Here is a 57389-nt window from a genome sequence, read left to right as displayed (position 1 = left end):
GCGTGATGCTGACGGTGCCGGTGGTAAGAACTGGCTGTTCTTCGGCAACCCGCACTTTACCGAGGATTTCCTGTATCAGGTCGAATGGCAGCGCTATGTGAAGGACGGCCTGCTGACCCGCATCGATCTGGCCTGGTCACGCGACCAGCAACATAAAGTCTACGTGCAAGACAAACTGCGCGAACAGGGCGCGGAAGTGTGGCGTTGGATCCAGGAAGGCGCACACATTTATGTCTGTGGCGATGCAAACCGCATGGCGAAGGACGTGGAAAATACATTACTGGAACTGGTGGCCGAGCACGGTGGTATGGATGCCGAGCTGGCGGATGAATTTTTAAGTGAGCTGCGCCTTGAGCGCCGTTATCAGCGAGATGTTTACTGATGAGTGATAAACACCCGGGGCCTCTGGTGGTTGAAGGCAAATTGGCCGATGCCGAGCGTTTGAAGAAAGAAAGTAACTTCCTGCGCGGCACCATCGCTGAAGATTTGAAGGACGGCCTGACCGGCGGTTTTACCGGTGACAACTTCCTGCTGATCCGTTTTCACGGCATGTACCAGCAGGACGACCGTGATATTCGTGCCGAACGTGCCGAGCAGAAGCTGGAGCCGCGCCACGCGATGATGCTGCGTTGCCGTCTGCCGGGGGGGATTATTTCCCCGCAGCAGTGGCTGGGCATTGATAAGTTTGCGCAGGAAAGCACGCTTTACGGCAGCATTCGTATCACCAACCGTCAGACCTTCCAGTTCCATGGCATTTTGAAGGGCAACGTGAAGCCGGTTCACCAACTGCTGGGCCGATTGGGCCTGGATGCACTGGCTACCGCCAACGACGTCAACCGCAACGTACTTTGTACCTCCAACCCGGTAGAGTCTGAGCTGCATCAGGAAGCCTACGAGTGGGCGAAGAAGATTTCTGAACACCTGCTACCGCGTACCCGCGCTTATGCAGAAGTGTGGCTGGATCAGGAAAAAGTGGCGACCACCGACGAAGAGCCAATCCTCGGTGCTACCTATCTGCCGCGCAAATTTAAAACCACGGTGGTGATCCCGCCGCAGAATGACGTTGATCTGCACGCTAACGACATGAACTTCGTTGCGATCGCCAAAAACGGCAAGCTGGTGGGCTTCAACCTGCTGGTGGGCGGTGGTTTGTCGATTGAACACGGCAACAAGAAAACTTATGCCCGCCAGGCCAGTGAATTCGGCTATATCCCGCTGGAACACACGCTGGCCGTCGCGGAAGCGGTAGTGACCACTCAACGCGACTGGGGTAATCGTACCGATCGCAAGAACGCCAAAACCAAATATACGCTGGAGCGCGTCGGGGTCGACACCTTCCGTGCTGAAGTGGAAAAACGGGCAGGCATCACTTTCGAGCCAATCCGCCCGTACGAATTCACCGGTCGCGGCGATCGCATTGGTTGGGTGAAAGGTATTGATAACCAATGGCACCTGACGCTGTTTATTGAGAACGGTCGGTTATTGGATTACCCGGGGCGTCCGCTGAAAACCGGCGTTGCCGAGATCGCGCGGATCCACAAAGGGGATTTCCGCCTGACCGCCAACCAGAACCTGATCGTCGCCGGCGTGCCGGAAAGCGAGAAGGCGAAGATCGAAGCTCTGGCGCGAGATCATGGTCTGATCGACGATGGGGTCAGCGTACAGCGCCAAAACTCGATGGCTTGCGTATCCTTCCCGACCTGCCCGTTGGCAATGGCGGAGGCCGAGCGTTTCTTGCCGGAGTTCGTCACCAAGGTGGAAGGGATCCTGCATCGGCACGGCGTGGGGGACGAGCACATCGTATTGCGCATCACCGGCTGCCCGAATGGCTGTGGTCGTGCGCTGCTGGCGGAGATTGGCCTGGTGGGTAAAGCGGTTGGCCGTTATAACCTGCATTTGGGCGGTAACCGCGAAGGCACGCGTATACCGCGTATGTACCGAGAAAATATTAACGAAGAAGAAATTCTGCGAGAGATTGACCAACTGGTGGGCCGTTGGGCCACCGAGCGCACGGCAGGCGAAGGCTTTGGTGATTTCACCATCCGCGCCGGTGTGGTCCGGCCGGTGGTTGATCCGGCACAGGATTTCTGGGACTGACGCCATTTGGCCCTGCTGTTACAGGGGGCTGGATCTGCGCGGTATGATTCAAGCATCAGGAGGCAGGCAACATGGCTGAATTCAATCTGGCAGAGCTCAATGCGCTGCCCAAATCTGGGCAGGCGTTGGCACTGGCGGTGGTTAATGGTCAGTTGGAAACCCTTTCTGCCGAGCAACGTGTGGAATGGGCTCTGGAACATCTGCCGGGCGAGTTTGTGCTCTCTTCAAGCTTTGGCATTCAGGCCGCGGTGTGCCTGCATCTGGTAACCCGGATCAAGCCGGATATCCCGGTGATCCTCACCGATACCGGCTATCTGTTCCCGGAAACCTATCAGTTTATCGACCAGTTGGCTGACAAACTGAAGCTGAACCTGCAGGTGTTCCGCGCCGAGCAGTCGCCTGCCTGGCAGGAGGCACGCTATGGCAAACTGTGGGAGCAGGGCGTTGAGGGCATCGAGAAGTACAACCAGCTTAACAAGGTTGAACCGATGAACCGCGCGCTGGAAACTTTGGGCGGACAGACCTGGTTCGCCGGCCTGCGCCGTGAGCAATCTGGCAGTCGCGCTCATTTGCCAGTGTTGGCGGTACAACGCGGGGTGTTCAAGATCCTGCCGATTATCGACTGGGACAACCGCAAAATTTATCAATACCTCACCGAGCACGGCCTGAGTTACCACCCGTTGTGGGAGCAAGGCTATCTGTCGGTAGGGGATACCCATACTACGCAGAAATGGGAACCGGGCATGAGCGAGGAAGAAACCCGCTTCTTCGGTCTGAAGCGTGAGTGTGGCCTGCACGAAGGCTAATATCCTATTAAACCGGCCAGGGGCTCAGCATTTGCTGGGCCCTTGTTATTTCTGTTACGGACTACTTCTTCTTGGGTGTTTTTATCGGGTGTGCCTGTGCCAGCTCTTTGATCAGCGGCAACAGGATCTGCACGCTCTCGCGGCTGCGCTTGTCGATTCGCCCTGGCAGATTACGCTCCAGGTATTGCAGGTTATCGTACTGCGGGCGATGCCAGCTCACGCCCTGTGGGAAATGCGGACTGACGGCGCGTTGTTGATAGCCGTCTTTATCACCCAGTGACCAATTGGTGGCTTCGACGGCCAGTACCGGGATACCGGCTTTATCAAACACTTCCTGATCGGAGCAGCAGCCGGTGCCTTTTGGGTGTGCCTTAGTGCCCGGGTTAGTGGCGGCAGCGATACCGTAGCGATGGGCAATATCCAGCGCGCGATCGCGGCTCTGTTTCGCCAGTTTCGGCGGCGTGTTGAGACCGGAATTGAAGTACAGGCGATCGCCGGTAATCAGGCTATCGAGGTTAATCACCAGCAGCGTATTACGTTTCTCTTCCGGGCTCATGCGTTGCAAATAGTTCTGTGCACCCAGCGAACCGATCTCTTCGGCGCTGGTGGCGACAAAGCGCAGGCCGTAAGTCGTGGGGATATTCTTCAGGCGTTCCGCCAACTCCAACATCACACCAACGCCAGAGGCATTGTCATCGACGCCCTGTAGCGTCAAGCCGCCGAGATTGTTGTCCAGATCGGCATCGCTCTTCGGCGTATAGGTATCAAAATGCGCGACGATCAGGATTTGCTGCGGATTACTGCCATTTTTGGCGGCGATCACCGAGCTGGCGGTGACGTTATTCCAGTTCTTCTTGCCGTCTTTGCTGGTGTAGATATACCGGGTATTGAAACTGCGGATATCGCTCTGATACCCCATCTTGCTGAACTGCTGGTTCAGATAGTCGGCGGTGAGCAATTCGGCTGGGCTGCCTGCCATACGGCCGGGGAAATAGGTGGCAATATGACGAATTTGATCGGCGGCGAATTTGCCCATTGGGGCCTCTTTCGCGGGCTGGGCGGCAGCCGAAACGCTGAAAATACCGCCAAGCACTGCTACCAGCAGGCCGGTCTTCAGGTAAAAGCGGGAAAACATACCGAAAAATCCTTCTTTTTAATGTCGGTAATACCGATTCTTTTTGCGGCTCTCAGTATGAGACTCGGCGGCAGATTAAACAATTTCCTCCGCTCTGAAATTTACGCTGTGCAGGCAAAATTTCGGCGCTGTGCGCAACTATTGATATCGATCCCGGGTTCGTGCAACACATTTTGCGAAATGCTGGGCATATTACGGGAATCGGTATTTAACCATGTAAAATATGTGGTTTATTATTCGGCGATAAGGTTCATACGGATCGAAGGAGAAACCCTGATGTTGGACAAGTGTGATAACAGGTTTTGCCTGATAAAGAAGAAAGCTGAGTATGTGGAACTTACTCTTAATCAGGTCAAAACCGATTTAGCGACGCTGACTATGCGTTCAGTGGAGTTTGTTACCAAAGGCGATTTGCATAAGGAAGTGGGATTGCTGCATCGGGAGATCGGTTTGGTTCATAAAGAGATGACTAATCAAACCAAATGGATGGTTAGCACCATATTGGTTGTAGCCGGACTGTGTATGACTGCCGCGAAGTTTTGGTTTTAACTTCCGCCCCCTGGCGCCTGCCTGGGCTGGTTCATCGCTGTGGCCATACCGGGCGTGAAACCGCCGCAAACCCTGACGCGGCGTGCCTTATTCCATTATTGCACTAGTCATTCCTTTTCGTCATTTCAGAGGCTAAATCTCAGCCCGTATAGTCACAGTATCTTTCTGCATAGATGAAAAGGCTGTTGTGGACTATCTACCTATATTTGCCGACCTAAAACAACGTCCGGTGCTGGTCGTTGGCGGCGGTGAAGTGGCTGCGCGCAAAGTTGATCTTCTCCTGCGCGCCGGGGCTGAAATACGGATAGTTGCGCAGTCACTCTCACCGATACTCGAACAATTACGTCAGCAGGGGCAAGTCCACTGGCTGGGACAAGTTTTTGTCGCTCAGCAACTGGATGATGTTTTCCTGGTGATTGCAGCCACTGATGACAATGCGTTGAACGCCGAGGTGTTTGCCGAAGCGGACAAACGCCGGGTGCTGGCCAATGTGGTGGACGATCAGCCGCGTTGCTCGTTCATCTTCCCGTCGATAATCGACCGTTCACCCCTGGTGGTGGCCGTCTCTTCCAGCGGCCAGGCGCCGGTGTTGGCGCGCATGCTGCGTGAAAAACTCGAAGCCTTGTTGCCCGCCAGCCTGGGGCAGATGGCCGAGGTCGCCGGGCGCTGGCGCGGGCAGGTGAAACAACGGCTGAATGCGATCGGTGAACGCCGGCGCTTTTGGGAAAAAACCTTTGGTGGCCGTTTCGCAACGCTGGTGGCCAATGGCCAAACTGCCGAGGCGGAACGGCAACTGGAGCAGGACTTACAGCAGTTTGTCCAGGGCAGTGAAGGCACTCAGGGAGAAATCTCGCTGGTGGGCGCCGGGCCGGGCGACGTGGGGTTACTGACCCTACGCGGGCTGCAGGTGATGCAGCAGGCCGACGTGGTGCTGTATGACCATCTGGTCAGCGATGAAATCCTTGATTTGGTTCGTCGCGATGCCGAACGCATCTGCGTGGGCAAACGCGCCGGCGCGCATTCGGTGATCCAGGAAGAAACCAACCGCCTGCTGGTGGAACTGGCGCAACAGGGCAAGCGTGTGGTGCGGTTGAAGGGGGGCGATCCCTTTATCTTTGGTCGGGGTGGCGAAGAATTGCAGGTGGCTGCTGCGGCAGGCATTCCGTTCCAGGTGGTGCCGGGTGTGACCGCTGCCGCCGGGGCTACTGCCTATGCAGGTATCCCGCTGACGCACCGCGATCACGCACAAAGTGTCACCTTTATTACCGGTCACTGTCGTCCCGACGGCGATGGGCTGGACTGGGCCGACCTGGCGCGTGCGCGTCAGACTCTGGCTATCTATATGGGCACCATGAAGGCGGCGGATATTAGCCAGCGCCTGATAGCCCACGGCCGCGCGGCCACGACGCCCGTAGCGGTCATCAGCCGCGGCACGCGTGCGGACCAACTGGTGCAAACCGGTACGCTGCAACAACTCGAACAATTGGCTCAACAGGCACCGTTACCGGCGCTGCTGGTGATCGGCGAAGTGGTGGAGTTACATCACCAAATCGCCTGGTTTGGGCATCAACCGCAGACGGAAGGGGTATCACGCCCAGCCGTCGTGAATTTGGCTTAAGGATCTGTTATGGACGAAAAACGACTCACTCATTTGCGGCAATTGGAGGCGGAGAGTATCCATATCATCCGTGAAGTCGCCGCTGAATTCGGCAACCCGGTGATGCTCTATTCCATCGGTAAAGACTCTTCCGTGATGCTGCACCTGGCGCGTAAGGCCTTTTACCCGGGCACGCTGCCGTTCCCTCTGCTGCACGTGGATACCGGCTGGAAATTCAGTGAAATGTACCAATTCCGTGATCGCACCGCGAAGGAATACGGTTTTGAACTGCTGATCCACAAAAACCCGGAAGGCGTGGCGATGGGCATCAACCCGTTCGTTCACGGCAGTGCCAAGCACACTGATATCATGAAAACCGAAGGCCTGAAGCAGGCGCTGAACAAATACGGTTTTGATGCCGCCTTTGGTGGTGCTCGTCGTGACGAAGAGAAGTCACGCGCCAAAGAGCGTATCTATTCTTTCCGCGACCGTTTTCACCGCTGGGATCCGAAGAACCAGCGTCCGGAACTGTGGCACAACTATAACGGCCAGATTAACAAGGGCGAGAGCATTCGTGTGTTCCCGCTGTCGAATTGGACCGAGCTGGATATCTGGCAATATATCTTCCTGGAAAAGATCGACATTATCCCGTTGTACCTGGCGAAACCACGCCCGGTGGTAGAGCGCGACGGCATGCTGCTGATGGTGGACGACGATCGTATTGATCTGCAGCCGGGTGAAGTGATCAGCCAGCGCATGGTGCGTTTCCGCACGCTGGGTTGCTGGCCGCTGACCGGAGCGGTGGAGTCCGAGGCCGAAACGCTGCCGGAAATCATCGAAGAGATGTTGGTGTCCACCACCAGTGAGCGCCAGGGACGGATGATCGACCGCGATCAGTCCGGCTCGATGGAGCTGAAAAAGCGTCAAGGGTATTTCTAAGGAGTCGCCGGATGAATAACGCAATTGCACAACAAATCGCTGAACAGGGTGGGGTCGAGTCTTACCTGCACGCACAGCAACATAAAAGTCTGTTACGGTTCCTGACCTGCGGCAGCGTCGACGACGGTAAAAGCACCCTGATCGGCCGCCTGCTGCACGATACCCGCCAGATCTACGAAGATCAGCTGTCAACGCTGCACAGTGACAGCAAGCGCATCGGCACCCAGGGTGAAAAGCTCGATCTGGCATTGCTGGTCGACGGTCTGCAGGCCGAGCGTGAGCAGGGCATTACCATCGATGTGGCCTATCGTTATTTCTCGACCGAAAAGCGCAAGTTTATTATCGCCGATACGCCGGGGCATGAGCAGTACACCCGTAATATGGCGACCGGTGCCTCTACCTGCGATTTGGCGATCCTGTTGATCGACGCACGCAAAGGGGTGCTGGATCAAACTCGCCGACACAGCTTTATCGCTACGTTGCTGGGGATCCGCCATCTGGTGGTCGCGGTCAATAAAATGGACCTGGTGGATTATCAAGAGTCGGTATTCGAGCAGTTCAAACAGGATTATCTGACCTTCGCCCAGCAGTTGCCAAACGATCTGGACATCAAGTTTGTCCCGCTGTCGGCGCTGGACGGCGATAATGTGGCCAGCGAAAGCACCCAGATGCCTTGGTATAACGGCCCAACGCTGCTGCAGGTGCTGGAAAGTGTGGATGTGATCAGTGAGCGCGAAACGCAGCCGCTGCGCTTCCCGGTGCAATATGTTAACCGTCCGAACCTGGATTTTCGTGGCTATGCCGGGACCCTGTCTGCCGGTGTGGTGCGCGTGGGCCAACGCGTGAAGGTGCTGCCTTCAGGTGTGGAATCTACCGTTGCACGCATTGTTACCTTTGATGGCGATTTGCAGGAAGCGGTGCCGGGTGAGGCGATCACGCTGGTGCTGAAGGATGAAGTGGACATCAGCCGTGGCGATTTGCTGGTCGATGCCGGGGAAACCTTGCAGGCGGCGCAAAGCGCACTGGTCGACGTGGTGTGGATGGCCGAGAAGCCGCTGTTGCCAGGGCAGAGCTATGACATCAAGGTCGCCGGTAAAAAGACCCGAGCACGGGTGGAAGGTATTCGTCACCAGGTAGAAATTAACTCGCTGGCCCAACATCAGACCGACACCTTGCCGCTGAACGGCATTGGTCTGGTGGAGCTGACCTTCGACGAGCCGCTGGTGCTGGACAGCTATCAGCGTAACCATGTTACCGGTGGGCTGATTTTTATCGATCGCCTGAGTAACGTCACGGTCGGTGCCGGATTGATCCGCGAAACCTTACAGGACGCTCCGGTGATGGCAGGGGAGTTCAGCGCGTTCGAGCTGGAACTGAATGCCCTGGTACGCAAACACTTCCCGCATTGGGGCGCGCGTGACCTGATCGGGGGCAAATAACGTGGCCGATGCAGAGCAACGGCCAACCGGGCCGGAGGACGATAACGTGGTCTGGCACCCGCATGCGGTAGCGCGTGCGGATCGTGAAGCCCGTAATGGCCATAAAGGCGTGGTGCTGTGGTTTACCGGGCTGTCCGGCTCGGGTAAATCCACCGTCGCTGGTGCACTGGAGCAGGCGCTGCACGCCCTTGGCGTCAGCACCTATCTGTTGGATGGCGATAACGTGCGCCATGGCCTGTGCCGAGATCTGGGCTTTTCCGATGACGATCGACGCGAGAACATTCGCCGCGTGGGTGAAGTGTCCAAACTGATGGTGGATGCCGGGCTGGTGGTGCTGACCGCGTTTATTTCACCGCACCGCGCAGAACGGCAGATGGTGCGCCAACTGCTTGATGAAGATCGCTTTATCGAGGTGTTTGTCGACACGCCGCTGGCGATTTGTGAGGAGCGCGATCCGAAGGGATTATACAAAAAAGCCCGCGCCGGCGAACTGCGTAATTTCACCGGAATTGACTCGGTTTACGAGGCACCGCAACGGCCGGATATTCACCTTGATGGCCAACAATTGGTAACAAATTTGATTGCGCAATTGTTAGACGTGCTGCGTGGTCGGGCTATTATCAAACCCTGAATTCAGAAAAGCGTGTGGCGTTTTTGCGTCATACGCTTTTTACGCTAAGCCCGCCGAAGAGCGTGCCGAATAACCAGGGATCACTATGCAAAATGTCTCGCCTATCTTGATTGACTCAAACCAGGACAAAGAGGAACCCTCTTATTCTTTCCTGGGCGGCGTCTGTGGCTTTGTTTTCTACTGGCTAGCGTTCGCGGTGCCGTTCGTGGTCTATGGCTCCAACACCCTCTTCTTCCTGCTCTACACCTGGCCGTTCTTCCTGGCCCTGATGCCGGTTTCGGTGCTGATTGGTATTACGCTCAGCATGCTGCTGCGTGGCCGTCTGATCCTGACGCTGCTGCTGACTGGCGCTATCGTGCTGTGTCTGTTCTGGCTGGTATTCAGTTTTCTGACCGGTTGGTGAGAGAGCGGGCGCAGTTGTCTGCGCCCGAAGCATTGCAAAGCCGTGCCGAAGGTTACAAAACTTTGCTTAGAAAAGCCTGAGTTCGCGGGTTGGTTGGCTGGCTGAAAATCTGCTGCGGCGTGCCTTCTTCCTGAATGATCCCTTGATCGATAAACAACACCCGATCGGCCACTTCGCGGGCAAAACCCATCTCGTGGGTGACCACCACCATGGTCATTCCTTCGTGTGCCAACGACTTCATGACCGCCAGCACTTCGCCGACCAACTCGGGATCAAGCGCTGAGGTGGGTTCGTCGAACAGCATGATTTTCGGCTCCATCGCCAATGCCCGGGCAATCGCCACCCGCTGTTGTTGGCCGCCGGACAGGCTGCTGGGATAGGCGTCAATCTTGTCCAACAGACCCACTTTACGTAACAGCGCTTCTGCGCGCAGGATGGCGTCGGCGCGCGACAGCTTTTTCACCCCCATCGGCGCCATAATAATGTTCTCCAGCACCGTCATATGCGGGAACAGGTTAAAGCGCTGGAACACCATCCCTACACTCTCACGCATTTTATTGAGATCGGTTTTTTGGCTGTGTATGGCAAAACCGTTAACCAGGACCTCGCCGCCAGAAAGCGTTTCCAGCGCGTTGATACAACGCAGGAAGGTGCTTTTACCGGAGCCGGACGGGCCGATGACGCAGACCACTTCGTTGGTCGCGATTTCGCAGGAGATGCCACGCAGTACGTGGCTTTCGCCGAATTGTTTTTGCAGATTATGTACGCGAATCACTTTTCCCGAACCTCTTTTCCATGTGTTGCACCATCAGCGAAAGCAGGAAGGTGAGGACCCAATAGACCAGCGAAATGGTCAGGTAGGGCTCCCAATAGGTGGCATAGGCGCCGGAAACCGTCCGGGCGGCATAGGCCAGATCGGCCAGGCCGATGGCGGAGGCCAGTGAGGAATCCTTGACGATGGCAATGGCGTTGTTGCCCAGCGGTGGCAGCATGCGACGGAATGCCTGTGGCAGGATCACCTTGCGCATGGTTTTGCCGTAGCTCATGCCCAGTGAGCGTGAAGCCTCCATCTGGCCGCGATCGATTGACTGAATACCGGCACGGAAAATTTCCGAGACGTAGGCACCGGCGTTGAGCGTAATCGCCACGACGCAGGAGAGAAACGCGCCGTAGTCGGAGCGCAGCGCACGGGCGAAGTCACTGCTCATCAGGCCGTTGGTGACCAGCAGGCCGTCACGTGGGTTGATAAACAACGGCACCAGGGCGAAGTGCACCACCATGATCTGCACAAACAGCGGTGTGCCGCGGAAGGCACTGATATAAATGCGCACCGGCCACTGTACGCCGTAATGCAGTATCGGTTTCCAGATGCCGTGCGGTGCTTGCGCCAGACGGCCCAACCCCAGGATTAGCCCCCAGGTGGTGCCCAATATCACGCAGATAATGGTGCATTTGATGGTCATCCAGGCGCCTTCCATAAACAGCGGGGCGTACTCCTGGATAATCTCCCAACGGAAATTCAATGGGTGTTCCTTCTCGGTGTACTCAAAGAGATTGTTGCTCCGGAGCTCGGGCGAGCTCCGGTAACTTAAGGCTTATTCGGCAGGAAGCGTCGGCACGTTGCTGTCAAACCAGGTCTGGTAAATTTTGGCGTAGGTGCCGTCGGCGATGATTTTCTTCAGGCCGGCGTTGATCTTGCCGCGCAGTTCCTCGTTGCCCTTGGCAACGGCAATGCCGAAATACTGACGCTCGAATTTGGCGTCGGACACCAGCTTGAACTCTTTTTCCGGGTGAGTTTTGATGTAGAACTTGGCCACGCCAACGTCGCCCACGGCGGCGCCGATGCCGTCTTCGTACAGCTCCTGCAGCAGCAGAGGGGTGTTGTCGAAGCGTTTGATGGCGGTGCTGTTTTTACCCAGCACGTCGGATACCACAATGTCGCCGGTGCTGGAGTTCACCACACCGACCTTCAGCGCTTTCAACGCGGCGATAGAATTCACGTTAGAGTCTTTAGGCACCACGATAGTCTGCTCCGCCGGGAAGTAAGGCGCAGAGAAATCAACCATTTGCTTGCGTTTGTCGGTGATGGTGATGCCGGAGATAATGATGTCGCGATCGCCGGAATTCAGCGTGGCGAAGATCCCTTCCCACGGCGTATTCACCAGCTTGACCTGGAAGCCTTCGGCCTTGGCCACGGCCTTGATGATATCAATATCAAAGCCTTCCAGCTGTTTGTTGCTGTTTTCGAATTCGAACGGACGATAGGTGCCGCCGGAGCCGACGACGTAAGTAGGTTCGGCTGCCAGGGCAGAGGCCGACAGGGTGGCGGCCAGGCAGGCACCAATCAGAACTAAGCGTTTTAACATCACTATCCCCGGTAATTAAAAGTTATCCATTGGATTTATTTATGCACTATGAGTGCATAAAAATAATCCTTAATGAATAAAAACACAACTCCTACCTGATGATGTAATTTTCAATGGTGTTAAATATGCACTTTTCGTTCGTGGTCGGCGGAAGCGTTGGCAAAATGACGGGGCAGCCAGTTTTTCTGGCTGCATAACCGATAAAAACTCTGATTGAGGGAGGGCGGTGCTGTCGATCTGTGTCTTATCGGGTGAAAGTGGTTTTTTTTGCCGCTTTCGGCGCGAATTTAGGTTATAAACTCAAGAAATTCTCATCCTACTCTGAATTTGGCGGTGAAATGCCGTTCTCAGTGTGGAGTCCAACGAAAAGTTGTGGGATGATTAGGTGGTTTTTCAGGGGGCGGAGATGGGAAAACTTACGCTGTTATTGCTGGCATTGCTCGGTTGGTTACAGTATTCACTGTGGCTGGGCAAAAATGGTGTTCACGATTACGTGCGGGTCAATGATGACGTTGCAGTCCAACAGGGCAGCAATGCGAAATTGAAAGCGCGTAACGATCAGCTGTTCGCCGAAATCGACGATTTGAACGGCGGTCAGGAAGCGATCGAAGAGCGTGCGCGCAATGAACTGAGTATGATTAAGCCCGGTGAAACTTTCTATCGTCTGGTTCCTGATCAATCCAGACGCAACGCGGCGTCCTCCTCGCAAAATAACCTACAAAAGTAACGCATGAATCACTCCGCAGGAACCGTTCCACCGGTGATTGCCGTCTTGCCCGCTGCCGGTATCGGCAGCCGTATGCAGGCGGATTGCCCGAAGCAGTATTTAACCATCGGCTACCAAACCATTCTCGAACACGCGATCCACGCGCTATTGCGCCATCCGCGTATTCCGCAGGTGATTGTGGCGATCGGCCCCGATGACCAGCAATTCCACCAGTTACCTATTGCCAGGGATCCCCGCGTGCGGGTCACCGTCGGCGGTCAGCAACGCGCCGATTCGGTGATGGCCGGATTGCAACTGGCCGGTGAGGCAAAATGGGTGTTGGTACACGACGCTGCACGGCCCTGTCTGCATGCCGACGACCTGGAACGCCTGTTGGCGATCACCGAACACAGCGAGGTGGGGGGGATTTTAGCCGCACCGGTGCGTGACACCATGAAGCGTGCCGAGTCGGGTCACAGTGCAATCTCCCATACCGTTGAGCGTCAGGACCTGTGGCATGCGTTAACGCCGCAGCTATTCCCGCTGGCCTTGCTTAAACTTTGCCTGCAGCGTGCGTTGGACGATGGCGCGACGGTCACCGATGAGGCCTCTGCGCTGGAGCATTGTGGCTATCATCCGTTGCTGGTCAGTGGACGCTCGGACAATATTAAAGTCACGCGCCCGGAAGATTTGGCGCTGGCGGCCTTCTATTTAACTCAGTTGGACAATTAAGGAGCGCATCATGCGTATCGGTCACGGTTTTGACGTACATAAATTTGGTGGCGAAGGGCCGCTGGTGATCGGTGGTGTTCGTATCCCTTATGAAAAAGGTTTGCTGGCCCACTCCGACGGTGATGTGGCGCTGCACGCGGCGACCGATGCCCTGCTGGGTGCGGCGGCGTTGGGAGATATTGGCAAGCTGTTCCCGGACACAGACCCCGCTTTCAAAGGTGCCGACAGCCGCGAGCTGCTGCGTGAGGCCTGGAAACGTATCCGCGCCAAAGGCTATCGTCTGGGGAATCTGGATATCACCATTATTGCCCAAGCCCCTAAAATGGCGCCGCATATCCCGCAAATGCGCATTTTCCTGGCTGAAGACCTGCAATGCCATATGGATGACGTTAACGTTAAGGCTACCACCACCGAACAGCTCGGATTCACCGGGCGCGGCGAAGGTATTGCCTGCGAAGCGGTTGCCTTGTTGATCAAGGAATAAGCGCATGGATATGACTAACCTGACCTGGCTGCATGGCCAGCCGCAGAGCACCGGCGTGTTGAAAGCCAACCCGGAAGATTTCGTGGTGGTGGAAGACCTGGGTTTTGAGCCGGACGGAGAAGGCGAACATGTGCTGGTGAACATCCGCAAAAATGGCTGCAACACCCAATTTGTCGCCGATTATCTGGCGCGCTTTGCCGGTATTCACGCCCGCTCTGTCAGTTATGCCGGTCTGAAAGATCGTCATGCGGTGACCGAGCAGTGGTTCTGCCTGCATTTGCCGGGTAAGGAAACTCCCGATTTTACTCAGTTCTCACTGGAGGGCTGCGAAGTGCTGGCCAGCGCCCGCCACCTGCGCAAAATGCGTATTGGCACGCTGAAAGGCAATGCCTTCACGCTGGTACTGCGTCATATTTCCGACCGTCAGGATGTCGAACCGCGTCTGCAGGCGATTGCGGCCAGCGGTGTGCCAAACTATTTTGGCAGCCAGCGCTTTGGTCGCGGTGGCAATAATCTGGTGATGGCGCGCCGTTGGGCGAATGATGAGATCCGGGTTAAAGAACGCAGCAAGCGCAGTTTTTATCTTTCTGCCAGCCGTAGTGCGCTGTTTAATCTGATTGCCAGCCGGCGTCTGGCCAATCAGCAGCAATATACCGTGCTGGAAGGAGATGCCTTGCAGCTCAGTGGTCGTGGCAGCTGGTTTGTTGCCAAGCCTGAAGAGCTGGAAGCGCTGCAACAGCGGCTGGATGCCGGCGAACTGATGATTACCGCCCCCTTGCCGGGTGACGGCGAACCCGGCACCGCCGGTGAAGCGTTAAATTTTGAACAGCAGTGTTTGCTGGAGCAACCGGAACTGATGGCGCTTTTAAAGCGTGAACGTGTTGATCCGGCCCGCCGTGCACTGTTGTTACAGCCAAAAAATATGCAGTGGGACTGGTGGGATGATGCCACCGTTGAACTGCGTTTTTGGCTACCGGCCGGCAGTTTCGCCACCAGCGTGGTGCGCGAAATTATGCGGCAGGACAGCAGTGATGCGGATATTAGCGAGTAATAGAAAACCTGCTTAGGCAGGTTTTTTTTCGTCTGGAGCATGACGGCACCATGAAGTGTATTGGCCCTGTCTGCGGTTTTTGGTGTTAAGAAGTGTGCCGAAGCCGGTCGAAAATTCGTCTTTTCCCTTGGTGACTGGACATGCCGGGGGGAGTGAACATAATATCTGCTGGTTAAGCCCCTCCTTTTGGGCGTTCATTCCGAGTAGTTAAATAGCCGGCCCGCTTAAAAAGGGTCAGGTTGAGAGATAAAAAAGAAGACAACCTCTTATGCGGATATTGCTGAGTAATGACGACGGCGTGACCGCCCCAGGCATTCAGGTGCTGGCGGCGGCATTGCGAGAGTTCGCCGAAGTTCAAGTTGTGGCACCGGATCGTAACCGCAGTGGTTCATCCAATGCGCTGACGCTGGAATCCCCATTGCGCACCCTGACGATGCCCAATGGCGATATCGCCGTACAGCAGGGAACGCCGACCGACTGTGTCTACCTGGGCGTGAATACCCTGATGCAGCCTGCGCCGGATATCGTGGTTTCCGGTATCAACGCCGGGCCTAATCTGGGGGATGACGTTATCTATTCCGGCACCGTAGCGGCTGCTATGGAAGGGCGTCATTTGGGGTTACCTGCGCTGGCCGTATCGCTGAACGGCCATCAGCATTATGCGACCGCTGCGGCGATCACCTGTCGGGTGCTGCGTGCGTTACTGCGGGAACCGTTGCGAACCGGTAAAATTCTGAATATTAACGTGCCGGATTTACCGCTGGACCAGATTAAGGGCATTCGTGTGACCCGTTGCGGCAGCCGCCATCCGGCTGACAAGGTGTTCTGCCAACAAGATCCGCGCGGGCAAAATCTCTATTGGATTGGGCCGCCGGGTGATAAGTTTGATGCCGGGCCTGACACGGATTTCGCTGCGGTAGAACAGGGTTATGTGGCCATCACGCCACTGCAGGTGGATTTAACCGCCTATGCGGCTCAGAACGTGGTAAAAACGTGGTTAACCAAAGCAGGGGTCGGCGGGGAATGGTGAACAAGCGTATGCAAACATTGCTGACGCAGCTGCGTCAACAGGGGATCCGGGACGAACGGTTGCTGCAGGCGATCGAAGCAGTACCGCGGGAACGTTTTGTTGATGAAGCACTTGAACACAAGGCCTATGAGAATACCGCGTTACCCATTGGCTCCGGCCAAACGATCTCCCAACCTTATATGGTCGCACGCATGACCGAACTGCTGAACCTGACGCCAACTTCCCGGGTATTGGAGATCGGTACCGGTTCCGGCTATCAAACCGCTATCCTGGCGCATCTGGTGCAGCATGTTTGCTCTGTTGAACGCATCAAAGGGCTGCAATGGCAGGCCAAGCGCCGGTTGAAACAACTCGATCTTCACAATGTTTCCACCCGTCACGGCGATGGCTGGCAGGGCTGGGCATCGCGCGGGCCGTTTGATGCCATCATTGTCACGGCGGCACCACCGGAGATCCCTCCGGCGCTGATGGAGCAGTTGGACGACGGTGGCATTCTGGTGTTACCGGTAGGTGAGCAGGCCCAAACGCTGAAGTACATTCGGCGCCAGGGAAGCGAATTTGTTATCGATACCGTCGAAGCGGTGCGTTTTGTTCCCCTGGTGAAGGGCGAATTGGCCTAGCGATTGTCTGAATTTTCGACAAGAAACGAAATCTGTTGCACTTTCATCACCTCCGGTTAATGTTTTAACGTTTCAATAAAACTAATTTTCAATACAATTGCCTTTCTGCGTAGTTGTCTTATGGTGCAGCGGCGCTAATGTGGTTAGCATTGGCGCGCTGTTTTGAGGCTCCGGCATGAGGATTTCCTGACGTTCAGGGATCGGCCGTGGGCACCTTTCAGGGTAGAAATCGAGAGAATGTTAAAAGCTCAGCTACCATGTAAAGGGTATTTGGATATATCGCTGATATTGCTGTCATGGGGGAAGCATGAGCACGGGAAGCCCAATGATTACATTACGCCGGGTTGCGGTGTGTACGATGGTAAGTTTGTGGTTGGCAGGTTGTTCGAACACTGAGTCGACATCGGCCCCTATTAGTAGTGTGGACGGTGGCGGAGCCGCTGCATCCGGCAATGCTGGATCACAGGCTAATGCTGAAGGGCACATTGTTTACAACCGCAGTTACACTTCGATCCCCAAAGGGAGCTACAGCGGTAATACCTATACGGTTAAGCGCGGAGACACGCTGTTTTACATCGCCTGGATCACCGGAAACGATTACCGTGACCTGGCCCAGCGCAACAATATTCCTGAACCATACAGCCTGAATGTGGGCCAAAGCATTCAGCTTGGTAATGGTTCTGCCAACGGAAACGGCGGCATGCTGGCGGCAACAGACGCAACCAGCGGCGGTGTTCCGAAGCCACCATCGACCTCTCAGATACAAACTGCAACGGTTGATTCTCCATCAACTAACGCGTATTCTGATAATTCGGGTAAACAGAATGTAGGTAAGATGTTACCTGCAGCAGGTGCAGTGGCGGCAACTACCGCAACAGCCCCTGTTACCGCACCGGTAGTTGCTCCACCAGTGAGCAGCACCGTCAGCAACAGCGCCCCAGTAAGTACCTGGAGATGGCCGACTGACGGTAAGATTATTGATAACTTTTCCTCATCAGAAGGTGGGAATAAAGGTGTCGATATCGCCGGGACTCGTGGGCAGCCAATCTTCGCTACCGCCGATGGTCGTGTAGTGTATGCAGGCAACGCTTTACGAGGTTACGGTAATCTAATCATCATCAAACACAATGATGATTACCTGAGCGCCTACGCTCACAACGACACAATGCTGGTCCGGGAACAACAAGAAGTGAAGGCGGGGCAAAAAATAGCCACCATGGGTAGCACCGGAACCAGTTCAGTACGTTTGCATTTTGAAATTCGTTACAAGGGGAAATCCGTAAACCCGCTGCGTTATCTTCCGCAGCGATAGATTGGGCAGAATACGCTGTATTCTGCTCGCGGTATCACGGGTAGGAGCAGCATATGAGCCAAAATACGCTGAAAGTTAACGAGTTACATGACGATGCGGATTTCGACGAGAACGCAACGGAAGCGGAATCATTCGACGAAAAAGCACTGGTTGAAGAAGAGGCCAGTGAGAGTGATTTAGCGGAAGAAGAGTTGTTGTCACAAGGCGTGACCCAACGCGTATTGGATGCGACGCAGCTCTATCTTGGCGAAATCGGTTATTCTCCGCTGCTGACCGCAGAGGAAGAAGTTTATTTTGCGCGGCGTGCACTGCGCGGTGACGTGCCGTCCCGCCGCCGAATGATTGAAAGTAACCTGCGGTTGGTGGTGAAAATCGCCCGCCGTTACAGCAATCGCGGCCTGGCGCTGCTGGATCTGATCGAAGAGGGTAACCTCGGTCTGATCCGTGCGGTGGAAAAGTTTGACCCAGAACGCGGTTTCCGTTTCTCGACTTACGCAACCTGGTGGATCCGGCAGACGATTGAACGGGCGATCATGAACCAAACCCGTACCATCCGCTTGCCTATCCACATTGTTAAAGAACTGAATGTCTATTTGCGCACTGCGCGCGAGCTTTCTCATAAACTGGATCATGAACCGAGCGCTGAAGAGATTGCAGAGCAACTCGACAAGCCGGTCGATGACGTCAGCCGTATGCTGCGTCTGAACGAACGTATCACTTCTGTCGATACGCCGTTGGGCGGGGATTCAGAGAAAGCTTTGCTGGATATTCTGGCAGACGAGAAAGACAACGGACCGGAAGACACCACGCAAGACGATGACATGAAACAGAGCATCGTTAAATGGCTGTTCGAACTGAACGCCAAACAGCGTGAAGTGCTGGCGCGTCGCTTTGGCCTGTTGGGCTACGAAGCGGCAACGCTTGAAGATGTGGGCCGTGAAATTGGCCTGACTCGCGAGCGAGTACGCCAGATCCAGGTTGAAGGTTTACGCCGTTTACGTGAAATTCTGCAAATGCAGGGCCTGAGCATTGAGGCACTGTTCCGCGAGTAACGTCGACAGTTGAATCGCATCAAAATAAAAACGGTGAGCATCATGCTCACCGTTTTTTTATGCCTGCAGTTTGTGCAGGATCAGACCATATTCTTCAGACGGTAAATCCACTCCAGCGCCTGACGTGGCGACAGTGAATCCGGATCCAGCGCCTCGAGTGCTTCAACCGCCGGTGAGGTTTCCTCATTCAGCAGCGTCATCTGGGTGGCATCAACGGTACCGGTAGCGGTATGGCTGGAAATGGCCTCCAGTTCACGCAGCTTCTGGCGCGCGCGCTTGATCACCTCACGCGGTACGCCGGCCAGTGCAGCAACCGCCAGACCATAACTCTTGCTGGCCGCGCCGTCCTGCACGCTGTGCATAAAGGCGATAGTGTCGCCGTGTTCCAGCGCATCCAGATGCACGTTAACCACGCCTTCCATTTTTTCCGGCAGGGTGGTGAGCTCAAAGTAATGGGTGGCGAACAGCGTCATGGCTTTAATGCGGCTGGCCAGGTTCTCGGCGCAGGCCCAGGCCAGGGATAAACCGTCATAAGTTGATGTACCGCGGCCAATTTCATCCATCAGCACCAGGCTGTTTTCGGTGGCGTTATGCAGGATATTGGCGGTTTCGGTCATCTCCACCATAAAGGTAGAACGCCCGGAGGCCAGATCGTCCGCTGCGCCCACGCGGGTAAAGATGCGATCTACCGGACCGATGACCGCCTTGCTCGCCGGCACATAACTGCCGATGTGTGCCATCAGCACGATCAGCGCCGTTTGGCGCATATAGGTACTTTTACCGCCCATATTTGGGCCGGTAATGATCAACATCCGACGCTGAGGTGACAGCGACAGCGGGTTGGAAATAAACGGCTCGCTCAGCACCTGCTCGACGACCGGGTGGCGGCCTTCGGTGATGCGCACGCCGGGTTGCTCGCTCATGGTCGGGCAGGCGTAGTTCAGCGTCTCTGCACGTTCAGACAGGTTGGCCAGCACGTCCAGTTCGGCCAGCGCACCGGCGCTTTGTTGCAATTCACCCAGGTGCGGCAGCAACAGGTCGAACAGCTCTTCGTACAGCCCTTTCTCGATCGCCAGCGCTTTCCCTTTGGAGGTCAGCACCTTGTCTTCATATTCTTTCAGTTCTGGAATGATGTAACGTTCGGCATTTTTCAGCGTCTGGCGGCGCACGTAGTGGATCGGCACCAGATGGCTTTGTCCGCGGCTGACCTGGATGTAATAACCATGCACGCCATTGAAGCCCACCTTCAGCGTATCCAGCCCCAGCTTTTCACGCTCGCGGATCTCAAGACGGTCGAGATAGTCGGTGGCACCATCGGCCAGCGCGCGCCATTCATCCAGTTCGCTGTTGTAGCCGGGAGCGATCACGCCGCCGTCACGTACCAGCACCGGGGGGGCTTCAACCACTGCGCGTTCCAGCAAATCCTGTAGTTCATCAAACTGACCGACCTGTGACAGCAACTGTTGCACATAGGGGGTTTCTACCCCTTTTAGCAACGCATGGATATCCGGCAATTGTTGGAAAGCATGACGCATACGCGCCAGATCGCGTGGGCGGGCACTGCGCAACGCCAAACGGGCCAGAATGCGTTCCAGGTCGCCGACCTGGCGCAGCGAAGGCTGCAAATCGGCATAAAGATCCTGCAGGGAGCCAATTGCCTGCTGGCGGTTATTTAGCACCTTGATGTCGCGGGTGGGCATGTGCAGCCAGCGCTTAAGCATGCGGCTGCCCATCGCCGTCACGCTACAGTCGAGGATCGCCGCCAGAGTATTTTCGCTGCCGCCGGACAGGTTCTGAGTCAGTTCAAGGTTACGCCGCGTGGCGGCATCCATGATAATGCCGTCCTGTTGGCGCTCCATGGTGATCCCGCGGATATGCGGTAATGAGGTACGTTGGGTATCTTTAACGTACTGCAACAGACAACCGGCAGCGCGCAGCGCTTGATGAGCCTGTTCAACGCCGAAACCGGTGAGATCGCGGGTGCCGAACTGCAGATTAAGCTGCTGGCGTGCCGTTTCAGGTTCAAATTCCCACAGTGGACGACGGCGCAGGCCGTGGCGCTGTTCAATTAGCGACATCTGTTCAAAGGTTTCGGGGTACAGCAACTCGGCGGGATTGGTACGCTGCAACTCTGCCGCCATGGTTTCGATATCTGCCGGTTCGGCAACGCGGAAACGACCGGAGCTGATGTCCAGCGTGGCGTAGCCAAAGCCGCGCGCGTCCTGCCAGATGGCCGCCAGCAGGTTATCCTGACGTTCTTGCAACAGCGCTTCGTCGGTGATGGTGCCTGGCGTGACGATACGCACCACTTTGCGCTCCACCGGACCTTTACTGGTGGCGGGATCGCCGATTTGTTCACACAGGGCGACAGATTCACCGAGCTGCACCAGCTTGGCCAGATAGTTCTCTACCGCGTGGTGGGGTACGCCGGCCATTGGGATAGGTTCCCCTGCTGAGGCACCGCGTTTGGTCAGCGAGATATCCAGCAGTTGGGAAGCGCGTTTGGCATCGTCATAGAACAGCTCGTAAAAGTCGCCCATGCGGTAGAACAGCAGGATCTCGGGATGCTGGGCCTTAAGGCGCAGGTACTGCTGCATCATCGGCGTATGTGAATCGAGCTTATCGGTACTATTCATAAGATTACTGTTTCCAATCCATTGAATTTAAAGTTGGTTGTGATGTTGATTGTCGTCACTAAGGTTCACGCCGCGGCACAAAAAAACCACTCGATAGAGCTGTGGTTGACGGCGGTAAGGATCAATAAGCCCTTAATACTGCCGCTATACTAGCCCAGCGGGCAATCGGCTGTCACAGGTAAAAATGGGAAGCTTTACGCAAAGTCGATTTGTAAGGCAGGGGAGAGCGTTGCACAGGTTAATCTTGGGGGATACAGCTCTGCATTGCAGATGTCATTAGTGGGCAATCAAAGTAATGTGTTACTCCAATCAGGCGATCTGTCCCGAAGAGTAACCCAGTCCTTACTGAGCCTGACCTGTCAAAGCCTGGCCCCAAAACTCCTTCCATTTACCACTTCTTTTCCACCCGCAGGATCGTCATATCTTGCTGAAGTGTTCTAATCAAGGGCGAACGATTTTTTGCTCATCTATCGAGCGATGGCTGGACCTGCGCGTCGAATAATCCATAAATACTCTGCATGTTTATAACTTATTGTTTATAATTGTTTTTTAGTTATTATTATCGGATTTATTCAGTAATTTAAAGTTATTTGCGACGTCGATCACACTATTTTTTTATGTGAAATGTGAAGAGGGTCAATCAGACAGGTCAAGCAGAGACGGTTCTCTATGCTGATGGCTTACCGATCCGCTGCAATGCCTCCGTATACTGTCTGCAACCAGGGCAAAGTGACGGAAATTTTCATAAGGAATGTGCGTGAGGCAATGGCTATTGCATCTGGCAAACAAATGACACGGGGCTTTTTTGATTATCTTGAGGGATTGGGTATGGAAAAGAAAAAAATCTATCTGTTTTGTTCTGCCGGTATGTCGACTTCCCTGCTGGTTTCCAAAATGAAAGCGCAAGCCGAGAAGTACGAAGTGCCGGTAATCATTGCCGCTTATCCAGAGGCGTTGGCAGCAGAAAAGGGCGCTGAGGCAGATTTGATCCTGCTGGGACCACAGATTGCTTACACGCTGGCCGAAGTACAGAAGCAGCTGCCCAATAAGCCCGTCGAAGTGATCGACTCCGCTTTATACGGCAAGCTCGATGGCCTTGGGGTATTGAAGGCCGCAGTCGCCACTATAAAAAAAGCTAACCAATAAAGGGGTCTGCCGTGAATACGTTAATTGCCTCGTTGGAAAAGGTCATACTGCCTTTTGCTGTGAAAATTGGTAAACAGCCCCATGTTAATGCCATCAAAAACGGGTTCATTCGATTAATGCCGCTGACGTTGACCGGGGCGATGTTCGTGCTGATCAACAACGTGTTCCTCAGCTTCGGTGAAGGCTCGTTCTTCTTTTCAATGGGGGTGCGACTGGATGCGTCCACCATTGAGACGCTGAATGGCCTGAAGGCCATCGGTGGCAGCGTTTATAACGGCACCCTGGGGATTATGTCCCTGATGACGCCCTTCTTTATCAGCATGGCTTTAGCTGAAGAGCGCAAGGTCGACCCACTGGCCGCGGCTCTGCTGGCGGTTGCCGCCTTTATGACGGTGACCCCGTTCAGCGTCGGTGAGGCCTATGCCGTTGGCGCTAACTGGCTGGGTGGTGCCAACATCATTTCCGGTATGGTGATCGGCCTGGTGGTGGCAGAGATGTTTACCTTTGTGGTGCGCCGCAACTGGGTGATCAGCCTGCCGGACAGCGTACCTTCTTCAGTGTCACGTTCGTTCTCGGCCCTGATCCCCGGCTTTCTTATCCTGTCGATCATGGGCGTACTGGCCTATTGCCTGACGCTGTGGGGAACCAACTTCCACCAGATCATTATGGACAGCATCTCGGCACCGCTGGCGAAAATGGGCAGCGTAGTGGGCTGGGTGTATGTGATGTTCTCCTCACTGCTGTGGTTCTTTGGGGTGCATGGTTCGATGGCACTGGCCGCGCTGGACAGCGGCATCATGACACCATTCGCGCTGGAGAACGTAGAGCTGTACAACAAGTATGGTTCTGTCGAAGCCGCGGTGGCTGCTGGTAAAGAGTTCCACATGTGGGCGAAGCCGTTTGTTGACTCCTACATCTATCTGGGTGGGACGGGGTCGACGCTGGGGCTGATCATTGCCATCTTTATCGCTTCACGCCGCGAAGATTATCGTCAGGTTGCCAAGCTGGCGACGCCATCGGGTATCTTCCAGATCAACGAACCTATTCTTTTCGGTCTGCCGGTGATTATGAACCCGGTGATGTTTATTCCCTTTATCCTGGTTCAGCCGGTGCTGACGATCATCACCACGGTGGCTTATTACACCGGGCTGATCCCGCCAATCACCAACATTGCACCCTGGACCATGCCGGTGGGGCTGGGGGCGTTCTTCAACACTAACGGCAGTATCGTCGCCATGTTGCTGAGCTTCTTCAACCTGGGCGTCGCGACCTTGATTTACCTGCCGTTTGTGATGATCTCCAACAAGGCGCAGAGCCAGATTGATCAGGCAACGGAAAGCGAAGAAGACATCGCCAAAGCGTTGAAATTCTAACTGCAGTCTGGGGCAGCGCTTGCTGCCCCGGTTTTAGGGAGCCTTCGGATGAAATATCAATTTGCTGACGATTTCTGGTGGGGAAGTGCCACCTCTGCGCCGCAGTCGGAAGGGGCAGCAGCCCGGGATGGCAAAAGCCAGAACATCTTCGATTACTGGTATGAGATTGCGCCAGAACGCTTTCATCATCAGGTTGGCCCGTCCGAGACCTCCACCTTTTATGACCATTTCCAGCAAGATGTCCTGCTGTTAAAGACCCTCGGCCATAACAGCTTCAGAACTTCCATCTCCTGGTCGCGGTTGATCCCGCAAGGGGATGGCGAAGTGAACCCGAAAGCGGTCGCTTTCTATAATGCGATGATCGACAGCCTGTTAGCCCAGGGCATCACGCCATTTATCAACCTTTACCATTTCGATATGCCGCTGTGCATGCAGCAACAGGGTGGCTGGGAAAGCCGGACGGTGGTTGAAGCCTACGCCCGCTATGCCAAAACCTGTTTCAGCCTGTTCGGCGACAGAGTCAGCCATTGGTTCACCTTCAATGAGCCGATTGTCCCGGTCGAAGCCGGGTATCTGAATGACCTGCATTATCCTTGTGTGGTTGATTTCAAAAGGGCGATCGCGGTGGCTTACCACAGCGTTTTGGCCCATGCCAAAGCGGTGAACGAATTCAGAGCGCTGGGGGATCAGGGCAGCATAGGGATTATCCTGAACTTGAGCCCGACTTATCCGCGTTCGGACAGCCAGGAAGATCGCATCGCCGCCCACTATGCGGATCTGCTGTTGAATAAAAGCTTCCTCGATCCGGTGACCAAAGGGCGCTATCCGGAAGATCTGGTGAATTTACTGCGGGCCAATGATTTGTTGCCGCAGACAGCGCCGGAAGACGCGCAACTGATTGCCGATGGGGTGGTGGATATTCTGGGCGTCAATTACTATCAACCGCGCAGAGTTAAAGCCAAGTCCGGCTATCAGGCCAGTGACCCGGTGACGATGCCGGACGATTTGTTCAGCTTTTACGAGATGCCGGGCCGCAAGATTAACCCGCACCGCGGCTGGGAAATCTATGAAAAAGGCCTGTATGACATCCTGATGGACCTGAAGGAGAACTACGGCAATATTCCCTGCTATATTTCAGAAAATGGCATGGGTGTAGAGGGTGAAGAGGCCTTTATTGGTGCCAGTGGGCGGGTAGAGGATGATTATCGCATCGACTTCATTCGCGACCACCTGAAATGGCTGCATCAGGCGTTGTCCGAGGGGGCTAACTGTAAAGGCTACCATCTATGGACCTTTATTGACTGCTGGTCCTGGCTTAATGCCTACAAGAATCGCTACGGTTTGGTTCGGCTGGAGCGGGAAAGCCAACGGCGCACGATCAAAAAGAGCGGCTATTGGTTTGCTGAGACGGCCAGACAAAACGGCTTTGACTAATGGGAGCGCGCGCGGTGTCTGAGAACCTGGTTTCGCTGAATGCGAACGACGTTAAGCTGATTCGGGAGCAGGATTTTTTTAACTGCAAAGATTTCCATCTGTTTATCTATAACAAGGTAGAGAGCGCCACCGGGCTGCATCAGCATGACTATTACGAATTCACCATCGTCCTGAGCGGCAAATGCTATCAGGAGATTAACGGCAAGCGGGTGCTGCTGGAGCGGGGGGATTTTGTGTTTATCCCCATTGGTTCGCATCACCAAAGCTTCTATGAGTTCGGCGCCGCGAAAATCTTTAACGTGGCGGTCGGCAAGGTTTTCTTTGAAGAGAACTATTTGCAGCAGTTACCTCGTTGTTTTGTCGCCTCTCAGGCCTATAGCCTGAAGAATGAGTTCCTGGCTTATATCGAGTCGGTGGTCAGTTCACCGCAGTTTCGTGAGGATGATTTTGCCGAGTTTCTGGAAACGCTGACCTTTTATATCATCAGCCGCATTCGTCATTATAAGGAAGAGAGTGGTGAGGGGGATGACATACCTCAGTGGCTGAAGAACACCCTGGCGGGTATGCATGATAAGGCGATGTTTGGTGAAAAGGCATTGCTCAATATGGTTGAGCTGTCGGGGAAAACGCAGGAGTACCTGACCCGGGCAATGCGGCGTTATTACCATAAAACCCCGATGCAGGTGATCAATGAAATCCGCATCAACTTCGCCAAAACCCAGCTTGAGGTCACCAACTATTCGGTCTCGGATATTGCCTTTGACTCGGGCTATGGTGACGTGAGCCTGTTTATTAAAAACTTTAAGAGACTCACTGAAGTGACGCCGGGTAATTACCGAAAAAAGTTCTACGGCCCTATTTAGGGCCGCTCCCGATAAGCATTAACGCCGATATTCCGAATGCCTTTCAGGCCGCCAATAGCCTGATGCGATAAATTTCTTTGCTTAAGCGAAGGGGAATTGCCGTACCTGACGGACGGTATTCCCTTGCCAAAAATTTGTTAAATGGATGCCAAAAATGGACAAGTTACTGATAGTGAATGCCGACGATTTTGGCCTGAGCAAGGGCCAGAACTACGGCGTTATCGAGGCGTTTCACTCTGGAGTTGTTTCTTCGACCACGGCCATGGTCAATAGCGCGGATGCCCACCATGCGGCCAGGCTCAGCCAGCTTTATCCTGGGCTGCAGATTGGCCTGCACTTTGTACTGACCCACGGGCATCCCCTGACCGCCATGCCGTCGCTGGTCAATGAGCGTGGGGAATTGGGCAAGTGGTTATGGGAACGCGCGGAATCTGCGCTGTTAGACCTGGACGAAATCCACGATGAGTTGGTGAGCCAATACGACAAATTTGTGGCCGTGTTTGGTAAAGCACCGACGCATATCGACAGTCACCATCACGTGCACATGCTGCCGCAGATTTTTCCGCTGGTGGAGGCCTTTGCCCAGACCAAATCCATCCCGCTGCGCATCGGCCGCGAAGAAGTCGCACGGCAAGACATTCCACTGCGCTATGGTCGCAGCACCGAGTGGTTTGATGCGGGCTTTTATGGTGAGGAGATATCCGAGGCGCTGTTTTTACAGGTGCTTGAGCGCACCGATCAACGCGGTGCCCAGTCGGTGGAGATGATGTGTCACCCGGCGTTTTTGGATAAGACGATATTGGCGAGCAAGTATTGCTACCCGCGCCTGGCCGAAGTGGATGTTTTGACATCGCCAGGCATTAAAAACATGATTGCGGAGCGCGGCTACCGTCTGGGATCCTTCCTGGATTTGTGAAGACCCCGACGTAGCATCATAAAAATGGCCCGCTTAAAGCATCGAGTGGGCTTTTTTCAGCCCGGTATCCTCATCAGGATCGGCGCCCTGCGGGACCGGTGTCTCTTTGTCTTCTTCCCCCGACGTTTCACTGGTCTGTGGCTCGACCGGATCCGGTGCCGCTTCCGGCGGCGGCATGGTGTCATGGATGATCTGTTCATCGAAGGTTGGGTTCAGCGCCGGAGAAAGCGGGGAACTGGTCAGGCTGTCCGGCAGGGGAATATGCGGTAAGGGCGCATCCTGCACAAACTGCGATTCGTCCTGTTTTACCGTCCGACTGAAGCCTACCAGCAGCAGGCCGCAAAGCGAGAAGAAGGCATACAGAATATTGCCGCCCAGTGGCTCAATCAGCGAGCCGACCGCCAATGGGCCGATACTGGCACCGACGCCGAAGGCCATCAGCAAACAGGCGGCCAGGGATACGCGTCGTTCCGGTTCAATCAAATCGTTCGCCAGGGCGACCACCAGCGGATATAGCGTGAACTGCAGCATGCTGACGATAAAGCCCACCACCAGCAACACCGGAAAATCAATGTGCGGCACCAGCGCCAGCGGCAGGGCGGCGACGATCAATAAAATGGCGTTGATGCGCATCAGTAGTGTGCGGTTGTAGCGGTCTGACAGCCAACTAAGCGGGAACTGCGCTACCAGCCCGGCGAAGATGGCTATCGCCATAAACAAGCCGGTCTGCTGAGTAGTCAGCGATTGCAGGCTCGCGTATACCGGTGCCAGCCCATAGAAAGATCCCACCACCATGCCGATCACCAGCGTGGTGGCCAGCACCTTGGGAATGGCCCCGATAAAATAGCGCAGTTCCATTGGAGCCGGTGACATATGGCGTGCATTGGTGCGGGTGGTGAGGGCGATAGGTACCAGGCAGAGTGCAAAGCACAGGGCGATCACCAGCAGGGTGGTAATGCCGAGATTGCTTTGCAGCATTAACACCACCTGACCCAATGACATACCCAGATAGGTGGCCGCCATATAAAAGCCGAAAACCGTTCCGCGCTGATTGGATTCCGCCTGATCGTTCAGCCAGCTTTCCAGCACCATGAATTGACACATCATGCACATGCCGATAATCAGCCGCAGCACCACCCACACGGGAATATATTCCGTCAGGCCATGCCCCAACACCGCGGCGGTGATAATACCGGCGCAGGAAACGTAGGCGCGGATATGGCCGACGCGGGCAATCAGAAAATGACCGACTTTGCCGCCGATCACCAGACCGATGTAGTTGGCGGCGATAATGGCGCCGATCAGCGCACCGGTCACGTGGATAGAGGTTAAACGCAGGGAGACGTAAGTGGTGAGCAACCCTGAACCCAGCAGCATGAGCAGGGTGGTGGTATACAACGGAAAGAAGACGCCTAACGTTTTTTTCACTCTATCATCCTAATCTTTTATCCTGGTTTGCCCTGGGGCTGACCCTGCCGGTGGCAAAGGCAACCCGGTGAGATCCCTCGTGCAAAACACCGCCCGTTAACCCGGGCATTACATTCGATACTAGCAGTTTGGTTTGCCGCTTAACACCGCCTCGCCTGCGAAGCGCCGCGCATTTCTGTCATCACGCCGTCAGGCAAGCTTGATAAATGCTACTATCGGGCGCATATACCTGATTCGCTAAGGAGAGGTTATGAGTGAAAATCAACTGCGTAAACTCAGCAATGCGGTGGGCGAAAAACTGAAGGCCAACGGCCAGTGGATCACCTGCGCGGAGTCCTGCACTGGCGGCGGCATTGCCAAAGCCATCACCGACATTGCCGGGAGTTCTGCCTATTTCGACCGTGGCTTTGTCACCTACAGCAATACGGCGAAACATGAATTGTTGGGCGTGGCTGAAGCGACCCTGACAGCCCATGGCGCAGTGAGCGAAGAAGTGGTGCGCGAAATGGCTCAGGGGGCGTTACACGCCGCACGGGCCAGCTTGGCGCTGTCGGTGAGCGGCATTGCCGGACCCGACGGCGGGAGTACGGAAAAACCGGTGGGCACCGTTTGGTTTGGCTTTGCCGACCGCTCCGGAAGGGTAGTGACGCACAAGAAGCAATTTAGCGGCGATCGCGATGCAGTGCGGCTTCAGGCGACGATTTTTGCGCTGCAAACCGCGCTTGATGATTTTTTGTAAAATTAGGCTTGATACTGTATGACCATACAGTATAATTAGTGGCATTTCCTGCACAACATACAATCAGTGGCAGTGTGGGGTAACACCGACATTGCGTAACGAAGGAGCAAAAATGGCTATTGATGAGAACAAGCAAAAGGCGCTAGCTGCGGCACTGGGCCAGATTGAGAAACAGTTCGGCAAAGGCTCCATCATGCGTCTGGGTGAAGACCGTTCTATGGACGTAGAAACGATCTCCACCGGCTCACTGTCACTGGATATCGCACTGGGTGCGGGCGGCCTGCCAATGGGTCGTATCGTTGAGATTTATGGCCCGGAGTCTTCAGGTAAAACTACCCTGACGCTGCAGGTTATCGCTTCGGCACAGCGCCAGGGTAAAACCTGTGCGTTCATCGATGCCGAACACGCGCTGGATCCGATTTATGCGAAAAAGCTGGGTGTTGATATCGACAACCTGCTGTGTTCTCAGCCGGACACTGGTGAGCAAGCGCTGGAAATCTGTGATGCCTTAACCCGCTCTGGCGCGGTTGATGTGATCATCGTTGACTCCGTAGCGGCGTTGACGCCAAAAGCGGAAATCGAAGGTGAAATTGGTGACTCACATATGGGCCTGGCGGCACGTATGATGAGCCAGGCGATGCGTAAGCTGGCGGGTAACCTGAAAAACGCCAACACGCTGCTGATCTTCATCAACCAGATCCGTATGAAAATCGGTGTGATGTTCGGTAACCCGGAAACCACCACTGGCGGTAACGCACTGAAATTCTACGCTTCTGTTCGTCTGGATATCCGCCGTATCGGCGCGGTAAAAGAAGGTGATGAAGTGGTCGGCAGCGAAACCCGCGTAAAAGTGGTGAAAAACAAAATTGCTGCGCCGTTCAAGCAGGCCGAGTTCCAAATTCTGTACGGTGAAGGCATCAACAGCCGCGGTGAACTGGTTGATCTGGGCGTTAAGCACAAGATGATCGAGAAAGCCGGCGCCTGGTACAGCTACAACGGTGACAAAATCGGTCAGGGTAAGGCAAACGCCTGTAACTTCCTGAAAGAAAACCCGGCGGTGGCTGCTGAGTTGGATAAACGACTGCGTGAACTGCTGCTGCACAGCAACGGCGAACTGGTCGCTGCCACCAACGAAGGCTTCGATGATGAAGCTGAAACCAGCGAAGAGTTTTAATCGCTGCTGACGTTCGTGAGCACCATTGAGGGTTCACGAACGTTAATTAATCAGGCTTGAATAATGAATGATTTGCTAAGCCGCGCCATGCGCCTGCTGTCGCAACGCGATCATAGTGAAGCTGAACTGCGCCGCAAACTTGCGGCGCAGCCATTTATGGCGAAAGCCAGATTTGGCACCAAAACCCCCTCGTCCCCTGCTCCGCCCCCTGAAGAACCCATTGATCCTGCCGTTATCGAGCAGGTGATTGCCTATTGCTACCAGCATAACTGGCTGGACGATGAGCGCTTTGCCCGCAGCTACATCGGTAGCCGCAGCCGTAAAGGCTATGGTGCGCAGCGCATCCGCTCTGAACTGATGCAAAAAGGCGTGGATAAAGAGTTGACGCAGGCCGCGTTGGCGGACTGTGAGATTGACTGGTGTGAACAGGCCAAACAGGTGGCACAGCGTAAATTTGGCGACTCATTGCCTACGGACTGGAAAGAAAAAGCCAAAGTGCAGCGTTATCTGCTCTATCGTGGCTTTTTCCAGGAAGAAATTCAGTCAATTTTCCGTGATTTTGCGCAATGAACGCACACGGGGTTTTACTTCCCTCTGAAGAAAATTTATCTTATCCCCACTTTTTGTTCGTGAGTTAGATGCATCGTCAGGATGTCGCGTATCTTGCTCACGTGTCGTTATTCTAGCCTTTCCGGGAAAATTATGAGCAAGAGCACCGCTGAGATCCGTCAAGCGTTTCTCGATTTCTTTCATAGTAAGGGTCATCAGGTTGTAGCAAGCAGCTCCCTGGTGCCTGACAATGATCCGACATTGTTGTTTACCAATGCCGGCATGAACCAATTTAAAGATGTTTTCCTGGGGCTGGACAAGCGCGCCTATTCCCGAGCTACTACCTCACAGCGTTGCGTACGTGCGGGCGGCAAGCATAACGATCTGGAAAACGTCGGTTATACCGCACGTCACCACACCTTCTTCGAAATGCTGGGTAACTTCAGTTTCGGCGACTACTTCAAACACGATGCCATCGGCTACGCGTGGGAACTGTTGACTGGTGAAAACTGGTTTAACCTGCCGAAAGACCGGCTGTGGGTGACCGTCTATGAAACCGATGACGAAGCCTTCGACATCTGGCAGAAGCAAATTGGCGTACCGGCAGAGCGTATTATCCGCATTGGCGACAATAAAGGCGGCGCCTTTGCCTCTGACAACTTCTGGCAGATGGGTGATACAGGCCCATGTGGCCCGTGCACCGAGATTTTCTACGATCACGGCGATCATATCTGGGGTGGCCCGCCGGGCAGTCCGGAAGAAGACGGCGATCGCTACATTGAGATCTGGAACCTCGTATTCATGCAGTTCAACCGTCAATCCGACGGTACCATGCTGCCACTGCCAAAACCTTCGGTAGATACCGGTATGGGCCTGGAGCGTATTGCCGCAGTCTTGCAGCATGTGAACTCCAACTATGAAATCGATCTGTTCAGCAAGCTGATTACCGCGGTGGCCAAGGTGACCGGCGCCACAGATTTGGATAACAAATCCCTGCGCGTTATTGCCGACCATATCCGTTCTTGCGCCTTCCTGGTGTCAGACGGTGTGACACCGTCAAACGAAGGCCGTGGTTATGTACTGCGTCGAATCATCCGCCGCGCGGTTCGCCATGGCAACATGCTGGGCGCGAAAGACACCTTCTTCTACAAGCTGGTCGCTCCGCTAATCGAAGTGATGGGGCCGGCAGCCGATGAATTGAAGCGTCAGCAGTCACTGGTTGAGCAAGTGCTGAAAACCGAAGAAGATCAGTTTGCCCGTACCCTGGAGCGTGGTTTGACGCTGCTGGATGAAGAACTGGCCAACTTGCAGGGCGATACCCTTGATGGTGAAACTGCATTCCGACTGTATGACACCTATGGTTTCCCGGTCGATCTGACGGCAGACGTGTGTCGCGAACGTGGCCTGAAAGTGGATGAAGCCGGTTTCGAACAGGCAATGGAAGCCCAGCGCCGTCGTGCGCGTGAGTCCAGCGGTTTCGGTGCAGACTACAACAGCATGATCCGTGTTGATGGTGCCAGCCAATTCAACGGCTATGATCATGAACAACAGCAGTCCACCGTGACCGCGCTGTTCCGTGATGGTCAACCTGTGGACGAGATCCACGCCGGTGAAGAAGCCGTGGTGGTACTGGACGAGACCCCGTTCTACGGTGAGTCCGGTGGTCAGGTCGGCGATAAAGGCGTGCTGAAAGCCGCCGGCGCTGATTTTGTGGTAAGTGATACCCAGAAATACGGTCAGGCTATCGGCCATCAGGGCAAGTTGTCTCAGGGTTCGCTGAAAGTGAAGGACCGCGTTGATGCGCAAATCGACACTGTTCGCCGCAACCGCATTCGTCTGAACCACTCCGCGACCCACCTGCTGCACGCTGCACTGCGTCAGACGCTGGGCGAACACGTGGCGCAGAAAGGCTCGTTGGTTAACGATAAATACCTGCGTTTTGACTTCTCGCATTTTGAAGCGATGAAGCCGGAGCAAATTCGCATTGTGGAAGACTTGGTAAACCAGCAGATACGTCGTAACCTGCCGGTGCAAACCGAGGTCATGGCGTTAGATGATGCCAAAGAGAAGGGCGCTATGGCGCTGTTCGGTGAGAAGTACGACGACAACGTGCGCGTACTGACCATGGGCGACTTCTCGACCGAGCTGTGTGGCGGCACCCATGCCAGCCGTACCGGCGATATCGGTCTGTTCCGCATTCTGAGTGAGTCTGGCACCGCCGCCGGTATCCGCCGTATTGAAGCGGTAACCGGTGAAGGGGCGATTGCTACCTTGCATCAGCAAAACGATCTGTTACAGGACGTTGCTCATCTGGTTAAGGGTGACAGCAATAACCTGACTGACAAAGTGCGAGCGGTGCTCGATCGTACCCGTGCCTTGGAAAAAGAGCTGCAACAGTTGAAGGATCAGCAGGCGGCGCAAGAAAGCGCTTCATTGTCCAGCAAGGCGAAAATGGTTAACGGCGTACAGCTGTTGGTCAGCCAGTTGGATAACGTTGAGGCCAAAATGCTGCGAACCATGGTTGATGACCTGAAAAATCAACTGGGTTCTGCGATTATCGTGCTGGCCACCACGGCCGATGATAAGGTGAGCCTGATTGCCGGCGTGACCAAAGATTTGACCGACCGGGTGAAAGCCGGCGAGCTGATCGGTAACGTGGCGCAGCAGGTTGGCGGCAAAGGGGGCGGACGCCCTGATATGGCGCAGGCCGGGGGGACTGATGTCAGCGCCCTGCCAGCGGCATTAGACAGCGTAGAAGCTTGGGTAGCCTCGAAACTGTGAATATAAATAAATAGTACTTACAAACGCCATAACTCATTACTGATTATGGCGTTTTTAAACTGTGCTAACACAATTTGGTTACAATTACGGGAACAAAGTTTTTCAGGTCGGCTAAACTTATCATTATCTGAGGTGAGACCAAGTCTGCTTACATTTATTGTGGGTTACATGACTTACGTTTTCGCAGCATATGATGGATACTGACGGGGAAACTGAGAGACCCGACTCTTTTAATCTTTCAAGGAGCAAAGAATGTTAATTCTGACTCGTCGAGTTGGTGAAACCCTCATGATTGGCGATGAGGTCACTGTCACAGTGTTAGGGGTCAAAGGCAACCAGGTTCGTATTGGTGTGAATGCCCCTAAAGAGGTGTCAGTTCACCGCGAAGAAATCTATCAGCGCATTCAGGCCGAGAAGTCTCAACAGACGACTTTCTGATTTCGAAGCAGCGTCTCGTTGCTCAGCGAGACGCTACTGCGCTTTTTTGTGCCCGCCACCGACCTTTCCCAGACTTCCCTGCAAAATCTTTCTGCCGCTTCTTTCGCTTTGTTTGCTAATTCACTGTTATTGCCTGTTGATAAAACACTCTTTTTGACTTGAAATTACCCATGTTGAGCGTGAATTGTGCAAACACGCATGAGATGGGAAAAATTGTTTGACTTAAAAGTCGGAGAAAGTAATATGTGCGCCACGCAGTGCCGATGAGCTTCTCCAAAGCAAGTTAGGCACAATTCGCAAGAAGCGTATGGTGAGGTGGCCGAGAGGCTGAAGGCGCTCCCCTGCTAAGGGAGTATGCGGTCAAAAGCTGCATCCGGGGTTCGAATCCCCGCCTCACCGCCATTTGCATCCATAGCTCAGCTGGATAGAGTACTCGGCTACGAACCGAGCGGTCGGAGGTTCGAATCCTCCTGGATGCACCATATTTTGCAGTATGGTGGGGTAGTAACAACGTACCATACGGTATCAAAAAAGAATTCCTGTGCATCCATAGCTCAGCTGGATAGAGTACTCGGCTACGAACCGAGCGGTCGGAGGTTCGAATCCTCCTGGATGCACCATTCTTTCTGTCAAACTTGTTTCTTCAAGCAGACAAACCAAAAATAGTAATGCATCCATAGCTCAGCTGGATAGAGTACTCGGCTACGAACCGAGCGGTCGGAGGTTCGAATCCTCCTGGATGCACCATATTGAAAAGCACTTATCTCTAAGTCTTCGCTTTCAGATAGCTACGAACTGGAAGGTAGCACGAAGAAGGATAACGTTGCTCTAGCAACGGCCCGCAGGGCGAAGCGGTTACGCTGAGTAATCCTCCTGGATGCACCATCTAAGAAAAACCCGCCAAGGCGGGTTTTTCGCTTTCTGGCATTCGGCGATACGCTACTGTAATCCCACCATCTTTACTCTTGCGCACAGCACATTCCGCTATTACGCGATCAGCGACAACCTTCCGGCTTTACGCTAAAGTAGTTTTCTTTCCTCAACGATCATGGAGTAACGATGTACGACCGCTATCAGGGTCTTATTTTCGACATGGACGGCACCATTCTCGATACTGAGCCGACGCACCGTAAGGCGTGGCGTGAAGTGTTGTCCCGTTACGGTATGACGTTTGATGAGCCAGCGGTGATGGCGTTGAGCGGTTCTCCGACCTGGCGAATTGCCCAGGCGATTATTGCCAGCCATCAGGCCGATCTTGATCCTCACCATCTGGCTGCAGAGAAAACCCGTGCGGTAGAAGCAATGCTACTGGACAGTGTACAACCCTTACCATTGATCGAGGTGGTGAAAGCCTACCATGGCCGCCGCCCGATGGCAGTGGGTACCGGCAGTGAGCATCGTATGGCCGAAACTCTGCTGCGTCATCTGGGCCTGTTCCACTGCTTTGATGCGATCGTGGGTGCTGACGACGTGCAGCGTCACAAGCCGGAGCCGGACACCTTCCTGCGTTGCGCCGAACTGATTGGCGTACCGCCAGAGAAATGTGTGGTGTTTGAGGACGCAGATTTCGGCATCCAGGCGGCGAAAAGCGCCAATATGGCTGTGGTAGATGTCCGCACGCTGTGAGTAGTACGCTGGCCGTGATGTCGTTATTCGGCGGCAGCTTTCTCAGTGCGACGTTGTTGCCGGGAAATTCAGAAATTATTTTGGTCGCTTTGCTGACCAACAGTCGTGTCTCACCGGAATTGCTGGTGCTGGCCGCGACGTTGGGCAATACGCTTGGTGGGCTGACCAATGTCATTATCGGGCGCCTGTTACCGGCGTTGAAACCACAGCGAGGGCTGGATACAGCACTGGGGTGGATGCAACGCTTTGGCCCGGCTGCGCTGTTGCTCAGTTGGGTGCCGGTGGTGGGCGATTTGTTGTGCGTGTTGGCAGGCTGGCTGCGCATGCCCTGGGGCCCTGTCGCGCTGTTTCTGTGTATCGGAAAGGCGCTGCGTTACATCATTTTGACTATGATAACGTTACAGGGAATGGCCTGGTGGCATTAACGACGTGAATATAACTCAATATTCTCTCGGGTGCAGATTCAGTATGCTTACGAGTTCTTGTTTTTAGAAGCGGGAGGTCAATTTGATCCCGGACGTATCCCAGGCGCTTTCTTGGTTGGAAGCCCATCCCCATGCATTAAAAGGCATTCGTCGCGGCATTGAACGTGAAACGCTGCGTGTCACCGAAGACGGAAAGCTTGCAACAACCGGACATCCGGAGAAGTTGGGGGCGGCATTAACGCACCACTGGATAACCACAGACTTTGCCGAGGCGCTGTTAGAGTTTATTACGCCGGTTGACGACAACCTCGATCACCTGCTGACGTTTTTGCGTGATATTCATCGTCACGTAGCGCGCAATCTGGGCGAGGAGCGCATGTGGCCGCTCAGTATGCCGTGCTTTATTGAAGCCGAGCAGGACATTGAGTTGGCGCAGTTCGGCTCGTCGAATATTGGCCGCATGAAGACGTTGTACCGTGAGGGGTTGAAGAACCGCTACGGCGCGCTGATGCAGACCATTTCCGGCGTGCACTACAATTTCTCCCTGCCGCTGGAATTCTGGCAAGCATGGGCTGGTGTTAAAGATGCCGAAAGCGGTAAGGAGCAGATTTCAGCGGGCTACTTCCGTCTGATCCGTAACTATTATCGTTTTGGCTGGGTGATCCCGTATCTGTTCGGCGCATCGCCGGCGATCTGTTCTTCGTTCCTGAAAGGGCGTGAAACTGCGTTGCCGTTTGAGCGTACCGAACAGGGTATGTGCTATCTGCCGTATGCCACTTCACTACGGTTGAGTGATCTGGGTTACACCAATAAATCGCAAAGTAATCTGGGCATCACCTTCAACGATCTGCAAAGCTACGTTGAAGGCCTGAAACGGGCGATTGTCACGCCTTCAGAAGAGTTTGCCAAGTTAGGTGTGAAAGACGGTGATCGTCATCTGCAGTTGAACAGTAACGTACTGCAGATCGAAAACGAACTCTATGCGCCGATCCGGCCGAAGCGTGTGACTAAAAGCGGTGAGACACCGTCAGATGCGCTGCTACGGGGCGGTATCGAATACATTGAGGTTCGCTCGCTGGATATCAACCCGTTCTCGCCAATCGGCGTAGATGCGGTGCAGGCGCGTTTCCTGGACCTGTTCCTGGTGTGGTGTGTGCTGGCCGATGCGCCGGAGATGAGCAGCGATGAATTGCTGTGTACGCGTAAAAACTGGAACCGGGTGATCCTAGAAGGGCGTAAACCGGGTCAGACCATTGGCATCGGTTGTGATGACAGCCGTGAGCCGTTGGCAAAAGTAGGCAAAGCGCTGTTTGACGATTTGCGCCGCGTGGCGGAAGTGTTGGATAGTGAAGCCGGCGATCGTCAGTACCAGCAGGTGTGTGACGAACTGGTCGCGGCATTTGACGATCCGGAACTGACGTTCTCTGCCCGTATCCTGAAAGCGATGAAGGAAGAGGGGACCGGTCGTGTGGGCCTGCAACTGGCTGAGCAATACCGTCAGATGCTGATGGAAGAGCCGTTGGAAATCCTGACTGAAGCCGAACTGGCGAAGGAGCAGGAAGCCTCATGGCAGCGTCAACGCAACATAGAAGCCAGTGATACGCTAAGCTTTGAAGAGTTCCTGAAGCAACATGGCGGGAGCTGAAAAAGAAAAAGGCCACATCAATGTGGCCAAATATGCATCTCTGATGACAGGGATGATGATAACAAATGCGCGTCTTTCACATATTCAGACTCGCTGAGTTGGAAAAGGTTTCCTGGATAGATAAAAAAGTTTCGAAATAAATACACTTTTACGAGGAGGTAACGAAATGCCACTGCTGGATAGCTTCACAGTAGACCATACCCGCATGGCAGCCCCGGCTGTCCGCGTTGCGAAAACCATGAAAACTCCTCATGGCGATACCATCACCGTATTCGATCTGCGCTTCTGCCGTCCGAATCTGGAAGTGATGCCTGAACGCGGCATTCATACGCTGGAACACCTGTTTGCCGGCTTTATGCGTGACCATCTGAATGGCCAGGGCGTTGAGATTATCGATATCTCCCCAATGGGATGCCGTACCGGCTTCTACATGAGCCTGATTGGCGTGCCGGAAGAGCAGCGTGTTGCCGATGCCTGGAAAGCCGCGATGAGTGACGTGCTGAAAGTGACCGATCAGCGCAAAATTCCTGAGCTGAATGAGTTCCAGTGCGGTACTTACCACATGCACTCGCTGGAAGAAGCACAGGAAATCGCCAAGCACATTCTTGATCACGACGTGGTAGTGAACCACAACGAAGAGCTGGCGTTGCCGAAAGAGAAATTGCAGGAACTGCACATCTAGTTCGTCACCCGGCTACAGCGATAAAAAAAGACGCGATGTTCGCGTCTTTTTTCCTTTCTGGCGGGCGCTCAGTGTTGCTGGACGCTGGATTGCAGCGATTTTATTGGCGTGACCCGCACCTGTTTGATCATGTTGTCCTGCACGTCGAGGATATCAACGTCATAATGGCCTACCCGAACCCGGGTGCCAATCTCAGGGATCTCTTCCAGCTCTTCCAACAGCATGCCGTTAATGGTGCGTGCATCGGTGGCCGGCAGTGTCCAGTTGAATGCCTTGTTCAACTCGCGCACGTTGGCGGTGCCGTCGATCAGGACCGAGCCATCGCTCTGCGGATTGACCTCTTCCGCCAGCGTTGGCGACATCGAGGTAGTGAAATCACCGACAATCTCTTCCAGGATATCCTCGACCGTCACCAGCCCCTGAATATCACCGTATTCGTCCACCACGATGCTGACTTTCTCTTTGTTGCGCTGGAATTTTACCAGTTGGACGTTCAGCGGCGTGCCTTCCGGCACGTAGTAAATCTCATCGGCGGCGCGCAACAGGTTCTCTTTGTTGAACTCTTTTTTCTCGGTCATCAGGCGGTAGGCTTCACGCACCCGCAGCATACCGATGGCATCGTCCAGCGACCCGCGATACAGCACGATACGGCCGTGCGGTGAGTGGGTGAGCTGACGCATGATCGACTTCCAGTCATCGTTTACATCGATGCCGACGATCTCGTTGCGGGGCACCATGATGTCGTCAACCGTCACCTTCTCCAGATCCAGCACTGAAATCAACATGTCCTGATTGCGACGAGAAATCTGCGAGTGGGATTCATTCACGATAGTGCGCAGCTCGTCTTTGCTGACGGCGTCGCTGACGCGCACGTTGGTATGGATGCCAAACAGGCGCAAGACCAGCGTGGTGATGCCGTTGAGCAACCATACCAGCGGGAACATGACCTTCTGCAGCGGTGCCAGCAGAACGCTGCTGGGGAATGCGATGCGCTCTGGATAAAGTGCGGCGAAGGTTTTCGGCAGCACTTCGGCGAACAACAGCACGGCAAACGTCAGGATACCGGTGGCGATAGCTACGCCGAAATCGCCATACAGACGCATACCGACGATGGTTGCCAGCGCGGAGGCCAGAATGTTGACCAGGTTATTGCCGATCAGCACCAGGCCGATCAACCGATCCGGTTTTTGCAGCAGCTTCTCGACCCGGCGGGCAGAGCGGTTGCCCTGCTTGGAGAGATGACGGAGACGATAGCGGTTTAGCGTCATCATGCCGGTTTCGGATGCTGAAAAGTAAGCGGAAACCACGATCATAACCACCAGGACAATGATCAGGGTTCCTGTCGAAACGTGCTCCAACGCGGTATTCCTTATGTATGGAGAAAGATAGCCTGAGGGCTTAGCGAACCATCACTTGCTGGATCAGACGGCTGCCGAAGTAGGCCAGCGTCAGCAGAAAGGCGCCGGCAAAGCTGAACCACACGACACGGCGGCCACGCCAGCCTTCATGGTAATGGCCCCACAACAGAACGATATAGACAAACCATGCCATGATCGACAGGACGGCTTTGTGCACGTTTTCTTTGCTGAACAGGTTATCCATATACAGCAGGCCGGTGCACAACGTGAGCGTGAGCAGCACGACACCGATCTGGGTGATGTGGAACATTTTACGTTCGATGCTCATTAACGGCGGCATGTCGGCGCTGAACGACAGCTTTTTGTTTTTCAGCAGATAGTCCAGCCAGGCCAGTTGCAACGCATACAGCGCGGCAATAATCAGCGTGGCGTAGGAAAACAGCGCCAGGCCAATGTGCACCATCAGTTCCGGGCTGGCTTCCAAATGGGTAATAAATTCACCTGGCATAAAGCTGGCGAAGGCCAGATTGATCATCGCGAAGCTGTAAACAATGGGCAGCAGGAACCAACCGCGGTCACGTGAAGCAACGAAGGTCATGACCGAACAGATGATCAGGCTGACTATCGAGCCGATGTTCAGCAAGCTGAGGTTTTGCCCGGCGCTGACATCAAAAATACGTTGCTGCAGTGCGATGGCGTGGCAAACCAGCGCCAGCACTGCCGAGACGAGAGCAAGCCGACGGTATGCGCTATTCTTCCGCAACAAGCTGGGAATAATCAGTCCAAGGCTGAGCAGGTAGGCGATCAAAGCCACAATGGAGAAAACTGGCATAGCGTTTAATTTTGCTTCGGCGTGGTGAATGGGATTGTCAGTATAGCGTCGAGCGCGTCCCACTCCAACCGATCTCCAACGCTGAGGCAGAGATCCTCTTCGCTTCGTGTTATAATCGCCGCAATTATGTCGCCAGAGCGGCCTGTCATTACACGTTGAGCAAGAGACGATGTTTGAAAATTTAACCGATCGTTTGTCGCGCACCCTGCGCAATATCAGCGGCCGTGGGCGGCTGACCGAAGAAAATATCAAAGAAACCCTGCGTGAAGTGCGCATGGCATTGCTGGAAGCGGACGTTGCGCTACCGGTGGTGCGGGACTTTATCAACCGCGTAAAAGAGAGCGCGGTAGGTCATGAAGTCAACAAAAGCCTGACGCCGGGGCAAGAGTTCGTCAAAATCGTTAAGAACGAGCTGATTGCCGCGATGGGCGAAGTGAACACCGAGCTGAACCTGGCGGCGCAACCGCCGGCCGTGGTGCTGATGGCGGGCCTGCAGGGTGCCGGTAAAACCACCAGCGTCGCCAAGCTCGGCAAGTTCCTGAAAGAAAAACAGAAGAAAAAAGTGTTGGTGGTTTCTGCCGACGTTTATCGCCCTGCGGCGATCAAACAGTTGGAAACCTTGGCGGAGAGTGTCGGCATCGACTTTTTCCCGTCCGATGTTAAAGAAAAGCCGATCGATATCGTTAACCGTGCGCTGCAACAGGCCAAGCTGAAATTCTACGATGTTCTGATCGTCGATACCGCCGGCCGTTTGCACGTTGATGAAGCGATGATGGACGAGATCAAGCAGGTGCACGCGGCGATTAAGCCGGTGGAAACCCTGTTTGTGGTCGACGCCATGACCGGCCAGGATGCGGCCAACACCGCCAAGGCCTTTAACGAAGCGCTGCCGCTGACCGGTGTGGTGCTGACCAAAGTTGACGGTGATGCGCGCGGCGGTGCTGCGTTGTCCATCCGTCACATTACCGGCAAGCCGATCAAGTTCCTCGGTGTCGGCGAGAAAACCGAAGCGCTGGAGCCATTCCATCCGGACCGCGTAGCATCGCGCATTCTCGGCATGGGCGACGTGCTGTCGCTGATCGAGGATATCGAAAGCAAAGTTGACCGCGAACAGGCGGAAAAACTGGCTAACAAGCTGAAGAAGGGTGACGGTTTCGATCTGACCGACTTCCTGGAGCAGCTGAAGCAGATGCGTAACATGGGCGGCATGGCCAACATGCTGAGTAAACTGCCCGGTGCCGGCCAACTGCCGGACAATGTGAAATCGCAGATGGACGACAAGGTTTTGGTGCGTATGGAGGCGATGATCAATTCGATGACGCTGAAAGAGCGCGCTAAGCCGGAAATTATCAAAGGTTCGCGTAAGCGTCGTATTGCGGTAGGTTCCGGCATGCAGGTGCAGGATGTTAACCGTTTGTTAAAGCAGTTCGACGATATGCAACGCATGATGAAAAAGATGAAGAAAGGCGGAATGGCGAAGATGATGCGCGGCATGAAAGGTATGATGCCGCCGGGCTTCCCAGGCCGCTGACAGCCGCTTGCCCTCTGGGGTGAGCGCGTTTAAGCATTTGCCGTTCGCGGTGAAAACCGCCCGAAATATTACTGGCTATAAAAAGTAGTTGACGACGATCGACGCTTTCGATTGCTTTTTGCGCCAAAATGAGTAAAATTTTCGGGCTTTTTATATTGCAACCGGGCCCCGTTCCCTCAATGGGGCCCGGCTGTTTTATTAACTAAAGAGGATGTTATGGTAACAATTCGTTTGGCACGTGGCGGCGCAAAAAAGCGTCCGTTCTATCAAGTAGTAGTGACCGACAGCCGCAATGCTCGTGATGGTCGTTTCATCGAGCGCGTAGGCTTCTTCAACCCGATCGCATCTGGTCAGGCTGAAGCACTGCGTCTGGACCTGGACCGCATCGAACATTGGGTCGGCCTGGGTGCAACTGTTTCTGATCGCGTTCACGCGCTGATCAAAGACGCTAAGAAAGCAGCTTAATCTGTCGCGGTGGTGGCAATGAGCAAGCAACTCAAACCGGTAGCACCTAAGCAGCCGATTGTACTCGGTAAAATGGGGTCTACTTACGGCATCCGTGGTTGGCTCAGAGTATTTTCATCCACCGAGAACGCCGAAAGCATTTTTGACTATCAGCCGTGGTTTATCCAGCAGGCGGGTCAATGGCAGCTTGTCGAGTTGGAAGACTGGAAGCGCCACAGTCAGGACCTGATCATCAAAGTCAAAGGCGTTGACGATCGGGATGCTGCGAATCTACTGACCAATCGCGAGATCCTGGTGGATTCGGAACAACTTCCTGAGTTGGTGGGTGATGATTACTACTGGAAAGACCTTATGGGCTGCCAGGTAGTCACAACCACCGGCTACGAACTGGGTAAAGTCATCGATATGATGGAAACCGGTTCGAACGATGTGTTGGTTGTTAAAGCTAACCTGAAAGATGCATTCGGCATGAAGGAGCGGTTGGTCCCGTTTCTTCATGGGCAGGTTATCAAGAAAGTCGATCTCACTGCTCGCGTGATTGAAGCAGATTGGGATCCTGGTTTTTGACCTCCGAATTAAACGGTCGAAACAAGTGGAATGACAGTATGGGGATTGGCTTGTGTTCATTGGTATTGTAAGCCTGTTTCCTGAGATGTTCCGCGCGATCACCGATTACGGGGTGACTGGCCGGGCAGTAAAAAATGGCCTGCTGAGCGTGCAGTGTTGGAGTCCACGTGACTTCACCTACGACCGGCATCGTACCGTGGACGAGCGCCCTTATGGCGGCGGCCCGGGAATGTTGATGATGGTGCAACCCTTGCGGGAAGCCATTCATGCAGCAAAAGCAGCGGCAGGCGAGGGAGCAAAGGTGATTTATCTGTCACCTCAGGGGCGCAAGCTGGATCAAACCGGCGTGTGCGAACTGGCGGCCAACCCGAAGATGATTCTGGTGTGCGGTCGTTATGAAGGGGTAGACGAGCGCGTAATCCAAACCGAAATTGATGAAGAGTGGTCAATCGGCGATTACGTTCTCAGCGGCGGGGAACTGCCGGCAATGACCCTGATCGATTCAGTCGCCCGCTTTATACCGGGTGTGCTGGGCCATCAGGCTTCAGCAGAAGAGGATTCTTTTGCCGATGGATTGCTGGACTGCCCGCACTATACCCGTCCTGAGGTGTTGGAAGGGATGGAGGTTCCGCCAGTTCTACTGTCGGGCAACCATGCCGAGATACGTCGCTGGCGCTTAAAGCAGTCGCTGGGCCGTACCTGGCTTAGAAGACCTGAACTTCTGGAAAGCCTAGCTCTGACTGACGAGCAAGCGGTGTTGCTGGCTGAGTTCCAAAGGGAACATCAGACCAAGTAGCAGGACTATGAAGGGAACGTCTGAGCAATTGGCTCGACGGGACCGATATATCAGTTTACCTAGGGTAAGAGACATATTATGAGCAACATTATTAAGCAAATTGAACAAGAGCAGATGAAGCAAGACGTACCTGCATTCCGTCCGGGTGATTCCGTGGAAGTGAAGGTATGGGTCGTTGAAGGTAGCAAAAAACGTCTGCAGGCATTCGAGGGCGTGGTTATCGCTATCCGTAACCGCGGTCTGCACTCTGCATTCACTGTTCGTAAGATTTCCAACGGCGAAGGTGTTGAGCGTGTATTCCAGACTCACTCACCAGTAATTGACAGCATTGCTGTTAAACGTCGTGGTGCCGTTCGTAAAGCCAAACTGTACTATCTGCGTGAGCGTACTGGTAAGTCTGCTCGTATCAAAGAGCGTCTGAACCGCGTCGGCTAACGCTGCATCCAAAAGTTAATAACTATGAAGGGGTTGGCAATATGCCGACCCCTTTTTTTATGCCTATGGATCCCCAAACAAAGAACCTGCGATTGCAGGTTCTTCGTTTTACAGCGCTGCAGCACGTGGCTTGTTTTTTTCCGGATGCGGCTGAGCCGGAATGATATCACCAGGCTTCACAATCACTCGCGCGACGGACTCATGCGTGGCGAAGGTGCAGCTACAGTTAATGTTCTGGCATTGGTGATAGCGCTCTTTGGTCGCTTCACTCAAGTAACGACTGGAGCGAGTATGGGCCACGCTACCGCAGAGTGGACAGTGCATCATAGAAACCCCCTTGCAATAAATTAAGTAAAAATGGGTTAGCTATAGAGCTCAGAATAAAAAATTGAAATTACTCATGCTCTATAGTTGTTTAATAAGTACTGTGTATGCATACAGTATTAAGCTATTTGCTAAAGTCGTCAATAGTGAGACTGATGTTTTTAGCAAAATGTCTAAATTTTGTTTTTGGAAATAAAAAAAGCCCATCGATGATGGGCTTAGCGGCGTCATAAGTATTGGGACGGAAGGATTACAGGCCGTACACCAAACTGATTGAAGTAGTGGTGTCGGTGTTCTTCGGCGCTGACGCCGGCGGTTTACTGTTGTAAGTCACGGTGTAAGCCAGACGCAGGGCGAACCTGTCGTTTATCGCAACGCTCAGCGCAGTTTCGGAGTTCAGCGTGGTTTCTTCGTTCGCCAGTGCGGAAACGCCTTCGGAGAACTTGGTATTATCGGTCAGCTGGTACGAATAGTTGGCTGCACCGTAAGCCAGTGCTTTGGTTGAGCGGCCACCGCCATGATACTCATCGTGACGCACACCTGGACCAAATTCGACCCGCAGATCGCTGAGTGGCCCGTTGAGGATTTGGCGACCATAACCGCCGGTCAGCGTGGAGCGAGAGTCATAACCGTTGAAGCGGTCGCTCAGCCAGCTTGCCTGACCGAACAGGTAGTTGCGATCGGACAGGTTATAACGGGTACGTCCACCGGCCTGATACTTTTCAGATGAGCGCACGTTGGAGGACGTGGTGTTGTTGGCGGCTCCCCACAGGCTGTAGGCGGCATCGCTGTTGAACCAGGTCATGCTGGTGTTGGCCAGCAGGGTCGAGCTTTGTGAGTTGCCAGACTGCGAGTTGTAACCTGCCTGGACGTTGCCTTCAAACGGCTTTTTAGCGGTGGCCGGATCGTCCATCGCAGTGAAAAGTGTATTGTCGGCAAGGGCTGAAACACTGGTGAAAGTCGTTAAGCAGCTAATGAACAGCGGAATAGCGCGGCGAGCGCGTAAAGAGAGCATTTTGGATCCAGTTGTTAAGAGTGATTATAAGTGATGTCAGTCACATTATATCGATTCGTCATGGCGACCAAAATAGCTACGATTAGCTTAAGTTTTTAATTTCTCATCATCACTTATTCACTTTTCTTCTACTTAATTACCCCCTTCCTGCGGCATATCATGCTGAGTGTCCTTAGCGTTTGGCTGGACTTTGGTTGCGGTTGTCGTTTGATGGCAACAGTCGACAAAGATGCATGCCAGATAATCCAGGTTCAACGGAGAGGCGTACCCTAGTCTGGTGCACGGCTAAATAAAACAATCGTACAGATATGTTTACAGTTGGTGATGGTGGTGTGAATCAATCAAGATCAAAAAAGTTAAACGATACGTTTAATTGTAAGTTGATTTTTATAGTTATAAATCATGTTGTTAAGTTGTTTTGTTTGTCTCCGTTCAAACTGTTTTTTCTGGTCTTTATCGAATGGTAATTTTTTATTTACAGATATCGGATTGAAAACTTTACATCGCATGGTATGGTAAGGACCTGAAACGCTCAAGGTTGTATTAACGCTTACGCATAACGGCAAACGACAGGAACAGCATCATGCAAAAAGACGCGCTCAATAACGTTCATATCAGTGCAGAACAAATTCTGATCACTCCGGAAGAACTGAAGAACCAGTTCCCGCTCAGCGGCAGCGATGAAAATGAAATCGCTACCGCGCGCAAAACCATCGCCGATATTTTACAGGGGCGCGATCATCGCCTGCTGGTGGTGTGCGGACCTTGTTCTATTCATGATCCGGACGCCGCACTGGATTACGCCCGTCATTTGAAAACCCTGTCGGCTGAATTGAGCGATCAGCTGTATATCGTTATGCGTGTCTATTTTGAAAAACCACGAACCACGGTCGGCTGGAAAGGCCTGATTAACGATCCGTACATGGATGGTTCGTTTGATGTTGAAGCCGGTTTGCACATCGCGCGTCGCCTGCTGCTGGATCTGGTGGGCATGGGCCTGCCGTTGGCCACCGAAGCTCTGGATCCGAACAGTCCGCAATACCTGGGCGATCTGTTCAGCTGGTCAGCGATTGGCGCGCGCACCACGGAATCACAAACTCACCGTGAGATGGCTTCAGGGTTGTCGATGCCGGTGGGCTTCAAAAATGGTACTGACGGTAGCCTGGGTACGGCAATCAATGCCATGCGTGCTGCGGCGATGCCACACCGCTTTGTTGGCATCAACCAGGCTGGGCAAGTGTGCCTGCTGCAAACGCAGGGTAACCCGGATGGGCACGTGATCCTGCGCGGCGGTAAAACGCCGAACTACAGCGCCGAAGACGTTGCTGCTTGCGAAAAACAGATGCAGGAAGCGGGACTCCACCCGTCCTTGATGATAGATTGCAGCCATGGCAACTCGAACAAAGATTATCGCCGCCAGCCGGCGGTTGCCGAGTCCGTGGTAGAGCAGATTAAAGCGGGTAACCGTTCGATCACCGGCATCATGCTGGAAAGCCACCTGCACGAAGGCAGTCAGTCTTCTGAACAACCTCGTGCAGATATGCGCTACGGGGTTTCTGTTACTGACGCCTGCATTAACTGGGAAAGTACAGAGACGCTGCTGCGCCATATGCACCAGGAACTCGGCACTGCGCTGACGGCACGTACTGGAGAGTAGTAAGTTATGGTGGCTGAACTGACCGCGTTGCGCGATCAAATTGACGAAGTGGATAAGGCTCTGCTGGGGCTGCTGGCAAAACGCTTGCAGCTGGTGGCGGAAGTGGGTGAGGTTAAAAGCCACCATGGTTTGCCGGTGTATGTTCCTGAGCGTGAGGCGGCGATGTTAGCCTCACGGCGTCAAGAAGCCGAGAAGCTTGGTGTGCCACCTGACCTGATCGAGGATGTACTACGCCGGGTCATGCGTGAGTCTTATGTCAGCGAGAACGACAAAGGCTTTAAAACCCTGCACCCACAGCTGCGTCCGATTGTCATTATCGGCGGTAACGGTCAAATGGGGCGGTTGTTTAACCGGCTGCTGACGCTGTCCGGCTACCAGGTCAAGGTATTGGATCAGCAAGATTGGCCGCAGGCCGACACCTTATTGGCCGACGCCGGCATGGTGATTGTCAGCGTGCCGATTCACGTGACAGAACAGGTAATTGAGCGGTTACCGCCACTGCCGGCAGATTGTATCCTGGTCGATCTGGCTTCGGTAAAAAATCGCCCACTGAATGCCATGCTGGCAGCACATCCCGGGCCTGTGGTAGGGCTGCATCCGATGTTTGGTCCGGACGTAGGCAGCGTGGCCAAGCAGGTAGTGGTCTACTGTGATGGTCGCCAACCGGAAGCTTACCAATGGTTGCTGGAGCAATTGCAGGTATGGGGCGCTCGTTTGCACTGTATCAGCGCGGTTGAACACGACCAGAACATGGCGTTCATTCAGGCATTACGCCATTTTGCGACCTTTGCCTACGGTCTGCATCTGGCGGAAGAAAACGTACAGTTGGAACAGTTGCTGGCACTCTCCTCGCCAATCTACCGGCTGGAGCTGGCAATGGTTGGGAGGCTGTTTGCTCAGGATCCGCAGTTGTACGCCGATATCATCATGTCGTCGGAAGAGAACATTGCATTAATCAAACGCTACTACCAGCGGTTTGGCGAGGCAATAAAGCTGCTGGAGCAGGGCGATAAACAAGCGTTTATTCAGAGCTTCCAGAAGGTCGAGCATTGGTTTGGCGACTATGCGCAGCGCTTCCTGGTCGAAAGCCGTTCGCTACTGCGCCAGGCGAACGACAGTCGGCAATAAAGTCTCCGGGTTCGGCAATGCCGAACCCTTTTTTATCTCATTCAGGATGGATTGACCGGCACTACGTTGTCGCTTGGGTAGCAACCCAGTACTTTCAGCGAGCGGGTGATTGGCGTCAGATCTCTCAATGCTTTCTGCATTGATTCAGAACGTAGGTTTGCCTGCACATCGATATAAAACATTTCTTCCCACGGATTGCCGTTAATCGGGCGAGATTCCAGTTTGGTCATGATGATACCGTTTTCGCGTAGCACCAACAGGGCTTCAACCAACGCACCTGATTGCTGGCCGGTCGCCATAATCAACGTGGTTTTAGCCGGAACCTGTTCGGACACTTCAATAGCCTTGCGCGTCAGTACGATGAAACGGGTGATATTCTGCTGCTGATTGGCCAGATTATGCTCCAGCACCTGCAGCCCATAGAGGGCTCCACCGGCTTCGCTGCCTAGCGCTGCAGCTTTTGGCGAGTTCAATTTGGCCACTTTTTCCATCGCGGCGGCCGTGCTTTCACAGTATTCGATTTTCCAGTGTGGATAACGGTTAATGAACTGACTGCATTGCTGGAACGGCTGCGGGTGGCTATATACGGTTTCAATCTGGGCGAGATCGGTCTCACTGGCGACCAAGACACAGTGATCGATAGGGTTGGTCAACTCGCCGACGATCGACAGGCTGGTGTGTTGCAGCAGGTCGTAAACGTCGTTAATCGAACCGGAGCTGGTATTCTCGATCGGCAGGATGGCGTAATCCGCCTGGCCGGTTTCGACCTGGGTGAAGATGTCTTGGAATTTCTGGCAACCGCATTCGACCAACTGATCGAAGTGGCGAGCGGCATATTGGCGTGCGGCCAAATGTGAATAGGACCCCTTGGGGCCAAGGAAGGCGATGCGGGCGGAATGCTGGCTAACTTGATTGAGCTGGTTCTGCAGTAGCGACTGCTGGGTTAATACCGAGTCTTCGATAATCAGCTGGAACAGGCGGGTAACGTAAAAACCGTCCAGGTCGTAGGGTTTGGCGGCGGCGATCAGGGCGTCCAGCAGGTCGCGCTCGCGCTCTTTATCACGGATTGGCCGGTGAGAGTGCAGCTTGGTCTTTCCTACTTCTACCGCCAGCTCACGGCGTTCTGCCAGCAAGGCCAGCAGTTTCAGATCCAGTGCGCTGATGCGTTTGCGCAGCACGAGTAACGGGTTGTCAGTCATAATCAGCTTCTGCCTTGTATTTTTATACGTTGTAAAATAGCCATAAAAAAAGCCCCCTGGTTTCAGGAGGCTTTGCTGTTCGTCTTCGCATTCTTTATCACACGACGAAACGCCTCCCAATTAGGGGAAGGTAAAAAAGAATGCGAAGAAAAACGGTTTACGGAACATGGGTTATCCAGAGTATGCATGAGACAGGTTTTAAAGTAACCGCAGGCCTTTATCTCGTCAATAAAAAAAACCAGACAAAAAACGCGCCCTCAGGCGCGTTTGATGCGAAACAGCCGCTAAACGGTTATTCCTGTTCCGGCTCGACTTCTGGAATGATGTCTTTCACGCTGGTAGCGGCACGGCGTGCTTCGCCTTTGTGCTGAACCTTATTCAATTGGCGCTCCAGCTTGGCGATCAGATCGTTAACGGCGGTGTACATGTCTTCATGTTTTGCGCTGGCGACCAGCGGGCCGTTAGGGGTAGTAATGGTGGCATCGGCAACAAACCCTTTCGGCTCTTTGGATAAGACGATATGTGGGTTAATCAGTTGAGCCTGCCATTTTTCCAGTTTGGTGAGACGGTCTTCGACGTGACTGCGGATTGCGGGAGTGATATCCATTTGTTTGCTGGTAATGTTCAATGTCATATAACTTACCTCTCTGTCTTTCCGTCTTGGATGGATCCAGCATACCTCGCTTCTTGCTTAAATGCGTGATGAAAATCACGTATTTTTGTCACTTTTTGCAAAGTTAGTTCAATCTGTGATTCAGCATTTGAATTGGCTATCTAACGCTTGAGTCTTGTGAGCGGAACGCGCATGATTGAAAGGATAAGCGGTGGCGCAGTCTTGCTAACATCGTGTTTTTGCTTGTGTATTTATCCAGCCTTGGCTAAGTTCGCAGCAAATGAAAACGGCAGCCGAAGCTGCCGTTTTGTTTTTCTACCCTTGCCAATTCGGTTACGCCGGGTTGGCGGTAATCACTTTGGCCACTTTGTCGGCCTGACCGTCCAGTTGCAACTGCTTATATGCATTTTCCATCAGCGGCAGCGCGTCGCGCGTCGCTTGAGTATCTGGATATTCACGTAGCATCTGTTCGGCACGATTAACGACCGCGACGTAGGCACCGCGTTTAGTGTAGTATTCCACCACCGAAAGCTCATACTTGGCCAGGCGGTCTTTCAGATACACCAGACGCTTGTTGGCATCGGTCACATACTGGCTGTTCGGGTACTGCTGAATCAGCTGGCTGAAATCGCGAAACGCAGCGCGAGCATGCTGTGGATCGCGGTCTGAACGATCGACCCCGAAGAAGCCTTGCAATGCACTGTCATCCAACGCCATATCGGTCAGACCACGCATGTACATCACGTAGTCGATGTTCGGGTGCGTAGGGTTCAGACGCATGAAACGATCGATAGACGCCTGAGCCAGCGGTAAATCGGCAGATTTGTAGTAGGCATAAATCAGGTCTAACTGAACCTGCTGGGAGTACGGCCCGAAAGGATAGCGGTTATCTAACGCTTCGAGTTGCGTAATCGCGCCCTTAAAGTTACCGTCCTGCAGTTTTTGCTGGGCAGTAGCATAGATTTCCGAAGGTGGGTTGTCGGGAACCGCATCCTTGGATGTGGAGCAACCTGCCAGCGCCAGGCTCAACGTGGCTGCCGCCACCAGATATTTCATACGCGTCATGACGTTTTGATTATCCTCAGGGTGTTATTCCGGGAGACTGTCCGTTAAGCTCCCGACAAAGACCAGTTACAATAGCACATTATATTAAACGGCATCGCCGTGAAAACCCAACGTTAACGAAGAAGCTGCATATGGCACAACAAGTACAACTCACCGCAACGGTGGCCGAATCTCAACTCGGACAACGTTTAGATCAGGCTTTGGCCGAATTGTTCCCTGATTATTCACGATCTCGCATAAAAGATTGGATCCTGGACAATCGGGTACAGGTTAATGGCAAAACGATAAACAAACCGAAAGAGAAGGTACTGGGGGGAGAGACGGTCGCCATTGATGCACAGATAGAAGAAGACGCCCGTTGGGAACCGCAGGACATCGCGCTGAATATCGTCTACGAAGACAGTGACATTCTGGTCATCAACAAGCCACGTGACCTGGTCGTGCACCCTGGTGCCGGTAACCCGGATGGCACGGTGCTCAATGCGTTACTGCACTACTATCCTGAAATTGCCGATGTGCCGCGTGCCGGCATTGTGCACCGTCTGGACAAGGACACTACCGGCCTGATGGTCGTGGCAAAAACCGTTCCGGCGCAAACCCGGCTGGTCGAAGCGCTGCAGGCGCGTGATATCACCCGTGAATATGAAGCGGTTGCTATTGGTACCATGACCGCCGGTGGCACCGTCGAAGAGCCGATTTCGCGTCATTCGACCAAACGCACCCATATGGCAGTGCACCCGATGGGCAAACCGGCGGTGACCCATTACCGTATTATGGAGCACTTCCGCGCGCATACTCGTCTGCGTCTGCGCTTGGAAACCGGCCGTACTCACCAGATCCGCGTGCATATGTCACATATCAACCATCCTTTGGTGGGTGACCAACTGTACGGTGGCCGTCCACGTCCACCAAAAGGTGCGTCGGATGCATTTATTGCTGCGCTGCGCGGTTTCGATCGCCAGGCACTGCACGCCACCATGCTGCGTTTATATCATCCAATCAGCGGTATACAGATGGAGTGGCATGCGCCGCTGCCACAGGATATGGTCGATCTGATTAACGCGCTGAAAGCTGATACCGAAGAATTCAAAGATCAGATGAACTGGTAATGGATCCGCTCATCCTGCCCGATTGGCCGTTGCCTGCGGGGGTAAAAGCCTGCAGCACCACTCGTCATGGCGGCGTTAGCTTGCCGCCGTATGACTCGCTCAACCTCGGAACCCATGTGGGTGATGAAGAGCGGGCAGTGGCAGATAATCGCCAACGGCTGGTGGCGGGGGCCAGCTTACCTCAGATGCCAGTTTGGCTGGAACAGGTACATGGTACCCGCGTAGTGCGACTGGATGGGCAAACGCCAACCGATCTGCAAGCGGATGCGGTTTACAGCAATGTGCCGGGGCAGGTGTGTGCCGTGATGACGGCAGATTGCCTGCCGGTGCTGTTTTACTCGCAGGCCGGTGATGAAGTTGCCGCAGCTCATGCCGGTTGGCGTGGGTTGTGCAATGGCGTGCTGGAACAGACTCTGGCCGCTTTTGCCGCCCAGCCAGGTAGCATCAGCGCCTGGCTGGGGCCGGCGATTGGCCCGCAGCAGTTTGAAGTCGGGCCTGAGGTCCGTGCGGCATTTATTGCTGTAGACGCCGTCGCAGCAGCGGCTTTTACCCCCCAGGGAGATAAATTCCTGGCCGATATCTATTTATTAGCTCGCCAACGTTTGCAACGTGCAGGCATTCACAGTATCTACGGTGGCGATCGCTGTACGGTGAGCGAAATCAGTCATTTTTTCTCCTATCGTCGCGATGGAATAACCGGACGTCTGGCAAGTTTAATCTGGCTGATATAACCTATTGAATTAGGACGGTCCAAAGACGCATGATGTAGTACCGAAAATATACAGTCGAAATAACCTTGAATTTTTGAGGGATGACCTCATTTAATCTCCAGTAGCAATTTCGACCCAATCTTGGAGGTGTTATGCGTCTGGATCGTCTTACTAACAAATTCCAGCTTGCCCTCGCCGATGCCCAATCTTTAGCCCTTGGGCGCGACAACCAATTTATTGAACCGTTACATCTGATGAGCGCCTTGCTCAATCAGGAAGGGGGCACGGTTCGTCCACTCTTAACTTCTGCCGGTATCGATGCAGGGCGCGTGCGCACTGAAATCGAACAGGCACTGTCTCGTCAGCCTCAAGTCGAAGGCACCGGTGGCGACGTTCAACCGTCCCATGAACTGGTGCGTGTCCTTAACCTGTGCGACAAGCTGGCGCAAAAGCGGGCGGACAAATTCATTTCTTCCGAACTCTTTGTGTTGGCGGTGCTTGAAGATCGCGGAACATTGACCGATCTGTTGAAAGCGGCCGGTGCGACTACCGATAAAATCAGCAAGGCGATTGAGCAAATGCGAGGTGGAGACAGCGTGGAAGATCAGGGTGCTGAAGACCAACGTCAGGCATTGAAGAAATACACTATTGATCTGACCGAACGTGCCGAGCAGGGCAAACTTGACCCGGTTATCGGCCGTGACGAAGAGATCCGTCGTACCATTCAGGTGTTGCAACGCCGTACCAAAAACAACCCGGTGTTAATCGGTGAGCCTGGCGTGGGTAAAACCGCCATCGTCGAAGGTTTGGCGCAGCGCATCATTAATGGTGAAGTACCGGAAGGCCTGAAGCATAAACGCGTGCTGTCCCTCGACATGGGGGCGCTTATCGCCGGTGCCAAGTACCGCGGTGAGTTCGAAGAGCGTCTGAAAGCGGTGCTGAGTGATTTGTCTAAACAGGAAGGCAGCGTCATTCTGTTTATTGATGAATTGCACACTATGGTCGGCGCGGGTAAAGCCGATGGCGCGATGGACGCCGGTAATATGTTGAAACCGGCGCTGGCACGTGGGGAACTGCACTGTGTCGGTGCCACTACGCTGGACGAATACCGCCAGTATATAGAGAAGGATGCGGCGCTCGAACGTCGTTTCCAGAAAGTCTATGTGGCTGAACCCAGCGTTGAAGACACCATCGCAATTCTGCGCGGCCTGAAAGAACGTTATGAATTGCATCACCATGTGCAGATCACTGACCCGGCGATTGTTGCGGCGGCGACGTTGTCACACCGTTACATCTCCGATCGTCAATTGCCGGATAAGGCTATTGACCTGATCGATGAGGCAGCGTCCAGCATCCGTATGCAGATGGACTCGAAGCCGGAATCGCTCGATCGTCTGGAGCGCCGCATTATTCAGCTCAAGCTGGAGCAGCAGGCGCTGAGTAAAGAGTCGGACGATGCCAGCAAGAAACGACTGGAAATGCTTAGCGGCGAGCTCGAGCAGAAAGAACGTGAATATTCAGAGCTGGAAGAAGAGTGGAAAGCGGAAAAGGCTTCACTCTCCGGCACGCAGAATATTAAAGCGGATCTTGAGCAGGCCAAGATCACCCTGGAGCAGGCGCGTCGCGTCGGCGATCTGGGGCGGATGTCGGAACTGCAGTACGGCAAGATCCCAGAGCTGGAAAAACAGCTTGCCGCCGCCACGCTGGCCGAAGGCAAAACCATGAAGCTGTTGCGTAACCGGGTGACTGACGCAGAAATCGCCGAAGTGCTGGCGCGCGCCACCGGTATTCCTGTTGCGAGAATGCTGGAAGGCGAGCGTGACAAACTGTTGCGTCTGGAGCAGGAGCTGCATTCTCGGGTTATTGGTCAGGATGAAGCAGTGAGTGCGGTATCTAACGCGATTCGTCGTAGCCGTGCCGGTCTTTCAGATCCAAACCGACCTATCGGTTCATTCCTGTTCCTCGGTCCGACCGGGGTGGGTAAAACCGAACTCTGTAAGGCATTGGCTTCGTTCCTGTTTGACAGTGACGACGCCATGGTGCGTATCGACATGTCCGAGTTTATGGAGAAGCATTCGGTATCGCGGCTGGTGGGTGCGCCTCCGGGCTATGTCGGGTATGAAGAGGGCGGTTATCTGACCGAGGCAGTGCGTCGTCGACCTTATTCGGTGATCCTGCTGGATGAAGTAGAGAAAGCGCACCCGGATGTGTTCAACATCCTGCTGCAGGTATTGGATGACGGGCGTCTGACCGATGGTCAGGGCCGCACCGTTGATTTCCGTAATACCGTGGTGATTATGACTTCTAACCTGGGGTCGGACCTGATCCAGGAACACTTTGGTCAGATGAACTACGCGCAGATGAAGGAATCGGTGATGGAAATGGTCACACATCATTTCCGTCCGGAATTCATCAACCGTATAGATGAGGTGGTGGTGTTCCACCCACTCGGCCAGAAACACATTGCCGAGATCGCCAAGATTCAGTTGGCGCGTCTGTACAAACGTCTGGAAGAACGCGGTTACGAAGTCACTATGACCGAACCGGCGTTGGAGCTGCTGGGCAAAACCGGTTTCGACCCTGTGTATGGTGCGCGTCCGTTGAAACGCGCTATCCAGCAGGAGATCGAAAACCCATTGGCGCAGCAAATCCTTTCCGGCAAGCTGATTCCGGGCAAACCGGTGACGCTGGATGTAGAAAACGAGCATATCGTCGCCAGACAGTAACGACTATCTATAGTCATTACGATAAAAGGGAGCGGGAAACCGCTCCCTTTTCTTTATCTGTTTTCATTGGGTTTATAGGATTTTCCGAGGCAACGACCTTAAAACCCCACTTTTCTGGCTAATAAATATCCTAAAATGGCTTTTTTGGTGGTTATTTGAACGCTTGGAAAGTTTTTTGCATTTAGGGGTTGCGGCCTTCTGAGAACTCCCTATAATGCGCCTCCACTGACCGGGAACAACGACTCCTCTAACGAGAACCAAGTCGCCCAGCCAGGAAGAAGCAAGCCGGTGAAAACACCGTTTCTTAATAAGAAAAAAGCTTGACTCTTCAGCGGGAAAGCGTAATATGCACCTCCCGCGTTACCGAGAGTTATCTCAGTAACGAACGCTCTTTAACAATTTATCAGACAATCTGTGTGGGCACTCCACAAGACGATATCCAGAACCTTCGGGTTCGAAAAAATATCAAGTCTTGAAGAGTGACCAAGCAATAAGTCAGTCAGTTGATTCGTCAACGGTCTGATTATTACGAAAGTTAATTTTCGAGCATCGCTTCACGAGTTGAAGCAAATCAAGCTTTTAATTGAAGAGTTTGATCATGGCTCAGATTGAACGCTGGCGGCAGGCCTAACACATGCAAGTCGAGCGGTAGCACAGGAGAGCTTGCTCTCTGGGTGACGAGCGGCGGACGGGTGAGTAATGTCTGGGAAACTGCCTGATGGAGGGGGATAACTACTGGAAACGGTAGCTAATACCGCATAACGTCTTCGGACCAAAGTGGGGGACCTTCGGGCCTCACGCCATCAGATGTGCCCAGATGGGATTAGCTAGTAGGTGGGGTAATGGCTCACCTAGGCGACGATCCCTAGCTGGTCTGAGAGGATGACCAGCCACACTGGAACTGAGACACGGTCCAGACTCCTACGGGAGGCAGCAGTGGGGAATATTGCACAATGGGCGCAAGCCTGATGCAGCCATGCCGCGTGTGTGAAGAAGGCCTTCGGGTTGTAAAGCACTTTCAGCGAGGAGGAAGGGTTCAGTGTTAATAGCACTGT

The 57389-nt window shown here is 54.0% G+C and carries 55 protein-coding genes, 4 tRNA genes, 1 rRNA gene and 1 other annotated feature (1 of these 61 running past the window's edge); of the genes, 46 read left to right on the top strand and 14 right to left on the bottom strand.

Annotated features, from left to right (window positions below; genetic code table 11):
* The 3 genes from cysJ to F8R23_RS13750 form a co-directional block, all read left to right on the top strand.
* Nucleotides 1–382: the end of an NADPH-dependent assimilatory sulfite reductase flavoprotein subunit gene (cysJ, locus tag F8R23_RS13760; RefSeq protein ID WP_151415722.1), read on the top strand. It extends 1418 nt beyond the left edge of the window; 382 of the gene's 1800 nt are visible here — the last part of the coding sequence; its start codon lies beyond the left edge, outside the window; it ends in the stop codon at nt 380–382.
* The gene (cysI, locus tag F8R23_RS13755) at nt 382–2097 is read left to right on the top strand and encodes an assimilatory sulfite reductase (NADPH) hemoprotein subunit (protein ID WP_012005259.1); all 1716 of its coding nucleotides are present in this window, start codon (nt 382–384) and stop codon (nt 2095–2097) included. The genes cysJ and cysI overlap by 1 nt, the downstream gene beginning before the upstream one ends.
* A 71-nt stretch (nt 2098–2168) precedes the next feature.
* Nucleotides 2169–2903: a phosphoadenylyl-sulfate reductase gene (locus tag F8R23_RS13750; protein WP_099062775.1), complete on the top strand. Its 735-nt coding sequence runs from the start codon at nt 2169–2171 to the stop codon at nt 2901–2903.
* A gap of 61 nt (nt 2904–2964) precedes the next feature.
* On the opposite strand, the gene F8R23_RS13745 is transcribed toward F8R23_RS13750, so the two are convergent.
* Nucleotides 2965–3996: an aminopeptidase gene (locus F8R23_RS13745; protein WP_242506409.1), complete on the bottom strand. Its 1032-nt coding sequence runs from the start codon at nt 3994–3996 to the stop codon at nt 2965–2967.
* Here F8R23_RS13745 and F8R23_RS24285 point away from each other — a divergent pair.
* The 6 genes from F8R23_RS24285 (at nt 3907) to F8R23_RS13715 (ending at nt 9596) form a co-directional block, all read left to right on the top strand.
* Nucleotides 3907–4587 (top strand): hypothetical protein, encoded by a 681-nt coding sequence (locus F8R23_RS24285; RefSeq protein WP_232810837.1) that lies wholly within the window; start codon nt 3907–3909, stop codon nt 4585–4587. The genes F8R23_RS13745 and F8R23_RS24285 overlap by 90 nt on opposite strands.
* A gap of 187 nt (nt 4588–4774) precedes the next feature.
* A complete protein-coding gene (gene cysG, locus F8R23_RS13735; protein ID WP_151415721.1) occupies nt 4775–6205 on the top strand; it encodes a siroheme synthase CysG in 1431 nt (476 codons plus the stop codon).
* A 9-nt stretch (nt 6206–6214) separates the two neighbouring features.
* Complete coding sequence (gene cysD / locus F8R23_RS13730; RefSeq protein ID WP_037424720.1) at nt 6215–7123, top strand: sulfate adenylyltransferase subunit CysD; 909 nt, start codon at nt 6215–6217, stop codon at nt 7121–7123.
* An 11-nt stretch (nt 7124–7134) separates the two neighbouring features.
* The gene (cysN, locus tag F8R23_RS13725) at nt 7135–8562 is read left to right on the top strand and encodes a sulfate adenylyltransferase subunit CysN (RefSeq protein ID WP_129934290.1); all 1428 of its coding nucleotides are present in this window, start codon (nt 7135–7137) and stop codon (nt 8560–8562) included.
* A gap of 1 nt (nt 8563) precedes the next feature.
* Complete coding sequence (gene cysC, locus F8R23_RS13720) at nt 8564–9193, top strand: adenylyl-sulfate kinase (protein ID WP_099062781.1); 630 nt, start codon at nt 8564–8566, stop codon at nt 9191–9193.
* A gap of 85 nt (nt 9194–9278) precedes the next feature.
* Entirely contained in the window at nt 9279–9596 is a 318-nt protein-coding gene (locus tag F8R23_RS13715) for a DUF3561 family protein (protein ID WP_129934292.1), read from the top strand.
* 52 nt (nt 9597–9648) lie between these two features.
* On the opposite strand, the gene F8R23_RS13710 is transcribed toward F8R23_RS13715, so the two are convergent.
* From F8R23_RS13710 to F8R23_RS13700, 3 genes are all read right to left on the bottom strand, one after another.
* A complete protein-coding gene (locus tag F8R23_RS13710; RefSeq protein WP_129934294.1) occupies nt 9649–10371 on the bottom strand; it encodes an amino acid ABC transporter ATP-binding protein in 723 nt (240 codons plus the stop codon).
* Nucleotides 10355–11074, bottom strand: coding sequence for an amino acid ABC transporter permease (locus F8R23_RS13705; RefSeq protein ID WP_129934322.1), 720 nt, complete (start codon nt 11072–11074; stop codon nt 10355–10357). Before F8R23_RS13705 ends, F8R23_RS13710 begins: the two co-directional genes overlap by 17 nt.
* A gap of 117 nt (nt 11075–11191) precedes the next feature.
* Nucleotides 11192–11962 carry a basic amino acid ABC transporter substrate-binding protein gene (locus tag F8R23_RS13700; RefSeq protein ID WP_099062783.1) on the bottom strand — a complete coding sequence of 257 codons (771 nt, stop codon included), beginning with the start codon at nt 11960–11962 and terminating at the stop codon, nt 11192–11194.
* A gap of 406 nt (nt 11963–12368) precedes the next feature.
* Between F8R23_RS13700 and ftsB the strand changes: the two genes are divergently transcribed.
* The 8 genes from ftsB (at nt 12369) to rpoS (ending at nt 18949) form a co-directional block, all read left to right on the top strand.
* The gene (gene ftsB, locus F8R23_RS13695) at nt 12369–12689 is read left to right on the top strand and encodes a cell division protein FtsB (protein WP_012005273.1); all 321 of its coding nucleotides are present in this window, start codon (nt 12369–12371) and stop codon (nt 12687–12689) included.
* A 3-nt stretch (nt 12690–12692) separates the two neighbouring features.
* Nucleotides 12693–13400, top strand: a complete 708-nt coding sequence (gene ispD / locus F8R23_RS13690; protein ID WP_151415720.1) for a 2-C-methyl-D-erythritol 4-phosphate cytidylyltransferase — start codon at nt 12693–12695, stop codon at nt 13398–13400.
* Nucleotides 13401–13410: 10 nt separating this feature from the next.
* Nucleotides 13411–13884 (top strand): 2-C-methyl-D-erythritol 2,4-cyclodiphosphate synthase, encoded by a 474-nt coding sequence (ispF, locus tag F8R23_RS13685; RefSeq protein WP_004950274.1) that lies wholly within the window; start codon nt 13411–13413, stop codon nt 13882–13884.
* A 4-nt stretch (nt 13885–13888) separates the two neighbouring features.
* Complete coding sequence (gene truD / locus F8R23_RS13680; RefSeq protein ID WP_129937877.1) at nt 13889–14935, top strand: tRNA pseudouridine(13) synthase TruD; 1047 nt, start codon at nt 13889–13891, stop codon at nt 14933–14935.
* A gap of 268 nt (nt 14936–15203) precedes the next feature.
* A complete protein-coding gene (surE, locus tag F8R23_RS13675) occupies nt 15204–15965 on the top strand; it encodes a 5'/3'-nucleotidase SurE (protein WP_129934302.1) in 762 nt (253 codons plus the stop codon).
* Nucleotides 15959–16585 (top strand): protein-L-isoaspartate(D-aspartate) O-methyltransferase, encoded by a 627-nt coding sequence (locus tag F8R23_RS13670; RefSeq protein WP_012005278.1) that lies wholly within the window; start codon nt 15959–15961, stop codon nt 16583–16585. The genes surE and F8R23_RS13670 overlap by 7 nt, the downstream gene beginning before the upstream one ends.
* 325 nt (nt 16586–16910) lie before the next feature.
* On the top strand, nt 16911–17897 hold the full coding sequence (gene nlpD / locus F8R23_RS13665; RefSeq protein WP_165366334.1) for a murein hydrolase activator NlpD: 987 nt from the start codon (nt 16911–16913) through the stop codon (nt 17895–17897).
* A 53-nt stretch (nt 17898–17950) separates the two neighbouring features.
* A complete protein-coding gene (rpoS, locus tag F8R23_RS13660; protein ID WP_012005280.1) occupies nt 17951–18949 on the top strand; it encodes an RNA polymerase sigma factor RpoS in 999 nt (332 codons plus the stop codon).
* A gap of 80 nt (nt 18950–19029) precedes the next feature.
* Here rpoS and mutS read toward each other — a convergent pair whose 3' ends face one another.
* Nucleotides 19030–21585: a DNA mismatch repair protein MutS gene (gene mutS / locus F8R23_RS13655; protein WP_099062790.1), complete on the bottom strand. Its 2556-nt coding sequence runs from the start codon at nt 21583–21585 to the stop codon at nt 19030–19032.
* A gap of 828 nt (nt 21586–22413) precedes the next feature.
* Here mutS and F8R23_RS13650 point away from each other — a divergent pair.
* From F8R23_RS13650 to chbG, 5 genes are all read left to right on the top strand, one after another.
* Entirely contained in the window at nt 22414–22731 is a 318-nt protein-coding gene (locus F8R23_RS13650; protein ID WP_020825274.1) for a PTS sugar transporter subunit IIB, read from the top strand.
* Nucleotides 22732–22742: 11 nt separating this feature from the next.
* Complete coding sequence (gene chbC, locus F8R23_RS13645) at nt 22743–24104, top strand: PTS N,N'-diacetylchitobiose transporter subunit IIC (RefSeq protein ID WP_012005283.1); 1362 nt, start codon at nt 22743–22745, stop codon at nt 24102–24104.
* 48 nt (nt 24105–24152) lie between these two features.
* Nucleotides 24153–25538: a glycoside hydrolase family 1 protein gene (locus tag F8R23_RS13640; RefSeq protein ID WP_151415719.1), complete on the top strand. Its 1386-nt coding sequence runs from the start codon at nt 24153–24155 to the stop codon at nt 25536–25538.
* Entirely contained in the window at nt 25538–26401 is an 864-nt protein-coding gene (gene chbR, locus F8R23_RS13635; protein WP_129934305.1) for a transcriptional regulator ChbR, read from the top strand. Before F8R23_RS13640 ends, chbR begins: the two co-directional genes overlap by 1 nt.
* 154 nt (nt 26402–26555) lie before the next feature.
* Nucleotides 26556–27317 carry a chitin disaccharide deacetylase gene (gene chbG / locus F8R23_RS13630; RefSeq protein WP_129934306.1) on the top strand — a complete coding sequence of 254 codons (762 nt, stop codon included), beginning with the start codon at nt 26556–26558 and terminating at the stop codon, nt 27315–27317.
* 33 nt (nt 27318–27350) lie between these two features.
* On the opposite strand, the gene F8R23_RS13625 is transcribed toward chbG, so the two are convergent.
* A complete protein-coding gene (locus tag F8R23_RS13625) occupies nt 27351–28745 on the bottom strand; it encodes an MFS transporter (protein ID WP_112348055.1) in 1395 nt (464 codons plus the stop codon).
* 250 nt (nt 28746–28995) lie between these two features.
* On the opposite strand from F8R23_RS13625, the gene pncC reads away from it, so the two are divergent.
* From pncC to luxS, 13 genes are all read left to right on the top strand, one after another.
* Nucleotides 28996–29484, top strand: a complete 489-nt coding sequence (gene pncC / locus F8R23_RS13620) for a nicotinamide-nucleotide amidase (protein WP_112348056.1) — start codon at nt 28996–28998, stop codon at nt 29482–29484.
* Nucleotides 29485–29596: 112 nt separating this feature from the next.
* Nucleotides 29597–30658, top strand: a complete 1062-nt coding sequence (gene recA / locus F8R23_RS13615; RefSeq protein WP_085120306.1) for a recombinase RecA — start codon at nt 29597–29599, stop codon at nt 30656–30658.
* 63 nt (nt 30659–30721) lie between these two features.
* Nucleotides 30722–31228 carry a recombination regulator RecX gene (recX, locus tag F8R23_RS13610; RefSeq protein ID WP_129937875.1) on the top strand — a complete coding sequence of 169 codons (507 nt, stop codon included), beginning with the start codon at nt 30722–30724 and terminating at the stop codon, nt 31226–31228.
* A gap of 132 nt (nt 31229–31360) precedes the next feature.
* Nucleotides 31361–33988 (top strand): alanine--tRNA ligase, encoded by a 2628-nt coding sequence (gene alaS / locus F8R23_RS13605; RefSeq protein WP_129934308.1) that lies wholly within the window; start codon nt 31361–31363, stop codon nt 33986–33988.
* 252 nt (nt 33989–34240) lie between these two features.
* Nucleotides 34241–34426 (top strand): carbon storage regulator CsrA, encoded by a 186-nt coding sequence (csrA, locus tag F8R23_RS13600; RefSeq protein WP_004950328.1) that lies wholly within the window; start codon nt 34241–34243, stop codon nt 34424–34426.
* Nucleotides 34427–34735: 309 nt separating this feature from the next.
* Nucleotides 34736–34828 (top strand) — tRNA-Ser (locus F8R23_RS13595).
* A 3-nt stretch (nt 34829–34831) separates the two neighbouring features.
* A tRNA-Arg gene (locus F8R23_RS13590) sits at nt 34832–34908 on the top strand.
* Nucleotides 34909–34969: 61 nt separating this feature from the next.
* Nucleotides 34970–35046: transfer RNA gene (locus F8R23_RS13585), tRNA-Arg, on the top strand.
* A 50-nt stretch (nt 35047–35096) separates the two neighbouring features.
* A tRNA-Arg gene (locus F8R23_RS13580) sits at nt 35097–35173 on the top strand.
* A 312-nt stretch (nt 35174–35485) separates the two neighbouring features.
* The gene (gene yqaB, locus F8R23_RS13575) at nt 35486–36052 is read left to right on the top strand and encodes a fructose-1-phosphate/6-phosphogluconate phosphatase (protein ID WP_099062803.1); all 567 of its coding nucleotides are present in this window, start codon (nt 35486–35488) and stop codon (nt 36050–36052) included.
* Nucleotides 36049–36477, top strand: coding sequence for a YqaA family protein (locus F8R23_RS13570; RefSeq protein WP_012005293.1), 429 nt, complete (start codon nt 36049–36051; stop codon nt 36475–36477). Before yqaB ends, F8R23_RS13570 begins: the two co-directional genes overlap by 4 nt.
* Before the next feature lie 82 nt (nt 36478–36559).
* Nucleotides 36560–38122, top strand: a complete 1563-nt coding sequence (gene gshA, locus F8R23_RS13565) for a glutamate--cysteine ligase (RefSeq protein ID WP_099062804.1) — start codon at nt 36560–36562, stop codon at nt 38120–38122.
* A 166-nt stretch (nt 38123–38288) separates the two neighbouring features.
* Nucleotides 38289–38804, top strand: a complete 516-nt coding sequence (gene luxS, locus F8R23_RS13560; protein ID WP_004950350.1) for an S-ribosylhomocysteine lyase — start codon at nt 38289–38291, stop codon at nt 38802–38804.
* A 68-nt stretch (nt 38805–38872) separates the two neighbouring features.
* Here luxS and F8R23_RS13555 read toward each other — a convergent pair whose 3' ends face one another.
* Together F8R23_RS13555 and F8R23_RS13550 are read right to left on the bottom strand one after the other, a co-directional pair.
* Nucleotides 38873–40162 carry an HlyC/CorC family transporter gene (locus F8R23_RS13555; RefSeq protein ID WP_146751347.1) on the bottom strand — a complete coding sequence of 430 codons (1290 nt, stop codon included), beginning with the start codon at nt 40160–40162 and terminating at the stop codon, nt 38873–38875.
* Between the two features lie 40 nt (nt 40163–40202).
* Nucleotides 40203–40994 (bottom strand): cytochrome C assembly family protein, encoded by a 792-nt coding sequence (locus tag F8R23_RS13550; protein WP_129934311.1) that lies wholly within the window; start codon nt 40992–40994, stop codon nt 40203–40205.
* Between the two features lie 169 nt (nt 40995–41163).
* Here F8R23_RS13550 and ffh point away from each other — a divergent pair, with 169 nt between their 5' ends.
* The 5 genes from ffh to rplS all read left to right on the top strand — a co-directional run bounded on the left by ffh (nt 41164) and on the right by rplS (nt 44788).
* On the top strand, nt 41164–42525 hold the full coding sequence (ffh, locus tag F8R23_RS13545) for a signal recognition particle protein (protein WP_099062805.1): 1362 nt from the start codon (nt 41164–41166) through the stop codon (nt 42523–42525).
* Between the two features lie 216 nt (nt 42526–42741).
* Nucleotides 42742–42990 carry a 30S ribosomal protein S16 gene (rpsP, locus tag F8R23_RS13540; RefSeq protein WP_004932501.1) on the top strand — a complete coding sequence of 83 codons (249 nt, stop codon included), beginning with the start codon at nt 42742–42744 and terminating at the stop codon, nt 42988–42990.
* Nucleotides 42991–43008: 18 nt separating this feature from the next.
* Nucleotides 43009–43557 (top strand): ribosome maturation factor RimM, encoded by a 549-nt coding sequence (gene rimM, locus F8R23_RS13535; RefSeq protein WP_099062806.1) that lies wholly within the window; start codon nt 43009–43011, stop codon nt 43555–43557.
* 52 nt (nt 43558–43609) lie between these two features.
* Entirely contained in the window at nt 43610–44353 is a 744-nt protein-coding gene (gene trmD / locus F8R23_RS13530) for a tRNA (guanosine(37)-N1)-methyltransferase TrmD (RefSeq protein WP_085120317.1), read from the top strand.
* 78 nt (nt 44354–44431) lie between these two features.
* Nucleotides 44432–44788, top strand: a complete 357-nt coding sequence (gene rplS / locus F8R23_RS13525; protein ID WP_012005300.1) for a 50S ribosomal protein L19 — start codon at nt 44432–44434, stop codon at nt 44786–44788.
* 108 nt (nt 44789–44896) lie between these two features.
* On the opposite strand, the gene F8R23_RS13520 is transcribed toward rplS, so the two are convergent.
* Nucleotides 44897–45115, bottom strand: coding sequence for an ogr/Delta-like zinc finger family protein (locus tag F8R23_RS13520; protein ID WP_112348060.1), 219 nt, complete (start codon nt 45113–45115; stop codon nt 44897–44899).
* A 247-nt stretch (nt 45116–45362) separates the two neighbouring features.
* Nucleotides 45363–46127 (bottom strand): DUF481 domain-containing protein, encoded by a 765-nt coding sequence (locus F8R23_RS13515; protein WP_146751348.1) that lies wholly within the window; start codon nt 46125–46127, stop codon nt 45363–45365.
* A 583-nt stretch (nt 46128–46710) separates the two neighbouring features.
* Here F8R23_RS13515 and F8R23_RS13510 point away from each other — a divergent pair.
* Nucleotides 46711–47784 carry a 3-deoxy-7-phosphoheptulonate synthase gene (locus tag F8R23_RS13510; RefSeq protein ID WP_099062825.1) on the top strand — a complete coding sequence of 358 codons (1074 nt, stop codon included), beginning with the start codon at nt 46711–46713 and terminating at the stop codon, nt 47782–47784.
* 6 nt (nt 47785–47790) lie between these two features.
* Nucleotides 47791–48912 (top strand): bifunctional chorismate mutase/prephenate dehydrogenase, encoded by a 1122-nt coding sequence (gene tyrA, locus F8R23_RS13505; RefSeq protein ID WP_099062826.1) that lies wholly within the window; start codon nt 47791–47793, stop codon nt 48910–48912.
* Between the two features lie 41 nt (nt 48913–48953).
* On the opposite strand, the gene pheA is transcribed toward tyrA, so the two are convergent.
* From pheA to bamD, 4 genes are all read right to left on the bottom strand, one after another.
* Entirely contained in the window at nt 48954–50111 is a 1158-nt protein-coding gene (pheA, locus tag F8R23_RS13500; protein WP_129934312.1) for a bifunctional chorismate mutase/prephenate dehydratase, read from the bottom strand.
* 42 nt (nt 50112–50153) lie between these two features.
* Nucleotides 50154–50280, bottom strand: a sequence feature (Phe leader region).
* On the bottom strand, nt 50232–50279 hold the full coding sequence (locus F8R23_RS24215; RefSeq protein ID WP_197724615.1) for a hypothetical protein: 48 nt from the start codon (nt 50277–50279) through the stop codon (nt 50232–50234). Its footprint overlaps the feature before it by 48 nt.
* A 123-nt stretch (nt 50281–50403) precedes the next feature.
* On the bottom strand, nt 50404–50745 hold the full coding sequence (raiA, locus tag F8R23_RS13495; RefSeq protein ID WP_012005327.1) for a ribosome-associated translation inhibitor RaiA: 342 nt from the start codon (nt 50743–50745) through the stop codon (nt 50404–50406).
* Nucleotides 50746–51057: 312 nt separating this feature from the next.
* Complete coding sequence (gene bamD / locus F8R23_RS13490; protein ID WP_129934313.1) at nt 51058–51789, bottom strand: outer membrane protein assembly factor BamD; 732 nt, start codon at nt 51787–51789, stop codon at nt 51058–51060.
* 131 nt (nt 51790–51920) lie between these two features.
* Between bamD and rluD the strand changes: the two genes are divergently transcribed.
* The 4 genes from rluD to F8R23_RS13465 form a co-directional block, all read left to right on the top strand.
* Nucleotides 51921–52898, top strand: coding sequence for a 23S rRNA pseudouridine(1911/1915/1917) synthase RluD (gene rluD, locus F8R23_RS13480; RefSeq protein WP_099062829.1), 978 nt, complete (start codon nt 51921–51923; stop codon nt 52896–52898).
* Entirely contained in the window at nt 52898–53629 is a 732-nt protein-coding gene (yfiH, locus tag F8R23_RS13475; RefSeq protein ID WP_112348062.1) for a purine nucleoside phosphorylase YfiH, read from the top strand. The genes rluD and yfiH overlap by 1 nt, the downstream gene beginning before the upstream one ends.
* 131 nt (nt 53630–53760) lie before the next feature.
* Nucleotides 53761–56334 (top strand): ATP-dependent chaperone ClpB, encoded by a 2574-nt coding sequence (gene clpB / locus F8R23_RS13470; protein WP_085120345.1) that lies wholly within the window; start codon nt 53761–53763, stop codon nt 56332–56334.
* A gap of 580 nt (nt 56335–56914) precedes the next feature.
* A 16S ribosomal RNA gene (locus F8R23_RS13465) occupies nt 56915–57389 on the top strand; the annotation flags it as partial.

Origin of the sequence: Serratia proteamaculans, from assembly GCF_008830365.1 — a bacterium.
GTDB lineage: Bacteria > Pseudomonadota > Gammaproteobacteria > Enterobacterales > Enterobacteriaceae > Serratia > Serratia proteamaculans.
This window is presented reverse-complemented; position numbering and strand designations above follow the sequence as displayed.

Excerpts from the sequence above, each read along its gene's own strand:
- F8R23_RS13515 (WP_146751348.1), bottom strand. The coding sequence starts at position 46,127 with ATGCTCTCTTTACGCGCTCGCCGCGCTATTCCGCTGTTCATTAGCTGC.
- yfiH (WP_112348062.1), top strand. The coding sequence starts at position 52,898 with ATGGATCCGCTCATCCTGCCCGATTGGCCGTTGCCTGCGGGGGTAAAA.
- rpsP (WP_004932501.1), top strand. The coding sequence starts at position 42,742 with ATGGTAACAATTCGTTTGGCACGTGGCGGCGCAAAAAAGCGTCCGTTC.
- ispF (WP_004950274.1), top strand. The coding sequence starts at position 13,411 with ATGCGTATCGGTCACGGTTTTGACGTACATAAATTTGGTGGCGAAGGG.
- clpB (WP_085120345.1), top strand. The coding sequence starts at position 53,761 with ATGCGTCTGGATCGTCTTACTAACAAATTCCAGCTTGCCCTCGCCGAT.
- cysD (WP_037424720.1), top strand. The coding sequence starts at position 6,215 with ATGGACGAAAAACGACTCACTCATTTGCGGCAATTGGAGGCGGAGAGT.
- nlpD (WP_165366334.1), top strand. The coding sequence starts at position 16,911 with ATGATTACATTACGCCGGGTTGCGGTGTGTACGATGGTAAGTTTGTGG.
- F8R23_RS13510 (WP_099062825.1), top strand. The coding sequence starts at position 46,711 with ATGCAAAAAGACGCGCTCAATAACGTTCATATCAGTGCAGAACAAATT.
- pncC (WP_112348056.1), top strand. The coding sequence starts at position 28,996 with ATGAGTGAAAATCAACTGCGTAAACTCAGCAATGCGGTGGGCGAAAAA.
- mutS (WP_099062790.1), bottom strand. The coding sequence starts at position 21,585 with ATGAATAGTACCGATAAGCTCGATTCACATACGCCGATGATGCAGCAG.
- bamD (WP_129934313.1), bottom strand. The coding sequence starts at position 51,789 with ATGACGCGTATGAAATATCTGGTGGCGGCAGCCACGTTGAGCCTGGCG.
- rpoS (WP_012005280.1), top strand. The coding sequence starts at position 17,951 with ATGAGCCAAAATACGCTGAAAGTTAACGAGTTACATGACGATGCGGAT.
- luxS (WP_004950350.1), top strand. The coding sequence starts at position 38,289 with ATGCCACTGCTGGATAGCTTCACAGTAGACCATACCCGCATGGCAGCC.
- ispD (WP_151415720.1), top strand. The coding sequence starts at position 12,693 with ATGAATCACTCCGCAGGAACCGTTCCACCGGTGATTGCCGTCTTGCCC.
- alaS (WP_129934308.1), top strand. The coding sequence starts at position 31,361 with ATGAGCAAGAGCACCGCTGAGATCCGTCAAGCGTTTCTCGATTTCTTT.
- ftsB (WP_012005273.1), top strand. The coding sequence starts at position 12,369 with ATGGGAAAACTTACGCTGTTATTGCTGGCATTGCTCGGTTGGTTACAG.
- rluD (WP_099062829.1), top strand. The coding sequence starts at position 51,921 with ATGGCACAACAAGTACAACTCACCGCAACGGTGGCCGAATCTCAACTC.
- cysN (WP_129934290.1), top strand. The coding sequence starts at position 7,135 with ATGAATAACGCAATTGCACAACAAATCGCTGAACAGGGTGGGGTCGAG.
- tyrA (WP_099062826.1), top strand. The coding sequence starts at position 47,791 with ATGGTGGCTGAACTGACCGCGTTGCGCGATCAAATTGACGAAGTGGAT.
- F8R23_RS13550 (WP_129934311.1), bottom strand. The coding sequence starts at position 40,994 with ATGCCAGTTTTCTCCATTGTGGCTTTGATCGCCTACCTGCTCAGCCTT.
- rplS (WP_012005300.1), top strand. The coding sequence starts at position 44,432 with ATGAGCAACATTATTAAGCAAATTGAACAAGAGCAGATGAAGCAAGAC.
- surE (WP_129934302.1), top strand. The coding sequence starts at position 15,204 with ATGCGGATATTGCTGAGTAATGACGACGGCGTGACCGCCCCAGGCATT.
- F8R23_RS13650 (WP_020825274.1), top strand. The coding sequence starts at position 22,414 with ATGGAAAAGAAAAAAATCTATCTGTTTTGTTCTGCCGGTATGTCGACT.
- recX (WP_129937875.1), top strand. The coding sequence starts at position 30,722 with ATGAATGATTTGCTAAGCCGCGCCATGCGCCTGCTGTCGCAACGCGAT.
- F8R23_RS24285 (WP_232810837.1), top strand. The coding sequence starts at position 3,907 with ATGACGAATTTGATCGGCGGCGAATTTGCCCATTGGGGCCTCTTTCGC.
- F8R23_RS13640 (WP_151415719.1), top strand. The coding sequence starts at position 24,153 with ATGAAATATCAATTTGCTGACGATTTCTGGTGGGGAAGTGCCACCTCT.
- csrA (WP_004950328.1), top strand. The coding sequence starts at position 34,241 with ATGTTAATTCTGACTCGTCGAGTTGGTGAAACCCTCATGATTGGCGAT.
- raiA (WP_012005327.1), bottom strand. The coding sequence starts at position 50,745 with ATGACATTGAACATTACCAGCAAACAAATGGATATCACTCCCGCAATC.
- F8R23_RS13750 (WP_099062775.1), top strand. The coding sequence starts at position 2,169 with ATGGCTGAATTCAATCTGGCAGAGCTCAATGCGCTGCCCAAATCTGGG.
- ffh (WP_099062805.1), top strand. The coding sequence starts at position 41,164 with ATGTTTGAAAATTTAACCGATCGTTTGTCGCGCACCCTGCGCAATATC.
- pheA (WP_129934312.1), bottom strand. The coding sequence starts at position 50,111 with ATGACTGACAACCCGTTACTCGTGCTGCGCAAACGCATCAGCGCACTG.
- cysI (WP_012005259.1), top strand. The coding sequence starts at position 382 with ATGAGTGATAAACACCCGGGGCCTCTGGTGGTTGAAGGCAAATTGGCC.
- truD (WP_129937877.1), top strand. The coding sequence starts at position 13,889 with ATGGATATGACTAACCTGACCTGGCTGCATGGCCAGCCGCAGAGCACC.
- F8R23_RS13705 (WP_129934322.1), bottom strand. The coding sequence starts at position 11,074 with ATGGAAGGCGCCTGGATGACCATCAAATGCACCATTATCTGCGTGATA.
- F8R23_RS13715 (WP_129934292.1), top strand. The coding sequence starts at position 9,279 with ATGCAAAATGTCTCGCCTATCTTGATTGACTCAAACCAGGACAAAGAG.
- F8R23_RS13670 (WP_012005278.1), top strand. The coding sequence starts at position 15,959 with ATGGTGAACAAGCGTATGCAAACATTGCTGACGCAGCTGCGTCAACAG.
- F8R23_RS13700 (WP_099062783.1), bottom strand. The coding sequence starts at position 11,962 with ATGTTAAAACGCTTAGTTCTGATTGGTGCCTGCCTGGCCGCCACCCTG.
- recA (WP_085120306.1), top strand. The coding sequence starts at position 29,597 with ATGGCTATTGATGAGAACAAGCAAAAGGCGCTAGCTGCGGCACTGGGC.
- chbR (WP_129934305.1), top strand. The coding sequence starts at position 25,538 with ATGGGAGCGCGCGCGGTGTCTGAGAACCTGGTTTCGCTGAATGCGAAC.
- chbG (WP_129934306.1), top strand. The coding sequence starts at position 26,556 with ATGGACAAGTTACTGATAGTGAATGCCGACGATTTTGGCCTGAGCAAG.
- F8R23_RS13520 (WP_112348060.1), bottom strand. The coding sequence starts at position 45,115 with ATGATGCACTGTCCACTCTGCGGTAGCGTGGCCCATACTCGCTCCAGT.
- yqaB (WP_099062803.1), top strand. The coding sequence starts at position 35,486 with ATGTACGACCGCTATCAGGGTCTTATTTTCGACATGGACGGCACCATT.
- rimM (WP_099062806.1), top strand. The coding sequence starts at position 43,009 with ATGAGCAAGCAACTCAAACCGGTAGCACCTAAGCAGCCGATTGTACTC.